Source organism: Methylobacterium dankookense (genome assembly GCF_902141855.1).
Lineage (GTDB): Bacteria > Pseudomonadota > Alphaproteobacteria > Rhizobiales > Beijerinckiaceae > Methylobacterium > Methylobacterium dankookense.
In genome coordinates, this window is the sequence record NZ_CABFVH010000009.1 from 1 (window position 1) to 56,391 (window position 56,391).

General features: G+C 73.8%; 47 protein-coding genes. 22 read left to right on the forward strand and 25 right to left on the reverse strand.

Features of this window, described 5'->3' with window-relative positions; all coding sequences use genetic code 11:
• Positions 1-2,141 precede the first annotated feature (2,141 nt).
• The 8 genes from bcsA to MTDSW087_RS09675 form a co-directional block, all read right to left on the reverse strand.
• Positions 2,142-4,802 carry a UDP-forming cellulose synthase catalytic subunit gene (gene bcsA / locus MTDSW087_RS09640; RefSeq protein ID WP_373321913.1) on the reverse strand — a complete coding sequence of 887 codons (2,661 nt, stop codon included), beginning with the start codon at positions 4,800-4,802 and terminating at the stop codon, positions 2,142-2,144.
• Entirely contained in the window at positions 4,802-5,509 is a 708-nt protein-coding gene (bcsS, locus tag MTDSW087_RS09645) for a cellulose biosynthesis protein BcsS (RefSeq protein ID WP_186383795.1), read from the reverse strand. The genes bcsA and bcsS overlap by 1 nt, the downstream gene beginning before the upstream one ends.
• Positions 5,510-5,806: 297 nt before the next feature.
• The gene (locus tag MTDSW087_RS09650; protein ID WP_144763205.1) at positions 5,807-6,484 is read right to left on the reverse strand and encodes a LuxR C-terminal-related transcriptional regulator; all 678 of its coding nucleotides are present in this window, start codon (positions 6,482-6,484) and stop codon (positions 5,807-5,809) included.
• Positions 6,485-6,697: 213 nt separating this feature from the next.
• Positions 6,698-7,609, reverse strand: a complete 912-nt coding sequence (locus MTDSW087_RS09655; protein ID WP_144763207.1) for an efflux RND transporter periplasmic adaptor subunit — start codon at positions 7,607-7,609, stop codon at positions 6,698-6,700.
• A 13-nt stretch (positions 7,610-7,622) separates the two neighbouring features.
• The gene (locus MTDSW087_RS09660) at positions 7,623-7,832 is read right to left on the reverse strand and encodes a DUF1656 domain-containing protein (protein ID WP_144763209.1); all 210 of its coding nucleotides are present in this window, start codon (positions 7,830-7,832) and stop codon (positions 7,623-7,625) included.
• The gene (locus MTDSW087_RS09665) at positions 7,829-9,892 is read right to left on the reverse strand and encodes an FUSC family protein (RefSeq protein ID WP_144763211.1); all 2,064 of its coding nucleotides are present in this window, start codon (positions 9,890-9,892) and stop codon (positions 7,829-7,831) included. Before MTDSW087_RS09665 ends, MTDSW087_RS09660 begins: the two co-directional genes overlap by 4 nt.
• Positions 9,889-10,377: a MarR family winged helix-turn-helix transcriptional regulator gene (locus MTDSW087_RS09670; protein ID WP_144763213.1), complete on the reverse strand. Its 489-nt coding sequence runs from the start codon at positions 10,375-10,377 to the stop codon at positions 9,889-9,891. The genes MTDSW087_RS09665 and MTDSW087_RS09670 overlap by 4 nt, the downstream gene beginning before the upstream one ends.
• A 218-nt stretch (positions 10,378-10,595) precedes the next feature.
• Positions 10,596-12,593 carry a putative bifunctional diguanylate cyclase/phosphodiesterase gene (locus tag MTDSW087_RS09675; protein ID WP_238178754.1) on the reverse strand — a complete coding sequence of 666 codons (1,998 nt, stop codon included), beginning with the start codon at positions 12,591-12,593 and terminating at the stop codon, positions 10,596-10,598.
• Between the two features lie 226 nt (positions 12,594-12,819).
• On the opposite strand from MTDSW087_RS09675, the gene MTDSW087_RS09680 reads away from it, so the two are divergent.
• The 4 genes from MTDSW087_RS09680 to MTDSW087_RS09695 all read left to right on the forward strand — a co-directional run bounded on the left by MTDSW087_RS09680 (position 12,820) and on the right by MTDSW087_RS09695 (position 17,569).
• Entirely contained in the window at positions 12,820-13,161 is a 342-nt protein-coding gene (locus MTDSW087_RS09680) for a hypothetical protein (RefSeq protein ID WP_144763215.1), read from the forward strand.
• Between the two features lie 108 nt (positions 13,162-13,269).
• Positions 13,270-14,169, forward strand: coding sequence for a LysR family transcriptional regulator (locus tag MTDSW087_RS09685; RefSeq protein ID WP_144763217.1), 900 nt, complete (start codon positions 13,270-13,272; stop codon positions 14,167-14,169).
• A 225-nt stretch (positions 14,170-14,394) separates the two neighbouring features.
• On the forward strand, positions 14,395-15,810 hold the full coding sequence (aspA, locus tag MTDSW087_RS09690) for an aspartate ammonia-lyase (RefSeq protein WP_144763219.1): 1,416 nt from the start codon (positions 14,395-14,397) through the stop codon (positions 15,808-15,810).
• A 496-nt stretch (positions 15,811-16,306) separates the two neighbouring features.
• Complete coding sequence (locus tag MTDSW087_RS09695) at positions 16,307-17,569, forward strand: dicarboxylate/amino acid:cation symporter (RefSeq protein ID WP_210248279.1); 1,263 nt, start codon at positions 16,307-16,309, stop codon at positions 17,567-17,569.
• A 175-nt stretch (positions 17,570-17,744) separates the two neighbouring features.
• Here the strand turns inward: MTDSW087_RS09695 and MTDSW087_RS09700 are convergent, their stop codons facing one another.
• The 4 genes from MTDSW087_RS09700 to MTDSW087_RS09715 all read right to left on the reverse strand — a co-directional run bounded on the left by MTDSW087_RS09700 (position 17,745) and on the right by MTDSW087_RS09715 (position 20,572).
• Positions 17,745-18,635 (reverse strand): sigma-70 family RNA polymerase sigma factor, encoded by an 891-nt coding sequence (locus tag MTDSW087_RS09700; protein WP_144763221.1) that lies wholly within the window; start codon positions 18,633-18,635, stop codon positions 17,745-17,747.
• Complete coding sequence (locus MTDSW087_RS09705; protein ID WP_144763223.1) at positions 18,625-19,107, reverse strand: carboxymuconolactone decarboxylase family protein; 483 nt, start codon at positions 19,105-19,107, stop codon at positions 18,625-18,627. Before MTDSW087_RS09705 ends, MTDSW087_RS09700 begins: the two co-directional genes overlap by 11 nt.
• A 149-nt stretch (positions 19,108-19,256) precedes the next feature.
• Positions 19,257-19,688, reverse strand: coding sequence for a cupin domain-containing protein (locus MTDSW087_RS09710; RefSeq protein ID WP_144763225.1), 432 nt, complete (start codon positions 19,686-19,688; stop codon positions 19,257-19,259).
• Between the two features lie 38 nt (positions 19,689-19,726).
• Positions 19,727-20,572 carry an SDR family oxidoreductase gene (locus tag MTDSW087_RS09715; protein WP_144763227.1) on the reverse strand — a complete coding sequence of 282 codons (846 nt, stop codon included), beginning with the start codon at positions 20,570-20,572 and terminating at the stop codon, positions 19,727-19,729.
• A 206-nt stretch (positions 20,573-20,778) separates the two neighbouring features.
• Here MTDSW087_RS09715 and MTDSW087_RS09720 point away from each other — a divergent pair, with 206 nt between their 5' ends.
• The gene (locus tag MTDSW087_RS09720) at positions 20,779-22,536 is read left to right on the forward strand and encodes an adenylate/guanylate cyclase domain-containing protein (RefSeq protein ID WP_144763229.1); all 1,758 of its coding nucleotides are present in this window, start codon (positions 20,779-20,781) and stop codon (positions 22,534-22,536) included.
• A 137-nt stretch (positions 22,537-22,673) separates the two neighbouring features.
• On the opposite strand, the gene MTDSW087_RS09725 is transcribed toward MTDSW087_RS09720, so the two are convergent.
• The 3 genes from MTDSW087_RS09725 to MTDSW087_RS09730 all read right to left on the reverse strand — a co-directional run bounded on the left by MTDSW087_RS09725 (position 22,674) and on the right by MTDSW087_RS09730 (position 25,683).
• Entirely contained in the window at positions 22,674-23,012 is a 339-nt protein-coding gene (locus tag MTDSW087_RS09725; RefSeq protein ID WP_144763231.1) for a GCG_CRPN prefix-to-repeats domain-containing protein, read from the reverse strand.
• Positions 23,013-23,249: 237 nt separating this feature from the next.
• Positions 23,250-23,384: a hypothetical protein gene (locus tag MTDSW087_RS31210; protein WP_280525260.1), complete on the reverse strand. Its 135-nt coding sequence runs from the start codon at positions 23,382-23,384 to the stop codon at positions 23,250-23,252.
• 337 nt (positions 23,385-23,721) lie between these two features.
• The gene (locus MTDSW087_RS09730; protein WP_144763233.1) at positions 23,722-25,683 is read right to left on the reverse strand and encodes an OPT family oligopeptide transporter; all 1,962 of its coding nucleotides are present in this window, start codon (positions 25,681-25,683) and stop codon (positions 23,722-23,724) included.
• 145 nt (positions 25,684-25,828) lie between these two features.
• On the opposite strand from MTDSW087_RS09730, the gene MTDSW087_RS09735 reads away from it, so the two are divergent.
• A complete protein-coding gene (locus MTDSW087_RS09735; protein ID WP_144763235.1) occupies positions 25,829-26,167 on the forward strand; it encodes a hypothetical protein in 339 nt (112 codons plus the stop codon).
• Between the two features lie 89 nt (positions 26,168-26,256).
• The gene (locus tag MTDSW087_RS09740; RefSeq protein WP_144763237.1) at positions 26,257-27,597 is read left to right on the forward strand and encodes a sodium:proton antiporter; all 1,341 of its coding nucleotides are present in this window, start codon (positions 26,257-26,259) and stop codon (positions 27,595-27,597) included.
• A gap of 159 nt (positions 27,598-27,756) precedes the next feature.
• Here the strand turns inward: MTDSW087_RS09740 and MTDSW087_RS09745 are convergent, their stop codons facing one another.
• Positions 27,757-29,433, reverse strand: a complete 1,677-nt coding sequence (locus tag MTDSW087_RS09745) for a methyl-accepting chemotaxis protein (protein ID WP_144763239.1) — start codon at positions 29,431-29,433, stop codon at positions 27,757-27,759.
• Between the two features lie 115 nt (positions 29,434-29,548).
• The gene (locus MTDSW087_RS09750; RefSeq protein ID WP_144763241.1) at positions 29,549-30,154 is read right to left on the reverse strand and encodes a TetR/AcrR family transcriptional regulator; all 606 of its coding nucleotides are present in this window, start codon (positions 30,152-30,154) and stop codon (positions 29,549-29,551) included.
• 105 nt (positions 30,155-30,259) lie between these two features.
• Between MTDSW087_RS09750 and MTDSW087_RS09755 the strand changes: the two genes are divergently transcribed.
• The 5 genes from MTDSW087_RS09755 (at position 30,260) to MTDSW087_RS09775 (ending at position 36,417) form a co-directional block, all read left to right on the forward strand.
• A complete protein-coding gene (locus MTDSW087_RS09755; RefSeq protein ID WP_144763436.1) occupies positions 30,260-30,943 on the forward strand; it encodes a PspA/IM30 family protein in 684 nt (227 codons plus the stop codon).
• 212 nt (positions 30,944-31,155) lie between these two features.
• Positions 31,156-31,431 carry a YiaA/YiaB family inner membrane protein gene (locus MTDSW087_RS09760; protein WP_142585454.1) on the forward strand — a complete coding sequence of 92 codons (276 nt, stop codon included), beginning with the start codon at positions 31,156-31,158 and terminating at the stop codon, positions 31,429-31,431.
• A gap of 368 nt (positions 31,432-31,799) precedes the next feature.
• Positions 31,800-32,681, forward strand: coding sequence for an FAD binding domain-containing protein (locus MTDSW087_RS09765; RefSeq protein ID WP_144763243.1), 882 nt, complete (start codon positions 31,800-31,802; stop codon positions 32,679-32,681).
• Complete coding sequence (locus tag MTDSW087_RS09770) at positions 32,681-35,479, forward strand: molybdopterin-dependent oxidoreductase (RefSeq protein ID WP_144763245.1); 2,799 nt, start codon at positions 32,681-32,683, stop codon at positions 35,477-35,479. The genes MTDSW087_RS09765 and MTDSW087_RS09770 overlap by 1 nt, the downstream gene beginning before the upstream one ends.
• Entirely contained in the window at positions 35,476-36,417 is a 942-nt protein-coding gene (locus MTDSW087_RS09775) for a glutaminase (RefSeq protein ID WP_144763247.1), read from the forward strand. Before MTDSW087_RS09770 ends, MTDSW087_RS09775 begins: the two co-directional genes overlap by 4 nt.
• A gap of 72 nt (positions 36,418-36,489) precedes the next feature.
• Here the strand turns inward: MTDSW087_RS09775 and MTDSW087_RS09780 are convergent, their stop codons facing one another.
• Complete coding sequence (locus MTDSW087_RS09780; RefSeq protein ID WP_144763248.1) at positions 36,490-36,675, reverse strand: DUF2735 domain-containing protein; 186 nt, start codon at positions 36,673-36,675, stop codon at positions 36,490-36,492.
• A 444-nt stretch (positions 36,676-37,119) separates the two neighbouring features.
• Between MTDSW087_RS09780 and MTDSW087_RS09785 the strand changes: the two genes are divergently transcribed.
• Positions 37,120-38,157, forward strand: coding sequence for a glutamine synthetase beta-grasp domain-containing protein (locus MTDSW087_RS09785; protein ID WP_144763250.1), 1,038 nt, complete (start codon positions 37,120-37,122; stop codon positions 38,155-38,157).
• 158 nt (positions 38,158-38,315) lie between these two features.
• Here the strand turns inward: MTDSW087_RS09785 and MTDSW087_RS09790 are convergent, their stop codons facing one another.
• On the reverse strand, positions 38,316-38,600 hold the full coding sequence (locus MTDSW087_RS09790; protein WP_144763252.1) for a hypothetical protein: 285 nt from the start codon (positions 38,598-38,600) through the stop codon (positions 38,316-38,318).
• Between the two features lie 223 nt (positions 38,601-38,823).
• On the opposite strand from MTDSW087_RS09790, the gene MTDSW087_RS09795 reads away from it, so the two are divergent.
• Positions 38,824-39,111: a PilZ domain-containing protein gene (locus MTDSW087_RS09795; protein WP_144763254.1), complete on the forward strand. Its 288-nt coding sequence runs from the start codon at positions 38,824-38,826 to the stop codon at positions 39,109-39,111.
• A gap of 33 nt (positions 39,112-39,144) precedes the next feature.
• On the opposite strand, the gene mdoH is transcribed toward MTDSW087_RS09795, so the two are convergent.
• From mdoH to MTDSW087_RS09810, 3 genes are all read right to left on the reverse strand, one after another.
• The gene (mdoH, locus tag MTDSW087_RS09800) at positions 39,145-41,328 is read right to left on the reverse strand and encodes a glucans biosynthesis glucosyltransferase MdoH (RefSeq protein ID WP_280525261.1); all 2,184 of its coding nucleotides are present in this window, start codon (positions 41,326-41,328) and stop codon (positions 39,145-39,147) included.
• A gap of 112 nt (positions 41,329-41,440) precedes the next feature.
• The gene (locus tag MTDSW087_RS09805) at positions 41,441-41,770 is read right to left on the reverse strand and encodes a hypothetical protein (RefSeq protein WP_144763256.1); all 330 of its coding nucleotides are present in this window, start codon (positions 41,768-41,770) and stop codon (positions 41,441-41,443) included.
• Between the two features lie 168 nt (positions 41,771-41,938).
• Positions 41,939-42,319, reverse strand: a complete 381-nt coding sequence (locus MTDSW087_RS09810; protein WP_144763258.1) for a DUF6481 family protein — start codon at positions 42,317-42,319, stop codon at positions 41,939-41,941.
• Between the two features lie 844 nt (positions 42,320-43,163).
• Between MTDSW087_RS09810 and MTDSW087_RS09815 the strand changes: the two genes are divergently transcribed.
• Together MTDSW087_RS09815 and MTDSW087_RS09820 are read left to right on the forward strand one after the other, a co-directional pair.
• On the forward strand, positions 43,164-45,083 hold the full coding sequence (locus MTDSW087_RS09815) for an autotransporter assembly complex protein TamA (protein WP_238179329.1): 1,920 nt from the start codon (positions 43,164-43,166) through the stop codon (positions 45,081-45,083).
• A 215-nt stretch (positions 45,084-45,298) separates the two neighbouring features.
• Complete coding sequence (locus MTDSW087_RS09820; RefSeq protein WP_444543589.1) at positions 45,299-49,669, forward strand: translocation/assembly module TamB domain-containing protein; 4,371 nt, start codon at positions 45,299-45,301, stop codon at positions 49,667-49,669.
• A 28-nt stretch (positions 49,670-49,697) separates the two neighbouring features.
• Here the strand turns inward: MTDSW087_RS09820 and MTDSW087_RS09825 are convergent, their stop codons facing one another.
• Positions 49,698-49,952, reverse strand: a complete 255-nt coding sequence (locus tag MTDSW087_RS09825) for a hypothetical protein (RefSeq protein ID WP_144763260.1) — start codon at positions 49,950-49,952, stop codon at positions 49,698-49,700.
• A gap of 159 nt (positions 49,953-50,111) precedes the next feature.
• Between MTDSW087_RS09825 and MTDSW087_RS09830 the strand changes: the two genes are divergently transcribed.
• Complete coding sequence (locus MTDSW087_RS09830) at positions 50,112-50,387, forward strand: hypothetical protein (RefSeq protein WP_144763262.1); 276 nt, start codon at positions 50,112-50,114, stop codon at positions 50,385-50,387.
• A 136-nt stretch (positions 50,388-50,523) separates the two neighbouring features.
• On the opposite strand, the gene MTDSW087_RS09835 is transcribed toward MTDSW087_RS09830, so the two are convergent.
• Positions 50,524-51,453, reverse strand: coding sequence for an AEC family transporter (locus MTDSW087_RS09835; RefSeq protein ID WP_144763264.1), 930 nt, complete (start codon positions 51,451-51,453; stop codon positions 50,524-50,526).
• A 198-nt stretch (positions 51,454-51,651) separates the two neighbouring features.
• The gene (locus MTDSW087_RS09840; protein ID WP_186383796.1) at positions 51,652-52,728 is read right to left on the reverse strand and encodes an acyltransferase family protein; all 1,077 of its coding nucleotides are present in this window, start codon (positions 52,726-52,728) and stop codon (positions 51,652-51,654) included.
• A 355-nt stretch (positions 52,729-53,083) separates the two neighbouring features.
• Between MTDSW087_RS09840 and MTDSW087_RS09845 the strand changes: the two genes are divergently transcribed.
• From MTDSW087_RS09845 to MTDSW087_RS09865, 5 genes are all read left to right on the forward strand, one after another.
• Entirely contained in the window at positions 53,084-54,106 is a 1,023-nt protein-coding gene (locus tag MTDSW087_RS09845) for a KpsF/GutQ family sugar-phosphate isomerase (protein WP_144763268.1), read from the forward strand.
• Between the two features lie 223 nt (positions 54,107-54,329).
• The gene (locus tag MTDSW087_RS09850) at positions 54,330-55,067 is read left to right on the forward strand and encodes a DUF4336 domain-containing protein (RefSeq protein WP_144763270.1); all 738 of its coding nucleotides are present in this window, start codon (positions 54,330-54,332) and stop codon (positions 55,065-55,067) included.
• 128 nt (positions 55,068-55,195) lie between these two features.
• A complete protein-coding gene (locus tag MTDSW087_RS09855) occupies positions 55,196-55,549 on the forward strand; it encodes a hypothetical protein (RefSeq protein ID WP_144763272.1) in 354 nt (117 codons plus the stop codon).
• Positions 55,550-55,730: 181 nt separating this feature from the next.
• Positions 55,731-55,931 carry a hypothetical protein gene (locus MTDSW087_RS09860; RefSeq protein ID WP_144763274.1) on the forward strand — a complete coding sequence of 67 codons (201 nt, stop codon included), beginning with the start codon at positions 55,731-55,733 and terminating at the stop codon, positions 55,929-55,931.
• Positions 55,919-56,275, forward strand: coding sequence for a hypothetical protein (locus tag MTDSW087_RS09865; RefSeq protein WP_144763277.1), 357 nt, complete (start codon positions 55,919-55,921; stop codon positions 56,273-56,275). Before MTDSW087_RS09860 ends, MTDSW087_RS09865 begins: the two co-directional genes overlap by 13 nt.
• Positions 56,276-56,391 lie beyond the last annotated feature (116 nt).

Consider the following 56,391-nt stretch of genomic DNA (forward strand, 5'->3'; position numbering starts at 1 on the left):
TACACTATTAGTATCTTCATTTATCTACAGCCCCGCTATTCAGTACTTTCTATATTTTATATTTGTGTTGCAGAAGTCACTATTCGTTTTTTATTTTGATTTTTTCTTTTCCAAGCAGAAGCCGGCATACGAGATGCTCGGGAGTCTCGTGGGCTCGGAGATGTGAAAAGAGACAGGCAGGGGGCCGACCACGACGGCCGGGCCCTCCACGGCGCGCGCCGCCGCGAAGGCGAAGGGCAGGGGCCGGCCGGCCGCCACCCCGAGCCGCGCGGCGAGCGTCGCCGCGGCGGCCATGGAATCCGCGTCCGGGGCGGGGACGACGAGGGTCGGGCGCCGGGCCGACCCGGCATAGGGCAGGGCGCCGGCGAGCGGCTGGGCGAGGGCGGGCTGGCGCAGGATGGGGGCGAGCGGCGGGATCGTCAGGCGCGTTCCCGCGCGCAGGGTGAGGCGCACGGGCCCGGGCTCCTCGGCGCAGGATTCGGGCGCCGGCCCCGGCAGCTCGGCCTTGATCACGATGCGGTTGAGGCCGGGGCGGAAGCGGCCGAGGGGCAGCGGCACCGACCGCCGGCCCGAGCCCCCCGCCCGCCCGAGGGCGGCGCTCGCGGCGTTGCGGCCGTTCACCTCCACCACCACCTGCGCGCCCGCGCCGACATCGCCACCCTGGAGGAGGTCGAGGTCGAGCACGACGCGGTCGTAATCGGCCGGCATGACATCGGCCGGGAAGGCGAGGTCGACGGCGACGCGGTGGCTGCGCCCCCGCACCGGCATGTCGGGCAGGCCGAGATCGGCGAGCGTCAGGCTCTCGCCGCCGGAGACGCGGCGGCCCTCCGCATCGGCCAGCGCGCGCAGGCCCTCGGGGGTGCCGCGCGGCGGGGCGGCGGCGGCGCGGGCGAGCTCCGCCACCGCCTGGGCGACCTCGGCCTCGTTCGTGCCCGTGGCGACGACGAGGGCGCGCCGCTCCGGACCGCCCGGCACCAGGGCGAGGCGCGGCCCCGTGACTGGCCCGGAGACCGGCCCGAGGGCGGCCGGATCGACGAGGCCGGCGAGCTCCGCCACCGGGGCCGCCGCGAGGGCGAGCCCCTCGCCCGCCGCGACGCCGTCCCCCGCGCCCGTGCCGAACGCGACAACGGGCTGGCCGGCCCGGGCGGCGAGCGCCAGGGCCTGCACCGCCTCGAGCGCCCGCTCGACCCCGCGCTCGGTCATGCGCGCGCCGGTCTGGACGATGCGGATCGGCAGGGCGCCGCCGGAGGCGAGGGCGGCGGCGGGCAGCTCGGACAGGGCGGCGGGGGCGGGCGCCGAGAAGGGGGCGGGCAGGAAGCCGGTGCTCTCCGGGTCGATCTGCGTCCACAGCTCGTAGCTGGCGGCCACGGTGCAATCGACCCGGTGGCGCTGGCGCAGCTCCACCCCGAGGGCGTTGAAGCCCGGGGCGAGGCGGTTCGGCGGCACCTCCACCATCACCTGCTGCAGGCCGTGGCCGCCGGCCACCGGCGCGGCGCCGAGGGCGGCGCCGTTCAGGGTCACGGTGAGGGCGGAGGCGTCGGGCAGGACCGAGACGGCCGCCATGTAGCCGATCCGGATGCGCCCGCCGGAGCGGGCCTGCGCCTCGGTGACGTAGAGCGGCCAGGCGAGCCGGCCGGCCTCCCCCCACAGGCGCAAGGGCGCGGCGATGGCGGGCAGGCGGCGCAGGGGGAGCACCGGCTCCCTCCGGGGCTCGGGCGGGCGGGGCGCCGCTGGAGCAGGAGCCGTTCCGGGCAGGACCATGGTGGGCGAGGCGCCCTGGCCGGAGAAGGTCTGGGCGCCGGCCGGCCCAGCGAGGAGGCCGGCTAGGACGCAGGGGAGGGCGAGGGCCGCGAGGAGGGTGGGGATTCTGGCACGCATGGCAGGCTCACACGGGATCCGGATCGGCCATGCGGCCGGACGCGACGCAGGTCTCTCCCCACAGATCTCGGGCTTGCCCGAGATCTGCTCTTGCTCGTCCAGATCGGGCAGGCCCGATCTGGATGGGGAGGGGTTGGGGGTGGGGGTGGTTCAGACGGCACCGCTGCGCTCGAGCCTGCGGCCACCCCCACCTCCGGCTCCTCCCCGCAAGGGGGAGGAGAGGCCCGGGGCAAACCGCGGCGATCATCCGGGCAGCTCCCCAGTCAGGCGGCGTCGCGGAGCGGATCGCGCGGGCTGCGGGCCGGCGCACCATCCGCGACCGGCGCCCGCACGGGCGCCGCTTCCGCCTCGGCGAGGGCACGCACGCTGCGCGCCCACAGGGCGGGGTCGAGCGGGCCCGCCTCCGGCGCGGCGCGGCTCCCGGTGCGGCTCTCGGCGAGCGCGGCGAGCTGCGCGACGGCCTCGGCCCAGGCGGCGGCGTCGAACCGGACCGGCTCGGGCTCGGCCGGAGCGGGCGCCGCGGCGAGGGCCGGCGCCAGGGCGAGGGGCCGGAGCGCGGGAATAGCCGGCTCCGCCTGCACGCGGATCGCGACCGGCTCCGCGGCGGGCAGGGGCTCCGGCACGGGAGCCGATGCCGCCAGGGCGAGGGCGGGCGCCGCCGCGACGGAGGCCTGCGCCTGGATCGGGGCTTCGACCGGGATGGCCTCCGGCGCGGCAGCCGGGGCGGGGCTCCTCAGCGCACGGAGGGCGTAGGCGGCGGCGCGGACGGGCTCGGCGAGGCCCCAGGCCAGGACGCCGAGGCTGCCGGAGAGGAGGCCGCGATGGCGTCGGCGCCCGGCGAGGAAGGCGCGCAGGGGCCCGGCATCGCCGTACATGAGCCGCGCGACGGTGCGGAAGGCCTCGGGGCCGGTCTCGGCATAGGCGGCGCGGCGGGTGCCGTCCGCCAGGACCGGGCCGAGGGTCAGGCGCAGGGGCGGGAAGGCGGGGCCGGCGGGATCGGGGCCGAGGAGGGCCGCCTCCCCCTCGATCGCTCCCTCGAATGCCACCTTGGGCCAGGCGCCGCCATCGGCGCGGCGCAGGACGCATTCGGCGATCGAGGCGCGCTCGACCCGGACGGGCAGGCTCGCGCCGCCGAGCCCGAGGCGGGCGGGAAGGGCGGTCGGCAGGCTCGGCGCGCGCTCCAGGGTGCGCCGCTCGGCCACGACGCCGAGGGCCGCCCCGGCGATCACGAGGTTGAAGGCGCACCACAGGCCGACCACGAGCATCAGGCCGGTCACGCCCGGCTCGCAGAGATAGCGCCAGGCGGCGGTGGCGCAGCCCGCGGCCAGCAGGCCGAAGACGAGGAAGAACGGCCAGGCCAGGGCGGAGAGGTGGTCGCTCTCCAGGCTGACGCCCTTGTCGGTGACGTTGAAGCCGGGCTTGCGCGGCGAGACCACCACCGAGACGATGGAGCGGGCGAGGAAGATGCCGAGCACGTATTCGTACAGCTCGGAGACCCAGGGCCAGCGCAGGTGGCCGTAGAGGTAGCTCTGCATCAGCATGTTCACCCCGACATAGGTCGCGGTATAGGCTAACGTCTCGTCGATGGAGGAGACGAAGATCTTCACGTCGAAGAAGATGTGCAGCAGCGGCGCGAGCATGAACACCAGACGCGACAGGGGGAAGAACCAGAACAGCATGCTCGACAGGTAGGCGAGGCGCTGGATGGGCTTGAGCCCGCGCTTGAACAGCGGGTTCTTCAGGAGGAGGATCTGCAGCATCCCCTGGCACCAGCGCGCGCGCTGGCCGACGAAGGCCGAGAAGGTCTCGGGCTGCAGCCCCGAGATCAGCGGCCGGTCGACGAAGGCGCTGGCCCAGCCGCGCGCATGCAGCTCCAGCGCCGTCTCGCAATCCTCGGTGATGGTGATGCCGGCGAACCCGCCGACCGTGTCGAGGGCGGAGCGGCGCAGCAGGGCCGCCGAGCCGCAGAAGAAGGAGCCGTTCCACTTGTCGAGGCCGGCCTGCGTCGCCGCGTAGAACATCTCGTTCTCGGAGGGCATGCGCTCGAAGGTGCGCAGGTTGCGCTCCAGCGGATCCGGGTTGTGGAAGATGTGCGGCGTCTGCACGAGGAAGAGCTTCGGGTCCTGCCCGAACAGCCCGACCGTCTCCTTCAGGAAGGAGCGGAAGGGCGCGTGGTCCGCGTCGAGGACGAGGACGAGGTCGCCGCTCCCCGCCCGGAGGCCGGCATTGAGGTTGCCCGCCTTGGCGTGCGCGTTGCGGGCGCGCGTGAGATAGCGGGCGCCGAGGCCCGCGCAGAGCGCCTGCAGCTCGGCCCGGCGCGCCCGGGCCGCCGCGGCCTTCTCCGGATCGGGATCGGCGCATTTCTGGTCGGTGCCGCCATCGTCGAGGAGCCAGACCGTGAAGCGGTCGGCCGGGTAGTCGAGGTTGCAGGCGGCGGCCAGGGTGACGCCGAGGATGTCCGCCCCCTCGTTGTAGCTCGGGACCAGGATGTCGACGCTCGGCGCCTCCGCCGGGTCCGGCACCGGGACGGGGCCGCGCTCCAGCGGCTCGGCATTGACGACCAGGCTCACCGCCAGGATCAGCACGCAGTAGAGCTCGGCCGCCAGGAGCACGAGGCCGAGGCCGAAGCTCAGGGGATCGTCGATCGCGGGCAGCGTCGCGGTGAGGCGCCAGTAGACGTAGCGGATCGCCACGAAGGAGCCGAGCGCCAGGAAGGCGGCGCGGGGCAGGCCGCGGCGCGGGCAGGCGAGCCAGAGCGCCAGCATGCCGGCCACGGCCCCGCCGCAGAGGGCCGCTTGCGCCTCCGGCCCGACCGGCTGGGTCAGGAAGGCGAGGGCGGCGGCGGCGGCGAGGCCCCAGGCGAGCCAGAGGAGCGCCATGGCCGGACGCGACGGGGAGGCGGGTGAGGAGGCGGGGGCGGCCATCAGAAGCCCGTCCGCAGGTCGAGGGTGGCATAGAAGCCGCCCTTGCGGGCCTGGTCCTGCAGGTACCCGCCCGACAGGCCGAGTTGCAGGGCGCCGAGCTGCATCCCCGAGAGATGCGCGCCGACGCGCCATTGCCGGTAGACATCGTCGCCGAGCAGCGCGAATTCGGGCCCGACATAGCCGCCCGCGAAGGCCGCCACGCCCGCCCGGACCCGCCCGTAATAGGCGTTGAACGGGCTCGCATAGGAGGCCGTGGCGTGGATCATCGTGAAGGCGGTGGGTCGGGCATAGAGGTCGAGGGCCGCCTTGATGCCGACGCCGCCGGCCTCGGTGACGCGGCCCGCGGAGGCGAGCTCGTTGCGCCGCGCATCCAGGCCGAGATAGGCCGCGAGCACCGCCTCCGGGGAGGCCCAGGCATAGCCCGCCATCACCGCGCCCTCGGCCTGCGTGCCGAGTGTGGCGCCGCCGCCCTGCACCCGGTAGGAGCCGATCAGCGCGTCGACGCGCAGGCGCGGCCCGCTCGTCAGCAGGTCCCCGCCCGGCGCCGCGGTGGCGGTGGCGCCCGCGAACTGCGCGCCCTGCGAGCTCACCGTGGTCGAGGCGTCGACGGCCACGATCCAGGCATCGCGCCCGGCCGGCTCGGCGCCGGTGTACCAGTCCGCCGCCCGCGCCGCGCCGGCCATCGCCAGCAGGGCGGACGACCACATCAGGATTCGTTGCATGTCGCTACGCCACGAGACCTCGCGTCCCGGGGCGACAATCCGGCGGCCATCCTTAAGAGGATCTTGCCGGATGACATGCAATCCAAGCTTTACATGGCCTAGACCATGCGGGATAGGCGGTGATTATCAGTATTGCTCCGCCGAAAACGAAATCCTGGCGCTTTCTGTCTAGTATACCCGCTCCGGCATAGGCCGAATCCGCCGCGCCCGGCCACGCGGCCGGAGCGGGCGCCGGACCGGCCTAGGCCGAGCGGACGAGGCCGAGGCGGCGTCCTCCGGCCCTCAACCCTTCCCGAGCAGCCGGTGCCCGACGCTCGCGGCGGCGGCGCGGTTGGCGACGCCGAGCGCGCGGAGGAGGGCGGCCACGTGGATCTTCACCGTGCCCTCGCCGAGGTCGAGGGCGCGGGCGATCTCCTTGTTGGTCCGGCCCTCGACGATGTGGGCGAGCACGTCGCGCTGGCGGGGCGTCAGCGCCATCTCGGGCGCGCCCGCCGACCAGGCCGGGAAGGGCCCCTCGGCCAGCGAAGCGGGCACGAAGATGCCGCCGGCCAGGACGGTGTGCAGCGCCTGGACCATCTCGGCGGCGCCGCTGGCCTTCGGGATGTAGCCGTGGCTGCCGGCGGCCAGCGCCAGCAGGATGTCGTTGCGGTCGCGCGAGGCCGAGACGATGGCGGTGCGCAGGGTGGGGAAGCACTCGCGCACGGCGGTGAGCGAGAAGGCGCCGGCCATGCCCGGCATGCGCAGGTCGAACAGGGCGAGGTCCGCCTCGGGCCGCACCGCGAGGTCGGCGAGCGCCGCGTCGAGGGAGCCGGTCTCGATCACCTCGGCGAAGCCGAGATGGCGCTTCAGGAGCACGGCGATCGCCATGCGGAAGAACTCGTCGTCGTCCGCGACGACGGCGACGAGGCCGGTTCCGGCCGGGGCGGGCTCCGGATCGGCGCTCGGGTCGGGGCTGGGCATCGGGGCTCCCGGTCTGCGTCCGGACGCGTTGAGCGGCCTCGCGCCGGGCCGGATTCCCGATCGGCGGCTATGCCTGTGCGCCGAGGCCCGCGCTCTTAACCGAGATCAGGGCGGAAGGCCACGGCCGCGCCCACGGCTCCGCTCTCACGACCCGGCTCCTGTTTTGACGCGCTCTCTTGCACCGAACCGGTGTCCACTTCGGTGGAGAGCGCTCTAGCGCCCCGCGCGGGCTCGCCAGAAGCCGACCGGATCGAAGGCCGTGTCGCCGATCGCCACGGTCGCGGTGCGGCCGGCCACCAGCCGCGCCTCGTCGGCGCCCGGCTCGAGCCGGATCCGCACCGGGATGCGCTGGGCGAGGCGCACCCAGGCGAAGGTCGGGTTGACGCTGGCCAGCAGGTTGGCGCCCTGGCTGCGCTCGCGGTCCTCGATGCCGCCGGCGATGCTCTCGACATGGCCGGCGAGCACCGTGCCGTCGCCCATCAGGCGGATGGTGGCGCGGTCGCCGACGCGGATGCGCGGCAGCTTGGTCTCCTCGAAATAGCCCTCGACGCGCAGGGTGTCGGCGTCGATCAGCGCCATTACCCCGCGGCCGGTGGTGACGTAGGCGCCGGGGCGCAGCTCCATGTTGGTGATGCGGCCGTTGACCGAGGCGCGCACCGCCGAGCGGGCGAGGTTGAGCTGGGCGAGGTCGCGGTCCGCCACGGCCTGGTCGTAGGCCGCCTTGGCCTCGAGGTCCGCGGCGCGGGCCGCCTCGACCTTCTGCTGCGAGACCGCGGCGTCGCTGAGCTTGGCGTAGCGGGCGTAATCGGCCGCGGCCTGCTCGGCGCTTGCCTTCTTGCCCTCGACGATGGCCTCGGCTTGGCGAAGCGCCAGGGTGAAGCGGTCGGGATCGATGCGGAAGAGCACGTCGCCACGCTTCACGCTCTGGTTGTCGCGGACCAGCACCTCGGTGACGAGGCCCGAGACGTCGGGGGCGACGCCGACCACGTCGGCGCGCACGCGCCCGTCCCGGGTCCAGGGCGCCTCCATGTAGTAGTCCCACAGGCTGAGCCCGACGAGGATGGCGAGGGCGACCGCCGCGAGGGTCACGGCGAGGCGGAAGGCGAGGGCGAGGAACCGGGTCATGGCGCGATGCGGGTCAGGTGAGGAGCGGGGTCGCGAGCGCGACCACCGCGCCGAGCAGGACGACGTAGAGGGCGAGGTCGAAGAGCGGCCGGTGCCAGATCAGGCGGTAGGCGCCGAGCCCGGCGAGCACCCGGCGGACCACCAGGGTCAGCGCCAGGGCGACGAGCATCCAGGCGGCGAGCGCCGGCACGAAGACGCCGTAGAGGTCGAGTTCGCCGGTCATGCGGCCAGTCCCGGCTCGGTCGCCGCCGGCAGCGGCGGCTGGTAGGGGGGCGCTGCCGGGAACAGGCCGCGGCGGATGCCGACGAGGCCCATCAGGGCGGCGCGGTGGGCGGGGTCGCCGGGCTCGGCCAGCGCGGCATCCAAAGCGGCGTCGACCGCGCCGAGGAGGTCGTCCCCGGCCCGCGCGGCGGGCGCGCGGAAATGCCGGGCGAGGGCTTCGAGCAGGCGCTCCACCGCCGCCTTCGCCGCCGGCGCGAGCCGGCGCCGGTCGCGGCGCAGCTCGACGAGGTTGATCCCGACCCGCACCTCGGCCAGCAGGTCGGCGGTCCAGGCGGCGTCCTCGGGGGGCAGGGCGGCCAGCCGCGGCGCGATCAGGCCGACGCGGTCGAGCATGATCGCGGCGAGCTCCAGCCCGTTCTGCCGGCCCTCGCGCGCGGCGGCGCGGGCGAGGCTGCGCCGGTTGATGCCGCGCAGGCGCCGGGCGCTCCAGCCCGACCCGACCGAGCGCACGAGCCGGGTGACGAGGGCCGCCGCCCACATGCCGAGGATCACGGCGAGGGCGGAATTGGTGAAGGCGGCGAAGTCGCCCGTATAGCTCCCCTGGAGGGCCAGCATGGTGAAGCCGTTGACCGCCGCCCCCATGGCGATGGGCGCCGTACGTCCTTGCGTCATCAGCACGCCGGCCAGGATCAGGGCGGGGCTGAGCGCCAGCGCCAGCATCTCGAAGGAGGTGGCGAGCGGCAGCACGGCGAAGAGGTAGAAGCCCGCCACCAGCGCGCCGACGATGGCGGAATTGGCAAATCCCAGGATGTGGGGCGCGGGGTCGTCCTGCGCGGCGAAGAAGCAGCAGCCGACCGCGGCCATCATCGGCGCGCCCGCCCCGTCCGGCCAGCCGGTGGCGATCCAGATCGTGCCGGTCAGGCCGATCGCCAGGACCACGCCGATGGCCGAGAGCAGCGCCATGCCGTGGTCGCGGTGGCGGATGGTGCGCGCCGCCGCGGTGTAGCGGAACGCGAGCGCCCCGCTCACAGGCCTGCCGTCGGCGATGTGCCGCTGCAGCAGGCGGGTGTCCTGGCGCAGGTCGATGAAGTCCCGCAGCCGCGCGCGGAGGCTCGCGCGGACGAGGTCGTTCCAGTCCGGCCGGCGGGGCAGGGGCTCGTCGGCCGCCCGCGCCCGCAGCCGGGCGGCCGCCTCCGGATCGGTGGTGCCCGAGGCGATCCAGGCGGCCATGTCGGCGAGGAGGGCGCGCAAGGGGGCGGTGAGGGCGCGGGCCTGCTCCAGGGCCGCGATCCGGTCGGCGACGGCCGAGACGATCGGCATGAACATCAGCATGTGCTGGCGGAGCGTCGCCATCGCCTCGGGGGAGCGCGGCGGCCCGCCCGCATCGTAGCGCAGCGGCGTGGCGAGCGCGTCGAAGGCGATCGCGTCGGCGGCGAGGCGCAGGCGCTTCGCCTGGCTGTCCCTGGCTTGGCCATCCTGGCCCGCCCCGGTCCGGCCGAGCACGTCGGCCACCCAGCCCCGCGCCTGGGCCAGCCAGAGGGTGAGGCGGGCCTCGATCTGCGGCACCGCCGATTGCGGCAGCACCACCGCCGAGACGAGGGCCGCGCTGAGGATGCCGAGCGAGATCTCCTCGGCGCGGGCCACCGCCGTGTCGAAGATCGCGCCGGGCTCGGTCACGGAGGGGAAGCCGATCAGGGCGGCGGTGTAGCCCGCCAGCATCATCAGGTAGCTGCGCGGCGTCCGGTCGAGGAGCGAGAGGTAGAGGCAGAGGCCGACCCAGAGGGCGATGGCGAGCGTCAGCAGCTCCGGTGCGTTCACGAGGTTCGGCACGAGGGCGACCGCCATCACCGCCCCGAGCAGGGTGCCGAGCACCCGGTAGAGCGCCTTCGAGCGCGTGGCGCCCGCGAGCACCTGGCTCGTGATGTAGACGGTGCCGACCGCCCAGTAGGGCCGGGGCAGGTCGATCCAGAGGGCGAGGAACAGGGCCAGCATCGCGGCCGCGTAGGTCTTGAGCGCGAAGGCCCAGTCGCGCCAGCCGGGCAGGGGGAGGGCACCGCTCATGGCCTGGATTCCGGCCTGGATTCCGGCTCGGGCTCCCGCTCGGGCGTCTCGCGGCCGGGCCGCATCACCGCCCGGAGAACGCGGCAGGCGGCCTCCAGATCGGCGGGCGCGACGCCTGCGAACACCTCCGCGCGCAGCGCGATCAGCTCGGCCTCGATCCCGGCCACCGCGGCCTCGCCCGCTGTCGTGAGGGAGAGGACCTTGGCGCGGCGGTCGGAAGGGTCCTCGGCGCGCCGCACCAGACCGGCGGCGGCGAGCTGGTCGAGGAGGCGGACGAGGGAGGGCCCCTCGATGCCGACGGCTTCCGCGAGCGCGGTCTGGCGCGGCGCGCCGTCGAGGCGGCCGATCATCACCAGGGGCAGGGCGGTGGCATCGGAGAGCCCATGGCCCTGCGCCACCGCGTCGGCGGCGCGCCGCCACTGACGCCCGGCCAGCAGGAGGGCGTGGGTGAAGGTCTGCCGGAGCCTGTCGAGATCGTCGGTCATAAGCCGCCCGGGGCGAGCCCTGGCTCGCATCACATCCTCATAGATAGGATGCTATCTATTTTGGCGCAAGCATTCCGGGATCGCAAAGGGATCATCCCTTTGCCGGGTCCAGGGCAGAGCCCTGGTCATCGAAGCAAGGCCGGGGCGCCGCCCCGGCATCCCGCCGAAGGGACATCGTCCCTTCGGGATCCCGGATCAGGCCGCCGCGGCGCGGCCGCTCAGGACGATCTCGATCGCGGCCAAGGCCGGGGCGGGGCGGGGCGGGCGAGGTGGTAGCCCTGCATCAGCGGGCAGCCGAGGCCGCGCAGGGTCTCGAGGTCGTCGGCGGTTTCGATGCCCTCGGCGACCACCTCGATGTCGAGGGAGCGGCCGAGGCCGAGCACCGCATGGACCATCCCGCGCTTGTCGTCGGAGGTGGTGAGCCCGGTCACGAGGCTGCGGTCGATCTTGACCCGGTCGGCCCGGAGCTGGCGCAGCGAGGCGAGCGACGAGTAGCCCGTGCCGAAATCGTCGAGGGCGATGCGCACCCCCGCCTTCGACAGGGCGGCGAGCTTGCCCTGGACCGCCTCGATGTCGAGGGCGGTCTCCTCGGTGATCTCGATCTCCAGCATGGACGGCGGCAGGCCGAGGACGCGCAGGCGGTCGAGCACGATCTCGTCCACGGAGACCTGGGCCATCTCGCGGGGCGAGACGTTCATGGCCACGCGCACGTCCGGCGCGCCGCGCTCGCGCAGGGCGCACAGGGTGGTGCAGACCTGCTCCAGGATGAAGCGCAGGAGCGATTCGGTGAGGCCCGCCATCGCGGCGGTGGCGACGATCTCGTTCGGCGGGATCCAGCCGTGGACCGGGTGGCGCCAGCGCACCAGAGCCTCGAGCCCCACGGGCACGCGCCCGCCGCGGCCGAAGATCGGCTGGAACCAGACCTCGAGGGCGCTCTCGACCAGAGCATGCGAGAGGTCGCGCTCGCAGGCGCGGCGCATCTCGCGGCGGCCGCTCAGGCGGTCGTCGAACAGGCGCAGGCGGTTGCGGCCGGCGGCCTTGGCCGCGTAGAGCGCCTCGTCGGCGCAGCCGAGCATCTGCGTCAGGCTGGACGGGGGCCCGAGATAGAGGCCCGCGCTCATGCCGAGCCGCCCGGGATCGAGGCTGCCGATCGGCGCGGCGATGGCGGCGATCAGGCGCTCGGCGAGGGCGGCCGGCTCCGGCCCGGCGGCCGGATCGTAGCAGAGCGCGAACTCGTCGCCGCCGAGGCGCGCGGCGAGGCAGGCGGGGGGCAGCGCCGCGCCGAGGCGCCGGCCGACCTCGACGAGCACCCGGTCGCCCGTGCCGTGGCCGTAGACGTCGTTGACCGACTTGAAGCCGTCGAGGTCGAGCAGCATCAGGCAGAGATCGGCACCGGGCCCCTGCCGGGACGCGGCGGCGCGCTCCTCGACGGCCTGGGCGAAGCCGGCCCGGTTGAGCAGGCCGGTGAGGCCGTCATGGGTGGCGCGCTGGCGCATCTCCTCGGCGAGCGTGCTGGCGCTGGCATGGGCCGCCGCCCGCGAGCGGGCCAGCGCCGTCGCCTCGTTCTTGAGGCGGCTCGATTCGCGGAAGAGCGTCTCGGTCGCGGCGGAGCTGCGCAGGAGCGCGACGAGGTAGAGGAACACGGTCGCCGCGAGGCAGATCCGGTCGAAGCCGCCCGCGTAGAGCAGGCAGGCGGCCACCGAGAGGAGCGGGGGCGTGATGAAGCAGGACGGGATGCGGGCATAGGCGATGGCGTGGGTCACCGCCCCCGCCGTGATCCCGCAGGTCACGGTGAGGTAGAACAGCGTCTGGGGCGCGGTGTAGCCCGCGCAGAGGAACGGCAGGCAGGCCCAGACGAGCCCCGAGAGCAGCGCGGCCAGCGAACTCAGGGCGAGGTGGCGGTCGATGGACTCCGCCAGTGCCTCCACCGCCTCCGGCGGCGTGGCCGCATCGAGCGCGAGGCCGGGGCAGGGGGCGCGGCAGAGCCCGATCCGCAGGAGGTTGGCGGCGGTCGAGAACGCGAACCAGACCGCCCCCGCCTCCCCCTGCCCCGCCTGGAGCGCGACCAGGGTGCCGGTCAGCCCGAGCAGCATGTTGACGGGGATGGCGCGCAGCACGCTCTGCCGGACCGCGTCGAGCTGGTCGCGGCGGATCAGCCGCCCGAGCGCGGGATCGGCGTTCTGGGTTGAGCGCAACGCGCTGTGCAGGCCGATCATCGCGCCTTCCGCCTTCCGTCGCAGCCTGAGGTAGCAGCAATGGGTAACGATTCGTTTCCGCGCGACCGGACGGATGCGCCGCGTAATCCCGGCGCCGGGCCACGCCGTGCGCGGGAGGTGTGCAAGCACACGATGATCAAAGCGTGAGCATGTGAGCCGCTGGATTGGGCAAATACGCTCAGCCGTCCATGATTCTGTGAGCCACAATGCACGGAACGAGATCATCATGGTGAAATTAGCAGCACTCGTCGTCCTGTCTGCTGCGCTCTTCCTTCCGAATCCCGCGGCGGCGCAGGCCAGTGCGCAGGGTGCCCGGCAAGGGAGCTGGCAAGGGACTTGGCAAGGCACTTGGAACGCCTACCCGGATCCCCGCACCTGGCGCGCGCCGCAGCAGAGCGTCGAGGGCCCGCGCCTCGGCAGCCCGCGCGACCCGACCGGCATCCTGCGCGGGCAGGGGGTGAGCAGCCGCCATGGCGGCATGGGCAATATGGGCGGCGGCTCCGGGCGCAGCGCCAACACGGGCGTCGGCCTCGGCGGCATCGGCGCCAACCAGGGCGCGCGGTTCTGATCGGATCGGGGGCCGGGCGGGTGTCACCCGATCCCGGCCCGCCCGATGGCGCCGGCCCGGTGCCGGTGCGAGAGTCCGGACCGCGCGTGGGGTGCCGGCCGGACCATCATGGAACTCAAGTGGATCGAGGACTTCCTGAGCCTCGCCGAGACGCGCAGCTTCTCCCGCTCGGCCGAGGAGCGGCACGTCACGCAATCGGCCTTCAGCCGGCGCATCCGCTCCCTGGAGGTCTGGCTCGGCACGGTGCTCCTCGACCGCTCGACCTACCCGATCACGCTCACCGCCGACGGGCGCCAGTTCCTCGAGACCGCCGAGGAGGTCCTGCGCCTGCTCACCCTGAGCCGGGCCGAGTTCCGCACCCGCAGCGAGCGCTCCAGCCTGCCGGTGGTCACGATCACGGCGCTGCACTCGCTCTGCCTGTCCTTCCTGCCGGGCTGGCTCGGCGCGATCCGCGCGGCGGTGGGGCCGATGGGCAGCCGGGTGCTCCCTGAGAACTTCAACATCTGCATCCAGGCCCTGGTCGAGGGCGGCTACGACCTGCTGCTGACCTACCACCATCCCGGCATCCCGATCCCCCTCGACCCGACGCGCCATCCCTGCCGGATCGTGGGGCGGGACAGCCTCGCGGCGGTGGCCGCGCCGCACGGGCTGATGCCGGACGGGGAGGGGCGGCTGCCGCTGCTGCAATATTCCCGCGGCTCCTTCCTCGGGCGCCTCGCCACCATCGCGCAGGCGCGGGAGGGCGCGCCGCCGACCTACCCGGTCCACACCAACGAGAACTCCATGGCCGAGGCCCTGCGCTCCATGGCGCTCGCCGGCCACGGCGTCGCCTGGCTGCCGAAGAGCCTCGTCGCCGCGGAGATCGCGTCCGGGGCGCTTCGGCTGGTCAGCCCGGAGATGCCGATGGAGATCCGGCTCTACCGCAGCGGCGAGCGCGCGCGGCCCTTCCTCGACGCGATCTGGGAGGCCGCTGCGGCCCCTGCGGAAAACTATGCGGCTCCGGAATAATCCTGGTCCGACTTAGCATTGGCGCGGCGCGGCGCGCGGGATTATCCCACCGACCACGGTGAATGCAGTCGTCGCAGCCGGCCTCCAGCCCCCGCGACGCGGCCCTTGCCGCCATCCCCCGACAGACCCGGGCGACGCCCCCGCAAGGGCGGCCGCCGCGGCCTGCCTTTGCCCGTCCGCCTGCAGCAGCGCGCCGGATCGCCTCCGCGCGCGAGGAGAGAACCCGTGTCCAACGCCGCCACCCGCACCGAGCACGACCTCCTGGGCGACCGGGAGGTGCCGGAGGCGGCCTATTACGGCATCCACACCCTGCGCGCCGTCGAGAACTTCTCGATCACCGGCACCACGCTCGCCGCCTGCCCGGACCTGATCCGGGCGCTCGCCGCGATCAAGCAGGCGGCGGCGCTCGCCAACCACGAGCTCGGCCTCCTCGATCGCACCCGCTGCGACGCCATCGTCACGGCCTGCGAGGAGATCCGCACCGGCGCGCTCCACGACCAGTTCGTGGTCGACCTGATCCAGGGCGGGGCCGGCACCTCCACCAACATGAACGCCAACGAGGTCATCGCCAACCGGGCGCTGGAGCTCCTCGGGCACGGGCGCGGCGCCTACGGGCAGCTCCACCCGAACGAGCACGTCAACATGGGCCAGAGCACCAACGACGTGTACCCGACCGCCCTGAAGATCGCCGCCGCCGGGGCCATCCGCCGGCTGGTGGCCGCCATGGCCGCCCTGCGCGGGAGCTTCGAGGCGAAGTCGGCCGCGTTCGCCGACATCCTCAAGATGGGCCGCACCCAGCTCCAGGACGCGGTGCCGATGACGCTCGGCCAGGAATTCGGCACCTATGCCCGCATGCTCGCCGAGGACGAGGCCCGGCTCGGCGAGGCGGCGCTCCTGATCCGCGAGATCAACATGGGCGCCACCGCCATCGGCACCGGCATCACGGCGCATCCGGCCTACGCCGCCCTGGTCTGCGACCGGCTCTCCGAGATCACCGGCATCCCCCTGGTCACGGCCGAGGACCTCGTGGAGGCGACCCAGGATTGCGGCGCCTTCGTGCAGCTCTCCGGCGTGCTGAAGCGGGTCGCGGTCAAGCTCTCCAAGACCTGCAACGACCTGCGCCTGCTCTCCTCCGGCCCGCGCGCGGGCTTCGGCGAGATCAACCTGCCGGCCCGCCAGGCGGGCTCCTCGATCATGCCGGGCAAGGTCAACCCGGTGATCCCGGAGGTGGTCAACCAGGTCGCCTTCGAGGTGATCGGCAACGACGTGACGATCTCCTTCGCGGCCGAAGCCGGCCAGCTCCAGCTCAACGCCTTCGAGCCGGTGATCGCCTACAGCCTGTTCCGCAGCCTCGGCCATCTCGAGGCCGCCTGCCGGACGCTCGACGCGAACTGCGTGCGCGGCATCACCGCCAACCGCGAGCGCCTGCGGGCCAGCGTCGAGAACTCGATCGGCATCGTCACGGCGCTCAACCCCTATATCGGCTACCGCAACGCCACCGCGGTCGCCCTGGAGGCGCACGCCACCGGCCGCGGCGTCACCGAGCTGGTCCTGGAGAAGGGCCTGATGGGCAAGGCCCAGCTCGACGCGGTGCTCCGGCCCGAGCGCCTGACCCGCCCGCAGCCCACCGTCGCGGCCTGAGCCGGGCACCGCGCCTCCCCCTCTCCCCGCCGGGCGGGGAGAGGCCCGCGACGACCTTGTCGTCGGCGTGGGAAGCGGAGGCGCAGCCGCAGCGGCGGTGAGGGGGGGATTCCGGAAGAGGCTCTGCCTGAACCGCCCCCTCACCCTCGGCTGCCGCCTCGCTCAGCCGACGACAAGGTCGGCCGAGCCCTCTCCCCGCAAGCGGGGCGAGGGGATGCGCGCCCCCCGAGCGGATCGCCTGAGACCGGCACCGCACCGAAATCCCCAGGTCCGGGCCCCCGCGCCGCCACGCCAGCGGCCGGGGTCCCGCACGCCGATGCGCGGGCCTGCCCGCGCGTCCCAGCCACGCAACCAACGACAGGAGGAGACCCCAGTGACCCAGGTCCACGCGACCCAAGCCGACCCGACCCAAGCCGACCCGACCCAAGCCGACCCGACCCAAGCCGACGCGGCCCCGAGATCGGGCCGGCTCACCCTCTATACCGGCGCCGGGCTCGTGCTCGGCATCGCGGTCGGCGCGGCCCTGCACGCGCATGCGGCCGGGCCGGAGGAGGCCAAGGCGCTCGCCGCCCATTTCACGCTGGCCACCGACATCTTCCTGCGCCTGATCAAGATGATCATCGCGCCGCTGGTCTTCGCCACCATCGTGGCCGGCATCGCGAGCTTCGGCGACGCCCGCTCGGTGGGCCGCGTCGCGGCGCTCGCCATGGGCTGGTTCCTCACCGCCTCGGTGGTCTCGCTCACCCTCGGGCTGATCGCGGCCAACCTCTTCCAGCCGGGCGCGGGGCTCGCCCTGCCGCTGCCGGATGCGGGCGCGCAGACCGGGCTGAAGGCCGCCACGCTGAACCTGCGCGACTTCCTCACCCACGTCTTCCCGACGAGCATCGTCTCGGCGATGGCGGGCAACGAGGTGCTGCAGATCCTCGTCTTCTCGATCTTCTTCGGCTTCGGCCTCAGCGCCATCGACCGGGCTTACGCCGACCCGATGGTGCACCTCCTCGAAGGTCTGGCGCGGGTGATGTTCAAGGTCACCGACGCGGTGATGCGGCTCGCGCCCGTCGCGGTCTTCGCGGCGATCGCGGCGGTGGTCACCGTGCAGGGCCTCGGGGTGCTCGTCGATTACGGCAAGTTCATCGCGAGCTTCTACGCCGGGCTCGCCGTGCTCTGGGCCCTGCTGATCGGGGCCGGCTGGCTGGTGCTCGGCCGCGCCACCCCGCGCCTGCTGCGGCTGCTGCGCGCGCCCATGATCGTCGCCTTCTCGACGGCGAGCAGCGAGGCCGCCTTCCCGCGCACCGTCGAGGTGCTCGGCCGGTTCGGCGTGCGCCCCCGCGTCACCGGCTTCGTGCTGCCGCTCGGCTACTCGTTCAACCTCGACGGCTCGATGATGTACCAGGCGCTCGCCGCCCTGTTCATCGCCCAGGCCTTCGGCATCCATCTGGGCTTCGCCGAGCAGGTGATGATGCTCCTCGTCATGATGGTGACGAGCAAGGGCATCGCCGGGGTGCCGCGCGCCTCGCTGGTGGTGGTGGCCGCCACCGTGCCGATGTTCGGCCTGCCCGCGGCCGGCATCCTGCTGATCATGGGCATCGACCAGATCCTCGACATGGGCCGCACCGTCACCAACGTGCTCGGCAACGGGCTCGCCACCGCCGCGGTCGCCACGTGGCAGGGCGAGATCGACGCGGAGGCGACAGAGGAGACCGAGGCGGCTCCCTCGCCGGAGCTCGCCGGGGCGATGCCGGTGCGGGCCGCCGCCTGAGGCACCGCGCCTCCCCACAGATCTCGGGCTTGCCCGAGATCTGCTCTTGCCTGTCCAGATCGGGCAGGCCCGATCTGGATGGGGAGGAGCCGGAGGTGGGGGTGGTTCAGAATGGATCGCAGCGGTGCCTTCTGCGCCGCCCCCACCCCTCCCCGCAAGGGGAGGGGACACGCCCTCAGCCCGGCGGGTCCAGGCCGAGGGCGTCGGCCACGTGGCCGAGCTTGTCCGGGTTGCGGGTGATGTAGACCCCGGTGATGCGCCCATCCTCGACGGCGAGCGCCGTCACCTGCAGCACGCCGCCGCGCTCGCGGCTGACGAAGCCCGGCAGGCCGTCGACCCGCACCGGCCGGAGGAAGGTGGCGGGATCGTCCGCATGCTTGCGCGCGAGGCCGGCGAACAGGCGCAGCGCCCGCTCCAGCCCGAGGATCGGGTTGAGGAAGGCGATCACCCGGCCGCCGCCGTCGGAGCGGATCTCCACCTCCGCCGAGAGCAGGCCGCGCAGCGCCCCGACATCGCCGCTGCGCGAGGCGGCGAAGAAGGCGTGCGCGATCCGCTCGCCCTCCTCGCGCGGCACGGGGTAGCGCGGGCGGTCGGCCCGGACGTGGCGGCGGGCGCGCACGGCGAGCTGGCGGATCGCCGCCGCGTCCCGGTCGAGGGTGGCCGCGACCTCGGCGAGCGGCACGCCGAACACGTCGTGCAGGAGGAAGGCCGCCCGCTCCAGGGGCGAGAGCCGCTCCAGCGCCATCATCAACGTCAGGGTGAGGTCCTCGCCCTCCACCGGCTCCTCCCCGGCGAGATCGACCAGCGGCTCGGGCAGCCAGGCGCCGACATAGGTCTCGCGCCGCGCCCGGGCCGACTTCATCGCGTCGAGGCAGAGGCGGGTGACCACCCGCGACAGGAAGGCGGCCGGCACCCGCACGCCCTCCGGATCGACCGCCTGCCAGCGCAGCCAGGCGGATTGCACCACGTCCTCCGCCTCGGCGAGCGAGCCGAGCATGCGGTAGGCGAGGCGCAGGAGCCGCGGCCGCTCCGCCTCGAAGAGCGCGGTGCGCGGGTCAGGCCGCATCGCGGGACGGGCCGGGGCCGGAGGCGGGGTCGTCGGCATGGACGCCGCGCAGGCCCACCTGAAGCCGGTTCCACAGGTTGATCATGCCGATCTGCAGGGTGAGCTGGACCTGCTCGGCCTCCGTGAAATCCGCCGCGAGCGCGGCGTAGTCGGCCTCCGGCGCCCCCGTCCCGGCGAGCCGGGTCAGGGCCTCGGTCCAGGCGAGCGCCGCGCGCTCGCGGGCGCTGTAGAGGCCGGATTCGCGCCACGCATCGAGCAGGTAGATCCGCATCTCGCTCTCGCCCGCCTTCCGGGCCGCGCTCGCATGCAGGGCGATGCAATAGGCGCAGCCGTTGATCTGCGAGGCGCGCAGCTTCACCAGCTCCAGCAGGCCGTGCTCCAGGGCGCCGGCCCGCAGGCTCGCCTCCACCGCCGTCAGGGCCTTCACCGCCGCCGGGGCATGGGCATAGGGTTTCGTCACGCGCGGGTTCATTCTGAAACTCCTGGTTGTTCGTGTCGATGGGTCGATGTCGGCGCGGGCGCGAAGAGCGCCCCGCGCCGCGGGCCTCGGCGTGAGCCGAGGCGTCGAGCGGAGCGAAAGCCCGAGGCCGCGGAGGCGGCCCGCCGCCGATCGAGGCCGATTCAGCGGATCGGCGTGGTCAGCACGGTGTCGGCCGTGTCCACGACGAAGACCGCGAGCAGCCGCGCCGGCTCGGTCGCGCTGGCATTGGCGCTGACCGCGTGCCGGTCGCCCGGCATCTCCGTGAAGCTCTCGCCGGCACGGTAGGTGCGCTCGGGCCCGTCGTTCACCCGGCTGCGGATCGCGCCCTCCAGCACCGTGGCGGTGATGAAGGCGCTCGGCGCGTGGGTATGGGCCGGCGAGAAGCCGCCCGGCCCGTAGACCACCATCACGCCGCGCAGGCTCTTGCCCGGCAGGTTCGGCAGGGGCTGGTCGAAGAGCGGGCTCACCCGGGCCTCGCCGGGCGCGGCCGGCGCCGCGTCGTGGGCGGCGGCGCCGCCCGGCGGGCAGGCGAGGGCGGCGAAGAGGGTGGCGGCGAGCAACGTCGTGCGCATGGTCGGGCCTCGTCCTTCGGATCTCGGGGGCAGGGGGCTCAGGCGGTCCGGGCGGGGAGCCAGTCGGCGAGCCGGGTCGGGGCGAGGCGCGCATCGGGGCCCGGCAGGAGGGGATCTCCGGTCACGGGCGTGCCGAAATAGCCGGCCTCCGGGTCGGCCAGGACGGTGCGGCCGTCGCCCGCGAGGATGCGGGCGAGCAGGGCGTCGAGGCGGAACGCCTCCGGCCCGGCGATCTCGACGATGCCCTTGGAGCCGCTCCCGATCGCGCTGCCATCCGGAGCGGCTCCAAGTCCTTGTTTTGACGCGCTCTCTCTCGCCGAACCGGTATCCGCTTCGGCGGAGAGCGCTCTCGCAGGCGCGGCCACCGCGATCCCGGCGAGCAGCGCCGCCACGTCCGCGGCGGCGATCGGCTGGATCCCGGTCGGCGCGACGCGGACGGTGCCCGCCGCCGTCCCGGCATCGGCGATGCCGCCCAGGAACTCGAAGAACTGCGTCGCCCGCACGATCGTGTAGGGCAGGGGGCCCTCGGCGATCAGCCGCTCCTGCGCCAGCTTGGCCCGGAAATAGCCGCTGGCCTGGAGCCGGTCGGTGCCGACGACCGAGAGCGCCACGTGGTGGCGCAGGCCCGCCTCCGCCCCCGCGGCCAGCAGGTTGCGGGTCGAGCGGGTGAAGAAGTCGAGCACCGGCCCGTCCGCGAAGGAGGGGGCGTTGGCGACGTCCACCACCACCTCGGCGCCCGCGAGCGCCGCGGCGAGCCCCTGCCCCGTCACGGCATCGACGCCGGTGCGCGGCGAGGCCGGCAGCACGCTGTGGCCGGCCTCGGCGAGCCGGGCCGCGAGCCGCGAGCCGATCAGGCCGCTGCCACCGATGATCACGATCCGCATCTCGTCCTCCGAAAGCGCGTGGGGCCGGACCGGCCCCGTGTTCCGAAAGGCATGACGAGGGTGCAGGGCGCGGCGTGACATGAGGGGCAGCACATTTTTCGGCCGCGCGATTTTTTCGCGGACCGGCCGCTTTGCCGTTCGGGAGCCGGCATGCCACAGGTCGGAGACCTCTGCGTTCGGGCGCGCGAGGGGAGGGGCGAGGCGCGATGCGGCGGGACGGGATCCAGGCGGCGGAGGCGGGAGGCCCGGCGGACGGGCGCCTCGCCCTGCCCCGGTCGTCCGGGCTCACGCTGCGGCAGGTCCGGCTCGGCTCCGGCCTCGTGCTCTGCGCCTACGTGCTCACCCACCTCCTCGTCCACGCGCTGGGCAACGCCTCCCTCGGCGCGATGGAGGCGGGGCTCGCGGTGAAGGCGGCGCTCTGGCGCAATCCGCCGGCCCTCGTCCTCCTCTACGGGGCGCTGCTGACCCATCTCGCCCTCGGCCTGCATGCCCTCTACGAGCGGCGCTTCTTCCGGATCGTGCCGGCCGAGGTCGCGCAGCTCGCCCTCGGGCTCGCGATTCCCCCGCTCCTCGTCACGCATGTCGTCGGCACGCGCCTCGCCTGGGGCCTGGAGGGGCTCGATCGCGGCTACGCGCAGGTGCTCTACGCCGCCTGGGTCGCCGCGCCCTGGCACGGGGCCCTGCAGGTGGCGGGGCTCGCCGCGGCCTGGCTGCACGGCTGCCTCGGCCTGCATTACTGGCTGCGCCTGAAGCCCGGCTACGGGCGTGCCGCGCCCTGGCTGCTCGGTGTGGCGGTGCTGGTGCCGACCCTCGCCGTCCTCGGCACGGTGCAGGGCGCGCGCAGCGTCCGGGCGCTCGACGCCGACCCGGCCTGGCGCGCCTCGGCGCTGAAAGCCCGCCATATGGGGCGGCCCGATCAGGCCGTCCGCCTGCTCGCCTGGCGCGACGGGATGCTGTGGGGCTATGCCGGGGCGCTCGCCCTGGTCCTCGCCGCGCGCGGCCTGCGCACCCGGGCCGAGACCCGCGGCGGCTTCGTGCGCGTCACCTATCCGAGCGGGCGCACCGTGCGGGTGCCGCGCGGGGCGAGCGTGCTGGAGGCGAGCCGGCGCGGGCGGATCCCGCATGCCAGCGTCTGCGGCGGCCGCGGGCGCTGCTCGACCTGCCGGGTCCGGATCGCCGACGGCGAGCATGGCTGCAGCCTGCCCGCGCCCGGGCGGGCCGAGCGCGCGGTGCTGGAGCGGATCGGCGCGAGCCCCGGCATCCGTCTCGCCTGCCAGCTCCGGCCCGAGCGCGACCTCACCGTGGCGCCCCTGTTCACTCCGCACGCCCAGCACGGCCCGGCCGCGGAGCGGGCCGAGACGGGGGAGGAGCGTTTCGTCGCGGTGATGTTCGTGGACCTGCGCGGCTCGACCCAGCTCGCGGAGGAAAGGCTGCCCTACGACACGGTCTTCGTGATCAACCGCTTCCTCAGCGCGGTGGGGCAGGCGGTGCGGGATTCGGGGGGCAGCGTGAACCAGCAGCTCGGCGACGGGCTGATGGCCCTGTTCGGGCTCGGGCCCAAAGGTGCCGACCCCGCGCCTCCCGATCCCGGGACGGCCCCGAAGGCGGCGGCCCGCGACGCGCTCCGGGCGGTCGAGGCGATCGGCGCGGCGGTGGAGCGGCTCAACGGGGTGCTCGCCCACGATCTCGGCGAGCGCCTGCGCTACGGCATCGGCCTGCATGCCGGCACGGCCATCGTCGGCGCGATGGGCGACGCCCTCGACGCGCGCTTCACCGCGCTGGGCGACACCGTCAACGTCGCGGCGCGGCTGGAGGGCCTGACCGGCCCGATGGGGCAGGTGGCGATCGTCTCCGAGGCGGTCTACCGGGCCGCGCAGCTTCCCGCGGAGGACCTGCAGGAGCTGACGCTCTCGGGCCGGACGCGCACCCTGCGCGCCCGCCTCATCGCCGCACGGGACGCCTGATCCGGGGTCCCGAGGGGATCATCCCCTCGGCGGGGTATCGGGGCAGCGCCCCGATCTTCGATGACCCGGGCTCCGCCCTGGACCCGCGAAAGGGATGATCCCTCTCGACACCCGGATGCCCCGGGCGCCGTGCCGGATCACCAGCGGTGGTGCCAGCCGTGATGGCCCCAGCCGCCGTGCCAGCCGTGGTGGCGCCAGCCGACATGCCGGTAGCCGCCCCAGCCCCACGGACGGTGCCAGGCATGGTGGCGCCAGCCCCAGCGGTGATGCCAGCGCGGCCCGTACCAGCCGACGCGGCGGTAGCCCCAATAGGCCGGGCGATAGGCGATCGGGCGGTAGACGGCGTTCGGACGGCACCAGCCGTAGAAGCCGCGGTGGAAGCCCGGGCCGCAGCCGTCCCGCGCCTCGGCGCTGCCCATGGTCGCCGTGAGCGCGCCGAGGGCCAGGACGGCCGCGCCCGCCAATGTCAGTCGCATGGGGTTCCCTCCTCATTCGGATGAGGCCCCTGGAACGGCCGGACGCACGCGGCCGTTTCATCATGAACGGGATTTAATGTTTCCGGATGTTGCACAGGCCAAGCTTTCGCCTGCGCCTACAGGCGGATCTGCATCCGATCCGGACGCCTATATCAGTCTTCGGCCCTGAAACGAGAAGGCCCGGCACGCCGTGCCGGGCCTCGTCGATCCGTGCCGCTTTCGGTGCCGGACGCGGTATCAGAACGGCTCGAGGCCGAATTCCAGCATGCGGCGGCCGTGGTCGCACCACGCCTGCATCATGCGGGCGAAGAGGCCGGGCTCGCCCGTGGGGGCGGCGGAGAGGCGGGGAAGGGCGAGGCCGAGGACGCTCATGGCGGGCTCCGGATGGTGCGTTGCAGGATCGGTTGCCCCGAAGATGCGCCCGATGCTGCATCGCAACAATCCGCGCGGGAGCGCATGATCCATGCGTCTGTCGCATGCCGTTGACGAAATAGTCACGAATTTGCGCGTCGCCATGCACGATCCTGCGTGATGGCGGCCCGGAGCTCTTGCTTTGACGCGCTCCTGCGCCGAACCGGTGCCTACTTCGGCTGAAGAGCGCTCTCCGCCGAAGTGGATGCCGGTCCGGTGCAAGAGAGCGCGTCAAAACAAGGGTTTAGAGCCGTGCCCCGTCGCAGCGCGATCGGGCGCGGCTCTAAGAGCGCTCTGATCAGCCCGGCGGGCGCGAGGCGAGGCGGTAGAACAGGAGGAGGCCGGCCGCGAACACCGCGAGGCCGAGGGCGAGGGCGGGCGCCCTCGCGAATCCGTCCAGCGCCAGCGAGCCGGAGCGGCCGGCCAGGGTGTCGGCGCCGGCGAACACCACGCCGATGCCGCTCTCGCCGACGAGGAGGCCCGAGGCGAGCAGCACGCCCCGCCGCCGCGCGGCCTCGACCGCCTCCGGCGCGGCCCCGGCCCGGGCGAGGCGCCGGTCGGCCGCCCAGCCGAGGAGGCCGCCCGCCGCGATCGTCACCTCGACGCTGAGCGGCAGGTACATGCCGATGCCGACGGTGAGCGCCGGGAAGCTCACCCCCCGGCGGCGCAGGGCGGCCTCGACCGCGACGAGGACGGAGCCGAGGCCGAGCCCGGCCAGCACCATGCCCCAGGGCAGGGTGCCGCGCACGATGCCGTCGGCGATCTGCGTGACCAGCGCGGCCTGCGGCACGGCCATGGCGTCCTCGGGCACCATGCCGGGCCGGGGCAGGGCGCCGACGAAGCCGTAGGCCTCGTAGAGCAGCGCCATCAGCGGCGCGATCACGGCGGAGCCGACCGCGACGCCGAGGATCAGCACGGCCTGCTGGCGCCAGGGCGTGGCGTCGACGAGCTGGCCGGTCTTCAGGTCCTGCAGGTTGTCGTTGGCGATGGAGGCGGTGGTCACGATCACCGCGGCGACGAGGAGCGCGGCGGCGACCACGAAGCGCGTCCCCTCCGGCCCCGCCGCCGGCCCGAGGACCAGGGGCAGGAGCAGGGCGGCGGCCATGGCGGTGATGATGCCGATCCCCGAGATCGGGCTGGTGGAGGAGCCGAGCAGCCCCGCGAGGTAGCCGCAGGCCGCCGCCATCAGGAAGCCGAACAGCATCACGAAGGACACGGCGACCGCGACGAGCAGCACGCCGCCGCCCGCGAAGTCGTGCACGAGCCAGGCGAGCGGCAGGGTCAGCGCCAGGGCGCCGCCGGCGACGAGGGGCAGCGGCAGGTCGCGCTCCTGCCGGGGCAGGTCGCGGCCGGAGGCGCGGGCCGCCCTGAGCCCGGCGCGGAGCCCCGCGAGGATCGGCCGCGCCAGCGTGCCGACCGTCCAGGCCGCCCCCGCCGCCATGATGCCGGCCCCGATCAGGCGCACCTGCCCCGCCCAGACCGCCTGGGCGGCCTCGGCCGGGGCGAGGTCCGCATGCGCGCCGAGCGCCGTGAGCGCCGGCACGGCGATGCCCCAGGCGAGCACCACGCCGGTGAGGATGGCGAGGCAGGCCCCGATCCCGACGAGGTAGCCGATGCCGACCAGCGCCAGCGAGAAGCCGGTGCCGAGGCCGAACACCGCCGGGCCGAGGCTCACGGCGGTGCGCACGCCCTCGGCCAGCACCCGCAGGCCGGCGGTGAGGAAGCCGACGAGCCCGCCGCCGGCGAGGCCCGCGAGCAGCACGGCGAGCCCGCGCCCCGCATCGCGCCCGGCGCCCTCCCCGGCCCGCAGGACCTCGGCCGCGGCCACGCCCTCGGGATAGGGCAGGCCCGCCCCTATCACCAGGGCGCGGCGCAGCGGGATCGAGAAGGCGACGCCGAGCAGCCCGCCGACCAGGGTGATCCCCGCGGTCTGCCAGAACGGGAAGCCGTGCCAGTGCCCGACGAGGACGAGGCCCGGCAGGACCAGGATGACGTTGCAGAGTGTGCCCGCGGCGGAGGCCTGCGTCTGCACGATGTTGTTCTCGAGGATGCCGGAGCCGCCGACGAGCCGCAGGGCGCCCATGGCGAGCATGGCGGCGGGGATCGAGGAGGAGAAGGTCATCCCCGTCTTCAGGCCGAGATAGACGTTGGCCGCCATGAACAGGACGGTGATCAGGGCGCCGAGCACGAGGCCGCGCGGGGTGATCTCGGCGCCGTGGCGGTGGGTCCGGGCGGTCGCGGGCGGGGTCGGCTGGTCCATCGGGCTCCGGGACGGGACGGCGCGCGGGGCAGGGGAGCACCGCCGCGCCCGGGGTGCAAGGGTCTGGGCTTAACGGGCCCGTCTCGACGATCGCTCCCGGAGCCTGTAGGCCCGGCCGCTCGGCATCACCCCCGCGGAAGCTCCCATGAAGCAGATCGAGGCCATCATCGCCTGGACCCCGGTCCGCTGGGCGGAGCTGCGCCCCGAGACGGCGGGCCAGATCGCGGTGCTGCCCGCCCCCGACGGCGCGGACGCCGCCAAGCGCTTCATGATGCGGGCGGGGGCGAGCTCCTCGGCGCTGCAGGCGCTCTCCGAGGAGGCGCGCATCGCCCGCCTGTTCATCGACTTCCAGACCATCGTGGTGCGCGACGGGCTCGACCCGCAGGCGGTGCACCGGGCCTTCCTCGCCATCGACGAGTACCGCTTCCGCATCGCGCCGGACACCGAAGGGGCCGCGTTCGAGGACCCGCCCGAGGAGGATTGAGCGCAAGGGGAAGCCCGCCTCCCCTTGCCGCCCGGGTCCGGATCGGGCCAATCACGGCCACTCACGAAGCCGCGATACAGGATCCGACCTTGCCCCATCTCGACGGAACGGCGCTCGGCCTCGCCTGGACCCTGCCCTTCGCCGGCCTGCTCCTGTCGATCGCGCTGCTGCCGCTCGTCGCCCCGCGCTTCTGGGAGCACCGCTTCGGCCGCGTCGCCGGCCTCTGGGCGGCGGCCTTCCTCGTCCCCTGCGCCCTGCGCTTCGGGGCGGGCGTCACCGCCGCCGAGGTCTGGCACACCGCCGTCCTCGAATACCTGCCCTTCATCATCCTGGTCTTCGCGCTCTTCGTGGTGGCCGGCGGCATCCGCATCACCGGCGACCTCGTCGGCACGCCCGGCACCAACACGGCGATCCTCGGGCTCGGCAGCCTGGCCGCGAGCCTGCTCGGCACCACCGGGGCGGCGATGCTGCTGATCCGCCCGCTGATCCGGGCGAATGCGGGCCGGGCCCGCAACGCCCACGTCTTCGTGTTCTTCATCTTCCTGGTCGCCAATATCGGCGGCTCGCTCACGCCGCTCGGCGACCCGCCGCTCTTCCTCGGCTTCCTGCGGGGCGTCGACTTCCTCTGGACCGCGCGGGCGCTCGCCGCGCCGATGGCGCTCGCGCTCGCGCTCCTCCTCGCCCTGTTCTACGCGATCGACCGCTGGCACTGGCGCCTGGAGGCGCTCTCGGCGACGGGGGCGCCCCGCCGGATCCGGATCGAGGGCCTGCAGAACGGGCTCTACCTCGCCGGCATCGTCGCGGCGGTGCTCGTCAGCGGGCTGTGGCGGCCGGGCATCGCGGTGCCGGTCGGGCTCGGCGTGACGGTGCCGCTCCAGAGCCTCCTGCGCGACGCGGTCCTGCTCGGCCTCGGCCTCGCCTCGTACCGCACCACGGCCCCCGGCATCCGCCTGGAGAACGCCTTCACCTGGGCGCCCATCCGCGAGGTGGCGATCCTGTTCGCCGGCATCTTCGTCACCATCGTGCCGGCGCTGGCGATCCTGCGCGCGGGGCATGCGGGCGCGCTCTCCGGGCTCCTCGCCCTGGTGACGCGCCCCGACGGCGCGCCGATCGACGCCGCCTATTTCTGGCTGACGGGCCTCCTGTCGAGCGTCCTCGACAACGCGCCGACCTACCTGATCTTCTTCGACCTCGCGGGCGGCGACCCGGCGACCCTGATGGGGCCGCTCGCCCGCACCCTCACCGCGATCTCGGCGGGGGCGGTGTTCATGGGCGCCAACTCCTATATCGGCAACGCCCCGAACTTCATGGTCAAGGCGATCTGCGAGGAAGCCGGCATCCGCATGCCGAGCTTCTTCGGCTACATGCTCTGGTCCGGCTGCATCCTGCTGCCGCTGTTCGGGCTGCTGACGCTGGTCTTCTTCGCCTGAGCCGGCTTCAAGCCGGTCGGGGCGGTGCCGCGGATCCCCTCTCTCCGCCCGAAGTCGGGCCCGCCCGACTTCGGTTCCACGTTGCCGATCTCGGACAGGCCCGAGATCGGTCGGGGAGAGGGGGGTGCCACACTCCGAAGCCGTCACATCAGAAGGGGATCACGCCGCGCGCACGCCTGCGAGGAAGCGGGCGACCTCGGCGTTGAGATGCTCGGACTGGCGCGACAGCTCCGAGGCCGAGGCGAGGACCTGGGAGGCGGCCGCGCCGGTCTCCTCGGCCGCGCCGGACAGGGCGGTGACGTTGGCCGTGACCTCGCCCGCGCCGGTGGCGGCCTGGGCGACGTTGCGGACGATCTCCTGCGTCGCCGCGCCCTGCTCCTCCACCGCCGCGGCGATCGAGGTGGCGACGCCGCTGATCTCGCGGATGCGGCCGGCGATGCCGCCGATGGCCGAGACGGCCTGATCGGTCGAGCCCTGGATCTGGCCGATCTGGCGGCCGATCTCCTCGGTGGCCTTGGCGGTCTGGTTGGCGAGCTCCTTCACCTCCGCCGCGACGACGGCGAAGCCGCGCCCGGCCTCGCCGGCACGCGCCGCCTCGATGGTGGCGTTGAGCGCGAGCAGGTTGGTCTGCCCGGCGATCTGCGAGATCAGCGCCACCACGTCGCCGATGCGGCCGGCGGCCTGGGCGAGGTCCTGCACGAGGTCGGCGGTCTGGCTCGCCTCGCCGACGGCGGCCCGGGCCAGCTCGGCCGAGCCGTCCACCTGCCGGCCGATCTCGGAGACGGAGGTGCCGAGCTCCTCGGCCGCCGCGGCCACCGTGTTGACGTTGGTGGCGGCCTGGTCCGCCGCAGCCGCGACGCTGGTGGAGCGGCCGGCGGTCTCGCCGGCGGTGGCCGTCATGGTCTGGGCCGTCGCCTGCAGCTCGGCCGCCGCGGCCGAGACCCGCGCGACGATGCCGCCGACCGCGCCCTCGAAGCCGTCGGCCATCTGGCGCATGCCGGCCTTGCGCTGCTCCTCGGCGGAGGCGCGGGCGAGCGCCGTATCCGCCTCGAGCTGGCGCGTGCGGATCAGGTTCTCGCGGAACACCTGCACCGCGCCCGACATCGCGCCGATCTCGTCGCGGCGGCCGGCGAAGGGGATGTCCGAGGCGGTGTCGCCCGCGGCGAGGCCGCGCATGGATGCCGTCATCCGCTCGATCGGGCGCGAGACGCCGAGGAAGGAGAAGGCGAGGGCGCCGAGCGCGGTCAGGAAGGTGAGGGCGAGCATGGCCAGCGTCGTGTGCGTGGCCGCGCCCTGCGCCGCGCGGATCTCGGCATCGGCCGTCTTGCTGGCGGCGAGGTTGACGTCCACCAGCGCGCGCGCCGCCGCGGCCACCGCGAGGTAGTGCGCGTTCATCGGGCCGCGGAAGAAGTCCATCGCCTCGCCGTGGCGCTCCAGGGGGAAGCCGTGCAGCGTCTCCCAATCCTGCCTCAGCACCTGCAGCTTGGCCTGGAGGTCGTCGTAGATCCGCTGCTCCTCGCCCGAGCTGACCAGCGTCCGGTAGGCCTCCACCTTGGCGGCCCGCTCGCGCATCAGCTCCACGACCTTGCCGGTGCTCTCGGTCCGCGCGGCCGCGGTCTCGTCGGTCATGAAGCGGAACTGCCACAGGCGCGTGCGGGTCACGAGCGTGTTGATCGCGTGGGCTTCATTCATCGAGGGCACGGCATTGTCGAGAAGCGACGCAGTCCTGCTGCCGATGGCCTCGATCTTCAACAATGACGCGCCGCCCTGTGCGAGTGACAACACGAGCATTACAACGAAGATACCTGCCAGGCACCGTTTCAGGCTGAGATTCATCTCTAGTTCCGCCTCTGGACTACGCCGAACACTTCGTTTCATATTATCGTGAAACGAGGATTAATGCGGCGCAGCAAAGGGTTTCGGTGTGTCTCCCGTGTCGTCCCGAGCCTCGTCACGGCCGCCGCAGGCCGGCGGCCATCGCGCGGACGAGGATCTCGATCTGGTCCCGGATCACGGCGGCCGGCAGGGCGAGGCGCTGCGGGTCGAGCCCGAGGGCGACGATGCCGTGCGTCGCCGAGAACAGGCTGCGGGCGAGCAGCCGGCATTCCGTCTCGGCGAGTTCGGGGCGCAGCACCGCGAGCGGCTGCTCGATGCGGGCGAACAGGCGCGCCTGCTCGGCCACGTACCAGTCCGGCGCGCGCTGCCCCGAGGGGGCGCGGTGGCGGAACAGGGCGTCCCAGCGCAGCGGGTGGGCGCGGGCGAAGTCGAGATAGGCCTGGCCGAGCCGCACCAGCTCGTCGGCGGCGGCCCCCGCATCGGCGATCCGCCCCGCGGGCGGCCCGAGCGCCGCCTCGAACAGGTTGAGGGTGCGCAGGTTCACCGCCAGCACCACGCCGTCGAGATCGGGGAATGCCGTGTAGATCGCCCCGACCGCGCAGCCGGCCGCCTGGGCCAATTCCCGCGCGCGCAGGCCGGGCAGGCCGCCCGCCGCGATCATCCGCTCGGCCTCGGCGACCAGGGTGTCGCGCAGGGCGCGGCGGCGCTCGTCGGCGCTCATGCGAGGCTCCTTTCTTTGCACGTCGTGCAAAATCGCACTTGAACGTTGTTCATGACCATGCGAGCTTCCGCTTTGTGAACGACGTTCATGGAGTGGACGAAGGCCATGTTCAAGCTGTTCGAGACCCTGTTGAGAGGCCACGCGGCCCGCGCCGCGGAGGAGATCTTCGACCGTAACGCCCTGCTGATCCTCGACCAGCAGATCCGCGAGACCCGGGCTGGGCTGGAGCGCAGCCGCCGGGCGCTGGCCATCGCGGTGGCGGGGGACCGCGGCGAGGCGCGGCGCCTCGAGGAGGTCGAGGCCCGCGCCGCGACCCTGGAGACGCAGGCGGTGGCCGCGCTCCGGGCGGGGCGCGAGGACCTCGCCGCGGAGGCGGCCACCGCCATCGCCGACCTGGAGGCCGAGCGCGACGCGATCCGGGCCGCCCGGGCGCGCTTCTCGGCGGAGATCGCCCGGATCCGCGAGAGCGTCGCCGACGCCACCCGGCGCCAGGCCGAGCTGGAGCGGGGCCGGCGGGTCGCCGCGGCGAACGAGGCGGTGCGCCGCCTCGGCGCCGGCCAGGCCCGGCAGGACGCCGCCACCCTGCGCGAGGCCGAGGCGACCCTCGCCCGCCTGCGCGAGTTGCAGGCCGAGGCCGCCGACACGGAGGCGGCCCTCGCCGAGGCCGATCCCGGCCGCTCCCTGAGCGAGCGCCTAGAGAAGGAGGGCTTCGGCCCCGGCCCGAAACAGACCGGCGGCGCCGTGCTGGAGCGCCTGCGCCGGGCCGCGCAGCAGCCCGAGACCGTCTGACGCCGCGCCCCGCGCGGCCTGCCCCAGGCCCCGGCGACGGCCGGGGCACCACGAGACGAACCCCGGCGACGATGCCGGGGCACCACGAGACGAACCCCGGCGACGATGCCGGGGCGCCACGAGACGAACCCCGGCGACGATGCCGGGGCGCCACGAGACGAACCCCGACGATCCGTCCCACGCATTCAGGCACAGTTTCAGGAGCAACGATCATGACCCAGGACAACGCCGCGCAGCATTCCTCCGGCTGGGTGAGCTTCACCTACGCCTCGTTCATCGGCTCCATCGCGATGGTGGCGCTCGGCATCGTGTTCATGCCGGTCGACATCTGGCTCAAGGGCTATTTCGCCATGGGCGCGGTGATGCTGGTCCAGTCCTGCGTGACCCTGACCAAGACGGTGCGCGACGTCCACGAGTCCCGCCGCATGGTCAACCGCATCGAGGACGCCAAGACCGAGCGCCTGCTGATGACGGTGGGCCGGGAGTGAGGTTCGGCTCCGCCTCTTCCGATCGGGAGAGGGCTGTCAGGAACAAAAATTTTTCAGAGCGATCGCGCTGGTCCGGAAGGGGCCTCTCCTCCCCACAGATCTCGGGGCTTGCCCGAGATCTGCCCTTGTCTGTCCAGATCGGGCAGGCCCGATCTGGATGGGGAGGAGCCGGAGGTGGGGGTGGTGCAGGATCGGACGTCGCGGTGCCTCCTGAACCACCCCCACCCCGACCACCTCCCCGCAAGGAGGAGGGGACAAGCGCCTTATCCTGAGCCGCCGCCCTCTCCCGAGGAGAGAACGCCGCCCTTGAGCCGGCCACCGGATCCGCGATACCGCCGGGTGGACGGAGTCTTGCGAGGGCGGCCGCGATGGACCTGAACACGATCGAGGCCGTGCTCGCCCCCGCCGCCCGCGCCGACCTGCCCGCCTGGCGGGCGGGCGATGCCTGGCTGGCGGGCGGGACCTGGCTGTTCTCGGAGCCGCAGCCGCATCTCGCCCGCCTCGTCGACCTCGCCGCCCTCGGCTGGCCGCCCCACGCGGTCGGGCCGGACGGGCTGGAGATCGCCGCCACCTGCACCATCGCCGCCCTGGAGCGGCTCGACCTGCCGCCCGAATGGACGGCCGCCGCAGCCCTGGTCGGGCCGTGCTGCCGGGCCCTGCTCGGCTCGTTCAAGGTACGCAACGCCGCGACCGTCGGCGGCAATCTCTGCCTCGCGCTCCCCGCCGGGCCGATGATCGCGCTGGCCGCTGCCCTCGACGCGGCCTGCCTGATCTGGACCCCGGACGGGGGCGAGCGGCGCTTGCCCGTCCTCGACCTCGTGCGCGGGCCGGGCGAGACGGCGCTCGCACCCGGCGAGGTGCTGCGCCGGATCGACCTGCCCGCCGCCGCGCTCGGCCGCCGCGCCGCCTTCCGGCGGATCGCCTTGAGCCCCGAAGGGCGCTCCGGCGCGCTGCTGATCGGCACCAGCGGGGCCGGGGGCTGGGCGCTGACCGTCACCGCCGCCACGCGCCGCCCGCTGCAATGGCGCTTCCCCGCCGTGCCGGAGGCGGAGGCGCTGGCGGGCGCCCTGGCGGCGGTCCCGGACGGGCTCTGGGACGACGACGTGCACGGGGCACCGGACTGGCGCCGCCACGTCACGGGGATCCTGGCCGAGGAGATCCGGCGGGAACTCACGGGGCCGGATCGGCCGGGGCGAGATTCTTCGGGGCGCGATTCTTCGGGGCGAGATTCTTCGGGGGAGGGCGTCTGATGCGCCTCACCGTCAACGGGCAGGCGCAGGCGGTTCCCGCCCGCCCCGGCCAGTGCCTGCGCACCGCGCTGCGCGATCTCGGCTGGTTCGGGGTCAAGAAGGGCTGCGACGCGGGCGATTGCGGCGCCTGCACCGTCCATCTCGACGGCGAGCCGGTCCATGCCTGCATCACCCCGGCCTTCCGGGCGGCGGGGCGCAGCGTCACCACGATCGAGGGACTCGCCGGCCCCTGCGCCCCGGGCGCCGAGGTGCCGGAGAGCTTCCACCCCGTGCAGGCGGCCTTCCTCGCCGCGCAAGCCTTCCAGTGCGGCTTCTGCACGCCGGGCCTGGTGATGACGGCGGCCGCCCTCGACCAGGGCCGGCGGGCGGATCTCGGCGACGCGCTCAAAGGCAATCTCTGCCGCTGCACCGGCTACGGTTCCATCCGCGACGCGATCGACGGCATCGCCCGCGCGGAGGCCGGGCCGGGCGATCCCGTCGGGTGCAGCGTCCCGGCGCCGGCGGGGCCTGCCATCGTCTCGGGCCGGGCCGCCTACACCCTCGACAAGGCGGTGCCGGGGCTCCTCCACATGAAGGTGCTGCGCGCGCCCCACGCCGCGGCCCGCATCCGGCGCATCGACGCCGCCGAAGCCCTTGCGCTGCCGGGCGTCGTCGCGGTGCTCACCCATGCGGACGCGCCGGACGCCCTGTTCTCCACCGGCCGCCACCACGACCCGCGGGACGACGCCGCCGATACCCGCGTGCTCGACCCGGTCATCCGCTTCCGGGGCCAGCGCGTCGCCGCGGTGGTGGCCGAGAGCGAGGCCGCGGCCGAGGCGGCGCTCGCCCGCATCGTGGTCGACTACGCGATCCGTCCCGCCGTGCTCGACCCGGAGGCGGCGCTCCGCCCCGACGCCCCCCTCGTCCACGACCCCGCCGACCGGCCGCCCCCGCGTGCGGGCGCCGACGCAGCCCCCCGCCACAGCCACCCGAACCTCGCCGCCGAGGCGCACGGCCTGGTCGGCGACGTGGAGGCGGGCTTCGCGCAAGCCCATGCGATCCACGAGGGCACCTACGTCTCGCAGCGCGTGCAGCACGGCCATCTCGAGACCCATGCGGCCTTAGGCCTGATCGACGAGGCCGGCCGCCTCGTCATCCGCTCCTCGACGCAGGTGCCGTTCCTGACCCGCGACGCCCTCTGCGCCCTCTACGATCTCCCGCGCGCACAGGTGCGCGTGGTCTGCGGCCGGGTCGGCGGCGGCTTCGGCGGCAAGCAGGAAATGCTGACCGAGGATCTCGTGGCGCTTGCCGTGCTGAAGCTCGGGCGCCCCGTGGTCTGGGAGACGACCCGCGAGGAGCAGTTCGTCGCGACGACCACCCGCCACCCGATGCGGGTGCGCGTGCGGCTCGGCGCCAAGGCCGACGGCACGCTGACCGCCATCGCCCTCCACGTGGTGGCGGAGACCGGCGCCTACGGCAACCATGCCGGCGGCGTGCTCCACCACGGCTGCAACGAGGTGATCGCGGTCTATCGGTGTCCGAACAAGCGCGTCGACGGCTACAGCGCCTACACCAACACCGTGCCGGCCGGGGCCTTCCGCGGCTACGGGCTCAGCCAGACCATCTTCGCGGTGGAATCGGCCATGGACGAGCTGGCGCGCCGGCTCGGCATCGACCCGTTCACCATGCGGCGGCGCAACGCGATCCGCCCCGGCGACCCCATGGTCTCGACGAGCCTGGAGCCGCACGACGTGGAATACGGCAGCTACGGCCTCGACCAGTGCCTCGACCGCGCCGAGGGAGCCCTGAAGGCGCTGCCGCCCGTCGTGCCCGAGCCCGGCTGGCGGGTGGGGCAGGGGATGGCGCTGGCGATGATCGACACGATCCCGCCCCGCGGGCATCTCGCCGAGGCGCGCATCCGCCTGGAGGCGGACGGCAGCTACACGCTCCATGTGGGCACCGCCGAGTTCGGCAACGGCACGGCAACCGTGCACGCGCAGCTCGCGGCCTCGGCGCTCGGCACCGCGCCGGAGCGGATCCGGCTCGTCGCCGCCGATACCGACGTGGTCGGCTTCGATACCGGCGCCTATGGCAGCACCGGCACGGTGGTCGGCGGGCTGGCGAGCCACCGCGCCGCCCTCGCCCTGGCCGAGGCGCTGCGCGCGGAGGCGGCGGGGCGGCGCGGTGCCGATCCCACCGCCTGCCGCCTGGATTCCGAGGGCGTCGCCCTGCCGTCGGGCGAGCGGATCGCGCTCTCCGACTTCGCCGGGCTTGCGGCGGAGGGCCGGGCCGACGGCAGCCCGCGCTCCATCGCCTTCAACGTCCAGGCGTTCCGCGTCGCCGTGCAGGCGGCGACGGGCGCGGTCCGCATCCTCGACAGCCTCCACGCGGCGGATGCGGGCCGGGTGATCAACCCGATGCAGTGCCGCGGCCAGATCGAGGGCGGGGTGGCGCAGGGGATCGGCGCCGCGCTCTACGAAGCGGTGCGGCTCGACGGGCCGGAGGTCGTCACCCGCAGCTTCCGGACCTATCACCTGCCGGCCTGCGCGGACGTGCCCCGCACGCAGGTCCTGTTCGCCGACACCCACGACCGGATCGGCCCGCTCGGCGCCAAGTCGATGAGCGAGAGCCCGTTCAACCCGGTGGCGGCGGCGCTCGCCAACGCCATCCGCGACGCCACCGGCTACCGCCCGCACGCCACGCCCTTCGCCGCCGACCGCATCTTCCGCGGCGTAGCGGCGGCGCTTCATGAGCCCCTTGGCGAGCCGCTTGGCGAGCCGCTTGGCGAGCCCCTTGCCCAGGACGAGACCCGCGCATGAGCCACACCGCCGCCGAGCTCGAACAGGCCGTACGCGAGATCGCCGAGGAGATGCGCGCGCGGACCGACCGCGGCAAGGTGGCCGACTACATTCCCGAGCTCGCCCAGGTCGATGCGCGCCAGTTCGGCCTCGTGGTGATCGACGCGGACGGCCGCGTCGCCGCCGGGGGCGATGCCGACACGCCCTTCTCGATCCAGAGCATCTCGAAGGTCTTCACCCTGACGCTGGCGCTCGGCATGGTCGGCGACCGGCTCTGGCGGCGGGTCGGGCGCGAGCCCTCGGGCAGCCCCTTCAACTCGATCGTGCAGCTCGAGCGCGAGCGCGGCATCCCGCGCAACCCCTTCATCAATGCCGGCGCCATCGCGGTCACCGACGTGATCCTCTCGGGCCACCAGCCGCGGGAGGCGCTCGGCGAGATCCTGCGCTTCCTGCAGTTCCTGGCCCAGGATTCCGCCATCGTCATCGACGAGGCGGTGGCGGCCTCCGAGCAGCGCACGGGCTTCCGCAACGCGGCGCTCGCCAACTACATGAAGTCCTACGGCGTGCTCGACAATCCGGTGGTGTACACGCTCGGCGTCTACTTCCACCACTGCGCCATCGCCATGTCCTGCCGCCAGCTCGCGGCGGCCGGCCGCTTCCTCGCGCATTCGGGGGTGAACCCGGCCACGGGCCTCTCGGTGGTCTCGGCCGAGCGGGCGCGGCGCATCAACGCGATCATGCTCACCTGCGGCCATTACGACGGCTCGGGCGAGTTCGCCTACCGGGTCGGCCTGCCCGGCAAGAGCGGGGTCGGGGGCGGCATCCTGGCGGTCGCCCCCGGCAAGGCCTCGATCGCGGTCTGGTCGCCCGGCCTCGACGCGGCGGGCAATTCCCATCTCGGCCGCATCGCGCTGGAGGCGCTCACCCGGCGCATGGGCTGGTCGATCTTCGGGGTGTGAGGCCGTTTCCGGTCGCGAGCGGGCCACTCCTCCCCCTTGCGGGGCGGGGAGCGGCTCCCGCCACCGGCCCGATCAGCGCCGCGGGGTGCGGTTGCGCTCGGCCTCTTCCTGGATCGCGGCCTCGTGGTACCAGCCGCTCCCGATCGCGCAGCTGCGCGGCGCCGGCTGGGCCGCGGCTTCGCGCTGGGTCTGGCCGGCGCGGCCGCCCACCGGGAACTGGTAGATCTTCGCGGAGGTGCGGTGGAAATCCGTGTTCATGAGGCTCGACGCTCCCTGTCAGCGATACGGTCTCAACGCGTCGACAGCGCTGTCGGAAGGAAGATGCCTATAGTTTGCGCGATCTGCACCCCTAAAATCACGTTTTGCCGACAATTTGCGCATCATATATCTTGCGAAACCGGGTGATGCGTGATCGCCCACGAATCCAAAACCCGCTGCCTTTTCGATGTGCGTTTTCGGCCTCGCGCCGGCACTGCTCAGAAAGTGTGCGTTAACCCGCCCCCAGGCAGAGCATGCCCGTGGCGGGGCGATACAAGCCGCCGGAACCCGGCCGGTTCCACGAACGAGGCGGCCCGGCCGGGCGCCGTCCACAGCCGGATGGGGCGGATGGCACGGCCCGTGCTAGGGGGCGCACAGCCGTCGATGGTGGGCGGGGTCCGACACACGCAGGACTGTCTGTCAGGGTTTGACGAGAGAAGCGCGATGACGAAGTACAAGCTCGAATACATCTGGCTGGACGGCTACACCCCCGTCCCGAACCTCCGCGGCAAGACGCAGATCAAGGAATTCTCCGAGTTCCCGACCCTCGAGCAGCTTCCGATGTGGGGCTTCGACGGCTCCTCGACCAAGCAGGCCGAGGGCGGCTCGTCCGACTGCATGCTCAAGCCCATCCGCCACTTCCCCGACCCGGCCCGCACCAACGGCGTGCTGGTGCTCTGCGAGGTGATGATGCCGGACGGCGTCACGCCCCACGCGTCGAACAAGCGCGCCACCATCCTCGACGACGAGGGCGCCTGGTTCGGCTTCGAGCAGGAGTACTTCTTCTACCAGAACGGCCGCCCGCTCGGCTTCCCCGAGAGCGGCTACCCGGCCCCGCAGGGCCCGTACTACACCGGCGTCGGCTATTCGAACGTCGGCTCGGTCGCCCGCCAGATCGTCGAGGAGCATCTCGACCTGTGCCTCGCCGCCGGCATCAACCACGAGGGCATCAACGCCGAGGTGGCGAAGGGCCAGTGGGAGTTCCAGATCTTCGGCAAGGGCTCCAAGCGGGCCGCCGACGAGATGTGGATGGCGCGCTACCTGATGCAGCGCCTGTGCGAGACCTACGAGATCGACATCGAGTACCATTGCAAGCCGCTCGGCGACACCGACTGGAACGGCTCGGGCATGCACTGCAACTTCTCGACCGCCTACATGCGCGAGACCGGCGGCAAGGCCTATTTCGAGGCGCTGATGGCCGCCTTCGCGAAGAACCTCGACGACCACATCGCCGTCTACGGCCCGGACAACGACAAGCGCCTGACCGGCAAGCACGAGACGGCGCCCTGGAACAAGTTCTCCTACGGCGTGGCCGACCGCGGCGCCTCGATCCGCGTGCCGCACTCCTTCGTCAACAACGGCTACAAGGGCTATCTCGAGGATCGCCGCCCGAACTCCATGGGCGACCCCTACCAGATCGCCAGCCAAGTCCTGAAGACGATCTCCGAGGTTCCGACCGGCGCGGCCGCGGCCGCGGCCTGATCCCACCGATCGCGGCGCGCCCGACGCGCCGCGGCCTCGGACCAGACAAGAAGGGCCGGCCTCCCGCAGGGGAGACCGGCCCTTTCGCGTCCGGGTGCCGAAAGAACGGCCCCGGATGCGCGGGGGCCTCGGCCGCCCCCGCGCGGGTTCTTGTGCCCTCAGCGGCTCGCGGGCGTGTTCTTGTCGACCGTGCCGCCCGCCGAGGGGCCGGCGCCGTTGCCGCGCGCGCCGGGCGCGACGGTGCCGGTGGTGGCGCCCGGGGCCGTGGCGGCACCCGCGCCCGGCGCGGTCGTCGCGGGCCCGCGGCTCGCCGGGGTGTCGGTGGCGACAGTACCGCCCGCAGACGGGCCCGAGCCGGGATTCACCGGGCCGCCGCCCTGCGCCAGGGCGGCGCCGGTGAGGGGCAGGACGAGGCAGGCGGCCAGGGCGACGGAACGCATCATTGCAATCTCTCCGAATGGCTTCAGTCCGGACGAAACCCGCGTCCGGGCACTCCGTTCAATCAGCGCGGGCATTTTCCTGCACGGCCGGCATCCCACCTTGCGCCCCGGCCCGCGCCCGCTCCGCCTCGTTAAGGTTGATATCCGATGAATCACGGACCCGTGTGCGAATTCCTTCCCAGGCGCATTGGGACCTGAGATTATCCCGCCGGCCACGGAGGGGGACATGAACGAGCGACGACGGCAGCAACGGCGGCGCACCTATCTGGGCGGGGCCGTCACCTTCAACCACGGCATGCAGAGGCTGACCTGCCTCGTGCGCGACCTCTCCGAGGACGGCGCCCGGTTCGCGTTCAGCGACGGCGTGATGCTGCCCGAGGCGATCGACCTCGCGATCGACCTGCACCGCGAGACGCGGCGCGCCCGGATCGTCTGGCGCGGCAACGACACGGTCGGGGTGGCCTTTGTCAGGCCCCACGCCGCGTCGAACGTCGTCGCCTTCGCACGGCCCTAGAGCCGATCCGGCCACCAACCTGAGCGAAAATCCTCAGGCCCGCGCCGGCTCGCCCGGGCCGAGCCGCGCGAGCCGGTCGAGCAGGGCGCGGTCGTGCAGCAGCGCCATGCGCTCCTTCGGGCCGAGCCAGGCGGCGACCTCGTCCAGCGTCTCCGCCTCCACCACCTTGGCCTGGGCCAGCGTGTGGTCGGGGTCGATCCGCCCGCGCGGGCGGGGGGCGGCCGGCGGCAGCATCCGGGCATGGGCCGCGGCGAGGCCCGCATCGGCGTGGAGCGCCCGCAGGGAATCGGCCTCGTCGAGGCCGGCTTCCGCGTTGCGGGCGGCGAGCGCCCCGGCGCGGAGCGCGATCGCGGGCGGGTCGCGCTCCTCCGGCGTCGTCAGCAGGCCGCGGCTCTTGAGGGCGAGGCCGAAGCCGAGCTGGCCGCTCGCCCAGGAGATCGGGATCGCGAGGACGAGGCCGAGGATCGTCGGCGACATCCAGAGGAAGAGCGAGGTGGCGATCGCGAAGGCCGCGATCCCGGAGACGAGGCCGAGCAGGGTGTGCCAGCGGTGGCGGGCGACGATGGCGCGCCAGGGGATCGAGCCGTCGTCGCGCCGCTGCGGGTTCCAGCCGGTGTCGCGCCCGAGCAGGATGCCGGCGACCGAGCCCGACTGGATCACCATGGCGACCGGCGCCAGCAGAGCCGAGAGCAGGATCTCGAGGAGGCAGGAGGCCACGAGCCGTCCGGCTCCGCCGCAGGCCCGGCGCACGCCCGCATCGAGGAGCGCGAGGATCAGGCCGAGGCCTTTCGGGGCGAGCAGGATGCCCATGGTCAGCCCGAAGAGCTGCAGGGCGCGCACGGGGTCGAAGCGCGGGAAGACGGGGTAGAGGGCGAGCCCCTGCGCGAAATATTCGGGCTTCACATAGGCCGTCTGCAGGGCGAGCGCGATGCCGACCACGAGCTGGAGCAGCCAGAACGGCGAGGCGAGGTAGCCGGCGATGCCGGTCGCGAAATGCTGGCGCGAGGCGAAGTGCAGGCCGGCCGCGCCGATGATGCGGCTGTGCTGGAGGTTGCCCTGCGCCCAGCGCCGGTCGCGCACGGCGACGTCGATCAGCGAGGGCGGGCTCTCCTCGTAGGAGCCGGGCAGGGTCGGCAGCATGGTGACGTCCCAGCCGGCGCGCCGGATCAGGGCCGCCTCCACGAAGTCGTGGCTGAGCACGTGGCCGCCGAAGGGCGGGCGGCCGGGCAGGTCGGGCAGGCCGCAGGATTGCGCGAAGGCGCGCGTCCGGATGATCGCGTTGTGGCCCCAGTAATTGCCGTCGCGGCCCGACCAGTGGCTCAGGCCCGTGGCGATGACCGGCCCGTAGATCCGCGCGGCGAATTGCTGGACCCGGGCGAAGAGCGTGTTGCGGTTGATGATGAGCGGCAGCGACTGGATGATGCCGGCATCCGGGTCCGCCTCCATCGCCGCGGCGAGCCGCACCACGCAGTCGCCGGAGAGCAGGCTGTCGGCGTCGAGGACCAGCATGTGGTCGTAGGCCCCGCCCCAGCGGGTGACGAAGTCGGCGATGTTGCCGGCCTTGCGGTGGTGGTTCTTCGGCCGGTGTCGGTAATAGAGCCGCGCCCCGGGCCCGAGCCTTTCCCGCAGCGCCAGGAAGGCGCGCTCCTCGGCGATCCAGGCATCCCCTTGCGTCGAATCGGAGAGCACGAACCAGTCGAACTGCGCGCCGAGGCCCGTCTCCGCGACGGCCTCGTGCATCGCCTCGATCCCGGCGAAGGTGCGCGCGGTCGCCTCGTTGTAGACGGGCATCAGGATCGCGGTGCGGGCCGAGAGCCGCTCCGGCGCCGCCGGCAGCGCGGGGCGGCGCAGCAGCACGAGGAAGCCGAGCACGGCGCTGGTGAAGGCCAGGGCGATCCACGAGAAGGTCAGCACGAAGAGCGCGACGAGGACGAGCTGGAGCAGGGTCGGGCTGCCCGACACCGAGACCGTCTCGTACATCTGCCAGCCGCCATAGGCGGTGAGGGCGAGCGCGCCCCCGAAGACGAAGAGGCGGGCGGCGACGGGGGGCCGGCGGCGCCGCAGCGGCCGGCGCACGGTGCCCCGGTCGAAGCGCGCGAGGTCCTGCACCGGCATCGGCAGCGGCGCCTCCGGCGGCATCGCGGGGGCGAGGTCGTGCGCGAGATCCGGCGCGTCGGCATCGGACGGGGCGGGGCGGGTGGTGTCGTCGATGCGCACGGCGGGCCGGGATCCTCGGATGGTCGGGCAGGAACGCTTGCGGGGCCTGTTTAGGCGCATGCGCCCCGGAAATGCACCTGCGTCCCTGACGGCTTCCTGACCGGAGCCGCTTCTAGGGCAGCACCCAGAGGCAGCCGCCCGACGACACGGCGAGGCACTCGTAGGGCGCGCCGCCGACCATGGCTCGGCGCTCGACGGTGCCGATCGCCTCGCGCGGCACCAGCCGGCAGCCCGCCTGGGCGGAGGCCTGCGCGGCGGCCCGCGCCCGGTCCTCGTGCACGGAGGCCGCGAGCTGGCGCAGGGCCACGAGGCTGTCGCAGGCCGCGACCTGCTCCTGTTCGAGGGCCCGCGCGGGCAGCGCCGGGGCGGCCGTCAGCAGGAAGCCGGACAGGGATGCGGGCAGGGATCCGAGGATCCGGCCGGCGCGGCTGCGTGGACGCATGGACGTCTCCTCCGCTCTTGGAGATGGGAACCCCGGAGATGGGCCGGGCCCGGCCGCCGGCAACGGAGGGCCTGAACGCGACGACGCCGCCCGCTCGGGGGAGCGGGCGGCGTCGTCGAGGACCGTCGAGGCCGCCGGATCTCGCCCGGCGGCGCTCGGGTCAGCGCGTCAGCGCTTCACCTTGGCCTTGGCCTTGCGGGCGGCGTAGCGCGCGTCGCGCGCCTCCTTCTTGGCGTTGAGCTCGGCGGCCTTGCGCTCCTGCGTGGCCTGCAGCTCGGCCTGCTCGCGGGCGATCTGGGCGGCGAGCTCCGCCTCCTCGCGCTCGCGCTTCTCCGTCGCGGCCTTCAGTTCCGCGGCGACGCGGGCAGCCTCGCGCTCGCGGGTGCGCTCGTCACGGGCACGGGAGATCTCGGCGCGGGCCTTGGCCTTCGCGATCACCTCCGGGTCGTCGGAGGGGGGACGGGCCTTGAACTTTGCCAAGAGAGCGGCCTTGGCGTTGGCGGAGTTCTGACGGCGGTCGTCGAAGTTCCTGTAGTCGAATGCGCTCATATGGCCTTTCTCATGGCGTGGTCGTTCGCGTTTCCCGGCGGATCCGGCCCCTTCAGGGCCGGGCCGGACATGAAGGGGCGACCCTCGACGGACGGTCTAGGGCCGCGCGCGCGGCGGGACGGGGTGGCAATGGCCGAAGGCTCCGCCCAATGCAACCGAAGCAGGCGCCGAAAGCGCCGCCTTCGCTGACATTTGCCGCCATTCTCTCGAAAGTTCTCTCCAAGGGATGCCGAAATGTCTCAGGCAGCCTCGAGATCTGGAGCCGCACTGACCCGGAACGGGATGAAGCGCGGCCTCGTCTGGTGATCCGTCACATAGGATCTTCCCGCCCCCGCGGCAAGGCCGAAGCCGCCCCGGGACCCCGCGCGGGCGGCCGGGGCGCCATGCGCCGCCGCCATATGAGGCGGCTCCGGCCTCCACAGGCCCCTGTGGAGAGGGGGGTGGATGACGGGCGGATCCGGGGTGGATCGGGGGCCCGGCACGGCCCGCCGGGAGCCTCAAGGTTGTCGGATCCGGCCGGCGCGGCTACGCTCGGGCGATCGCGGGTGGGAGGCCTGCGGCGGATCCGCGGGGCGTTTCCCCCGGTCCCGGCCTCCCGGTCGCGGCCCGTCCGCGGCGCTTTCCGAGCCGCGCCGTGCCGACACCTGAAGCGGGGGGCTTCAACCATGACCGATACCGCCAGGGGCATGCGGTCGATTCCGGCGTGAGGGTGCCGCCGCCCCGGTGCGGCCGCTCTCCCGTGGCGCCGGTCCGCCGCGGGCGCGTTCCCGCGCGGCTGTCCGCGAGACCGTCTTCGATCCAGTCCCGGATCCCGGCGCGCTGGGCGCTCGCCGCCGGGCTCGCCCTGTCCGGCCCGCTCTCCTGCCCGGGCCCGGCCGCGGCCTTCGACCTGTTCGGCTGGTTCGGCGAGAAGGAGGAGCCGCTGGCGCCCTCCGCCACGGCGCTGCCCTACGCGGTGAAGTTCCGCGGCGCGGACGACGACGCGCTCGTCACCGCCCTGCAGGACGCCTCCTCCCTGCACAAGCTCCGCCGCGAGCCGCCGCCGGACGGGGAGGGGCTGGTGCGCCGGGCCGAGGCCGATCTCCGCCGCCTGCCCGAGGCGCTCGAAGGCTCCGGCTACTATGCCGGCCGCGTCGCGGTCCGGGTCGGGGAGGTGACGCTGTCGGGCGAGGCCTCGCTGCTGGCCGCCTCCCGCGCCGCCGAGCGCGACCGGGCGCGGGCCCTCGTCCCCGTCAAGGTCGCGGTCGATCCGGGGCCGCTCTACCAGCTCCGCCGGATCGGCGTGCGCGACCGGGCCGGGCGACCGCTCCCCCCGGAGCTGCTGCCCGAGCGCCTGACCCGGGTCGATCCCGACACGCCGGCCCGCTCGGCCGCGGTGCTCGCCCGCGAGGCGGCGATCGTCGACCGGCTGCGGGCGCAAGGCCATCCCTTCGCCAAGGTGGTGTCGCGCGATCCCGTGGTGGACGACGCGGCGCAGGCGATGGACGTGACCTTCACCGTCGATCCCGGCCCCGTCGCGGGAATCGGCGCCGTCACCGTGCGCGGCACGCAGGGGCTCGACCCGGCGGTGGTGCGCTCCTTCATCTACACGGAGCCGGGCGATCCCTACTCGCCGAAGGCGCTGACCGACATGCGCAAGGCGCTCACCAAGGTCGAGGCGCTGGGCTCGGTGCGCATCCGCGAGGGCGAGGCGCTCGACGCCGACGGCAACCTGCCGATCTTCGTGGACGTCACCGAGCGGCCGACCAACCTGTTCGGCATCTCGGCCCGCTATTCCACGGTGGACGGGCCGGGCGTGCGCGCGACCTATTCCAACCGCAACCTGTTCGGCGGGGGCGAGACGCTGCGGGTCGACGCCGACCTCTCCTATCTCGGCAACGACCTCTACGCGACGCAGCGCAAGCTCGCCGGCATCGATTCGAACGGGCTCGGCGGGCGGCTCCAGGCGACCTTCGTGAAGCCCGCCCTCTGGGGCACCCGCAACGACCTCGTGGCGAGCGCCTTCGCGGGCCGCGAGGCGCAGCAGAGCTACGTCGTGGACGGGGGCGGGGCGACTTTGGGCATCCGCCACCGCTTCTCGGACACCTTCTTCGCGCAGGTGAACCTGGACGGGCAGGCCGGCCGCTCGCAGGACGCGCTCGGCAAGGTCGATTACCGCCTGATCGGGCTCGGCGCCTCGCTCTCCTACGATTCCACCGACAGCCTGCTCGACCCGACCAAGGGCATCCGCCTCACGGCCTCGGCGACGCCCTATGCCGGCTTCCTCGGCTCCGACCCGTCGATCTTCGTGGCGAAGGCGCAGGGCTCGGCCTATTACGCGCTCGACGACGACGGCTGGTACGTGCTCGCCGGCCGCCTCGGCTTCGGCTCGATCTCGGGGGCGCGCCTCGACGAGATCCCGGCCAATATCCGTTTCTTCGCGGGTGGCGGCGGCTCGGTGCGCGGCTTCCCCTACCGCACGCTGGGCCCGCGCGGGCCCTTCAACCTGCCGGTGGGCGGGCGGAGCCTCCTGGAGGCCTCGCTGGAGGCCCGCATCAAGGTCACCGACACGATCGGCGTGGTGCCCTTCTTCGACGCCGGCACGGCCTTCGCCGGAGAGCTGCCGGACTTCGACGAGCGCATCCGGTCGGCGGTGGGACTGGGGCTTCGCTACTACACCGCCATCGGCCCGATCCGCGTGGACCTCGCCTTCCCCCTCGACCGCATCAAGGGCAACCGCGAGCGCCCGGTGGCGCTCTACATCAGCCTGGGGCAGGCGTTCTGATGCGGGCGATCGGACGCTTCCGGCACGAACGCCCCCCCTCTCCCCGCCCGAAGTCGGGCCTGTCCGACTTCGGTCTCATGGTGCCGATCTCGGGCAAGCCCGAGATCGGGCGGGGAGCGGGGCGAGCCCCCCTTGTCTGGGGCGAGCCAGGCGGTAGCGACGGTGAGGGGGCGGCTCCCGAAAAGGCTCTTTCGTCGAAGCCCCCTCACCGTCGCCTGCCGGCTCGCTCTGCCGACGACAGGGTCGGCAGAGCCCTCTCCCCGCGTGCGGGGAGAGGGGGACACCGCGTCCTCGTCGCGTGCGTCATCCTCACCCTGTCCGGCCCGGTCACGCTCACCCGCGCCGCCGACGAGGCCGAGAAATCCGTGCTCGGCGGGATCCTGTCGAAGGCGCTCTCCACGCCCGCCTCGCGGGTCTCGATCGGCGCGGTCGACGGCGCGCTCTCCTCGGACGCCACCATCCGCGACGTGGCGATCAGCGACCGCGACGGCGTCTGGCTGCGGCTCGACCGGGCCCGCATCGTCTGGCGCCGCCTCGCCCTGCTCTCCGGGCGGCTCGAGGTGGACAGCCTGGAGGTCGGGCGGATCGAGGTGCTGCGCCGCCCGGTCCCCGCCGCCGCCCAGCCCGTGGAGGAGCCCGACGGCACCCTGCTGCCGGACCTGCCGGTGAAGGTCGAGGTCAAGGCCTTCCGCCTCGACGCCCTCGATCTCGGCGAGGCCATCGCCGGCCAGGCGGCGCGGCTCACGGCGAGCGGCAGGGTCAAGCTCGGCAACCCGGCCGAGGGGCTCGACCTCGATCTCGGCGTGCGCCGGCTCGATGCGGGCGGCCAGTTCGCGGCCCGCCTCCTGTTCGTGCCGAAAGGCGAGCGGCTGGAGGTGAAGACCACGCTGACCGAGCCCGCGGGCGGCCTGCTCTCGAAGGGGTTGAGCGTGCCGGGCGAGCCGCCGATCACCCTCGACCTCGACGGGCGCGGCACCCTCGACGCCTGGAACGCCCGCCTCGATTTCGACGCGGGCGCGGGCGTCGGCGCCAAGGGCGGGGCGAAGATCTCGCGGATCGGGGCCGAGCGGCGCCTCTCCCTCGATCTCGCCGCCCGCGTCGAGGGCCTGCTGCCGGGCCCCGCCGCCGCGGTGTTCTCCGGCACGACCAAGCTCGAAGGCGGCCTGCGCATCGCCGATAGCGGCGCGCTCACCCTCGACCGGCTGGAGCTCGCCTCCCGCACCGCGCGGCTGGAGGCGAAAGGCACCCTCGACGCGCAGCGCAACGCCGACGTCCTCGTCCAGGCCCGCGCCGTGCCGACCGAGGGCGGCGTCACCAAGGCCGACCGGGCCGAGATCGCGAGCCTCGTCTTCGACGGCAGCCTCAAAGGCCCGCTCGCCCGCCCGCGCGCGCTCGGAACCCTGCGCGCCGCGGGGCTTCGCGCCGCCGATAGTGCCCTCGACCGGATCGAGGCGAACCTGAAGGCCGAGCCCGCCGACGCCAACCGCTTCGCGCTCGCGGCCGACGCCAAGGTCGAGGGCCTGCGGCTCGCCGACCCCGCCCTGCAGCGGGCGATCGGCGGGCGCGCCGGGCTCACCTTCGCGGGGGTGGTCGAGCCCGACAATACGCTCAGCGTCGCGACGCTCACCGTGGAGGCGCCGACGCTGAAGGCGGGCTATGCCGGCCGCATCGGGCGCAACACGCTGACCGGCACGGTGGAGGGCGCGCTGCCCGACCTCGCGGTCTTCTCCGGCCTCGCCGGGCGCGCGCTGGCGGGCGGGCTCGACGGGACGGCGAAGCTCGGCGGCGACCCCGCGCGCAAGGCGGTCTCCGCCGAGATCGACCTGCGCGCCCACGACCTCGCTCTGTCCGAGCCCCGCCTCGACCGGCTGCTCGGCGCGGCGCCGCGCCTCACCGGGCGCCTCGCCACGCTCTATGACGGCTACGGCTTCGAGGGCGTGCGGCTGGAGGGCGCGCGCATGATCGCGCGGCTGGAGGGCCAGGCCACCGCCCGCCTCGCCGATGCCCGCGCCGCGATCGACCTCAAGGACCTCGCCGCCCTCGACCCGCGCCTCGGCGGCCGGGCGAGCCTCTCGGGCCGCCTCTCCGGCACCCTGCTGCGGCCCGACATCGCCGCCCTGGTCGATGCGCGGGAGGCCTCGGCCCTCGGCCGCCCGGTGCGCGATCTGCGCGCCGAGGCCGTGCTGAAGGACGCGCTCGGGAGCCCCGACGGCCGCGTGACGCTCGCCGGCAGCGTCGGCGGCAAGGCGCTTTCCGGCAGCCTGCACCTCGCCCAGGGCGGGGGCGACTGGGTGCTCGACCGGCTCGCCCTCTCCCTCGGCTCGGCGAGCCTCACCGGCCAGGCCCGGCTCGGCATCGCCGGAAACCTCGCCGAGAGCCGCGCCGAGGGCGCGCTCGCCCTCCGCGCCGCCGACCTCGACGACCTCTCGCCCCTGGCGCTGACGCGGCTGGGCGGCAGCCTGGAAGCCGACCTCAGCCTCGCCCGCCCGGGCGGGCGGCAGGACGCCGCGCTTCGCGCCCGGGCCGCCGCGCTCCGGGCCGGGGAGATCGGCCTCGCCCGGCTCGACGCGAACCTCACCGGCCGCGACCTTGCCGGCGCGCCGCGGATCGACGGGCATGTGGAGGCCGACCGGCTGGTCGCCGCGGGCGAGAGCCTCGACACGGTGCGCCTCACCGCCGTCGGCGGGGCCGAGGCGAGCGACGTGACGCTGAAGGCCAAGGCCCGCGGCTTCGACCTCGACGGCGCCGCCCGCCTCGTCGCCGGGCCGCCCCTGCGGGTCGCGCTGCAGCGCTTCTCCGCCGCCCGCGGGGCCGACCGGCTCGCGCTCGCCGCCCCCGCCACCTTGACCTTCGCCGACGGCGCCGTCGCGATCGATTCGCTTGCGGTCGCAGCCGGCTCCGGCCGGCTGACGCTCGCCGGCAAGGCCGGGCGCGACGCCATCGACCTGCAGCTCGGCATCAAGGCCCTGCCGCTGGCGCTCGCCCGCATCGCGAGCCCGAAGCTGGCGCTCTCCGGCACCCTCGACGGCGAGGCGAGCCTGCACGGCCCCCCGGAGCGCCCGGAGGGCCGCTACGCCTTCAGCCTCGCGAAGGCGGTGACGCCGGAGACCCGCAAGGCCGGCCTGCCGCCGGTGGAGGCGCGGGCCTCGGGCACCCTGTCGGAGGGCCGCATCGGCCTCGACGGGCGGGTCAGCGCCGGCCGCGGCGTGGACCTCGTGCTCGGCGGCTCCCTGCCGGCCGAGACGGGCGGCGCCCTGGCGCTCACCGCCCGCGGCAGCCTCGACCTCGCCCTCGCCAACAGCCTGCTCGCGGCCGGCGGCCAGCGCGTGACGGGCCGCGTCGCGGTGGATGCCCGGGTCGGCGGCACGCTCGCCGCGCCGAGGGCCGAGGGCTCGGCCACGCTCGCCGGCGGCAGCTTCACCGACCCGCTCCAGGGCATCCGGCTGACGAATATCGAGGGCCGCGCCACCGGGCAGGGCGACAGCGTGGTGCTGGAGCGCCTCTCCGCCGCCACCCGCAACGGCGGGACCCTGCGCGCCGCCGGCCAGGTCGCGCTGCGGCCGGGCCAGGGCTTCCCGGGCTCGCTGCGGATCACGGGGCAGGGGGCGGAGCTGGTCTCGAGCCCCCTCGTCACGGCGGTGGCGGGGCTCGACCTCGCGCTCTCAGGGCCGCTCGCCGAGCGCCCGAAGGTGACGGGGCGCATCGACCTCGTCTCCGTCGACGTCACGGTGCCGGACCGCCTGCCCGCCACGGTGCAGCCGCTGCCCGGCATCCGCCGGGTCAACACCACGCCGGAGGTGCGCGCGCGCCTGGCGAGCCGGGCCCAGCCGCGGGCCGCCGCGCAGGGAGCGGGCCGCGGCCGGAAAGCCGCTACGCCCTTCGACGCCACGCTCGACGTGCGGGTGGAGGCGCCGAACCGCATCTTCGTGCGCGGGCGCGGCATCGACGCGGAGCTCGGCGGCGCCTTACGCCTCACCGGCTCCTCGCGGGACCCGGTGGCGGCCGGCGCCTTCGATCTGCGCCGCGGCCGGCTCGCGGTGATCGGCCAGCGCCTCGACTTCACCCGCGGGCGCCTGACCTTCGGCGGCGAGTTGACCCGGCCCGACCTCGACTTCCTGGCCGAGACCAAGGCCAGCGAGATCACCGCCCGCATCGCCGTGACGGGGCCGGCCAACCAGCCCGCCTTCGAGATCTCCTCGGAGCCGTCCCTGCCGCAGGACGAGGTGCTCTCGCGGCTGCTGTTCAAGAAGGCCTCGGGCAGCCTGTCGCCGTTCCAGGCGCTCCAGCTCGCCCAGGCCGTCTCCCAGCTCTCCGGCGGCGCCGGAGGGCCGGACGTGTTCGAGGCGACGCGCAAGGGCCTCGGCCTCGACAGCCTCGACGTCTCCACCGGCACCAGCGGCAGCCCGGCGGTCGGCGCCTCGCGCTACCTCTCGGACCGGCTCAGCGTGGGCGTGAAGGCCGGCGCCAAGCCCGCCGACACGGCCGCCACCGTCGATTACGACGTGACCCGCCGCGTGAAGGTGCAGGGCGAGGCCGGCAGCGACGGCCGCACCAGCCTCGGCGTCGGGGCGGAGTGGGAGTGGTAGGCGGGACGGGCCGCCGCGGCTGTGCGCCCTATCCGTCTCGCGGGCGGGATGATCGATGCACGGCCTCCGCGTCGCCCCCGCGCAAGCCGTACCGGTCCGGCTCGCCGGCGGCCCGGGCGAGCTGCGCTCCGAGGTCCTGGGCGAGGTGGCGGGGCAGGAGGAGCACGATCCCGCCCGAATCCGCGCCGCGCAGGGTGACCGCCACGGTGTCGCCACCGTCGATCGGCGCCACGTCGCCCAGGCTTCTGGCGGCGACCACGAACGGCCTGGAACCCTCGTCCATTCTCGCGACCTGATCGAAGAGATACGTGACGATACAACTCATACGAGCAATATCCTTATCCCAGGTGAAGAGCCCGGCCCGGTGCCCCGGGCCGCGGCCCGTGCCATGCTGCGGGACCGGGCTGCGAGACCGGACCAGGAGGCGCCCATGGAGGATCCGATGCCGCAATCCCGGAGCACCGCCGCCGAGGCCCTCGCCGCCAAGCGGGCGGAGATCGCCGCCGCCGTCGCCGCCCTGGAGGGGCTCGGCGACCCGGCCGGGCACGGGCCGGAGGCGCGCCGGGCGCTCGACGCGCGGGTTGAGGCGCTGATCGCGGGGCAGGGGGCGCCTCCGGAGGCGGACGGCCTGCGGCGCTGCCTCGCCGAGTACCGCGACCTCGCCGACACCCGGCTCGCCGAGCAGGGCGAGGTCTTCGCGCCGCAGGACGACGCCTGATCCAGGCCGGCGACCGCGCCCGGTCAGGGCTTCGAAAGGGATCATCCCTTTCGCGGGTCCAGGGCGGAGCCCTGGAAGACCTCGGGGCTTTGCCCCGAGACCCCACCAAAGGGACTTGTCCCTTCGGGATCCCGGATCAGGCCGCCAAGGCGAGGTAGGCCGAGACCGTGGCGACCGAGAGGATCGTGGAGAGGAGGATCGTGTCCGCGGTCACCGCCGCCTCGCGCCGGTAGAACTCCGCCAGCATGAAGGGGCCCGTCCCGGTGGGCAGGGCGGCCATCAGCACCGCCGTGTGCAGCAGGACCGGGGGCAGGCCGAGCGCGCGGCCGAGGGCCCAGGTCAGGACCGGGTGCGCCACCAGCTTCAGGCCGACGAGGATCGCGGTGGTGCCGCGCCCGGCGGGGGCGCCGCGCGCCTGCGCCAGGAACAGGCCGAGCGCCACCAGGGCGCAGGGCGAGGCCGCCCCGCCGAGGAGCTTGAGGAAGGTCCCCGCCGGCCCCGGCACGCCGAGGCCTGAGGCGCCGTAGAGCCCGCCCGCCAGCGGCGCCAGCAGGAGCGGGTTGCGCGCCAGCGCCCCCGCCACCCGGCCGACCAGGGCGCGGCCTCCCGCGCCCGCCCGCAAACCGGCCTCGATCAGCACGATCGCCCCGGCAAAGACGAGGCAGACCGTGAGGATGACGGCGATGGTGGTCGGCGCCAGCGCCTCGTGCCCGAGCGCCACCAGGGCGACGGGGAAGCCCATGAAGCCCGTGTTCGGGTAGCCCGCATTCAGCCCGTCGATGGCCGCGTCGGGCAGCGGCCGTCCCTCCGCCCGGCGCCAGACCACGGTGAGGCCGAGCATGGCGAGGCTCGACAGGCCGAAGGCCGCGATGAAGCCCGGCTGCCAGATCTGCGACCAGGCCGCGTTCGCCATCACGTCGAAGAGCAAGGCGGGGAGCGCGAGGTAGACGACGAAGCGGTTCAGCTCGCCCGTCGCCTGCGGCCCGAGCAGGCCGGTGCGCCGCGCGAGCCAGCCCGCGAGGATCAGCGCGAAGATCGGCAGCACGACCAGGAGCGTCGCGAGCATGGGGTGCAGGAGCCCGTCGGTGATGGAGTGACCGGTGCTCTAGAACAGCATCCGGTCAGGCTGGGAAAGGGCTCGCAGCGATTGGCCGCCCGGCGCTGAGAGCCGTTCCCGATCGCGTTGCCATCGGGAACGGCTCTCAGTCGTTGTTTTGACGCGCTCTCTTTCGCCGAACCGGCATCCCCTTCGGCGGAGAGCGCTCTAGCGCACGCCGCTGGCCTGAAGCGGCGACAGGGCCCCCTCAGGATGCGCCTCGGCCGCAGCCGGAGATCGTGCCGCCCAGGCGCGCCGGATCGCGCGTTGCGCCGGAACCTCGACCGTCGCGCGGACGAGGGTGGACAGCAGGACGACGATGGCGAGGGCTGCGGCGATGGCCGCGCCGGCCGGCCAGCGCGCCGCCTCGAGATGCCGGATGATCGCGAATCCGAGGATCTGGTGCAGGAGATAGAGCGGGTACGAGATCGTGCCCAGGAACACGAGCGGGGCCCGGCCGAGCCAGCGCAGCCGCCCGGTCGCGGCAGCCCAGACCGCCCCGGTGAAGGCGAGGACCAGACAGACGTAGCCGATCCGCCCCAGCCCGCCCTGATCGGCGAAGGGCCCGTGCGCCGTCAGGCCGAGGGCGGCGACGAAGGTCGCGAGGCCCAGGATCCCCAGATGCCCGGCGACGAGGCGGGACAGCAGCGCCCCGATGATGAACAGGTCGACCAGGGGCAGGTAGAGCAGGACCGCCGTGTTCACCATGTCGGTCTGCAGCCAGGAGCTGCTCAGGACGGCCGCCGCCAGCCAGATCGTGCAGGCGAGCTCCATGTTCCGCCGGAAGCACAGGCCGGCCAGGGCGTAGAAGCTCACCTCGAAGCAGAGCGTCCAGTGCGACGGATCGATCGGCGGGAGCTGAAAGATCGGGGACAGCATGGTCAGGCCGGCCAAAGCCGAGACCGGCGCCACGGCGAGGGGATTGGGGCCGCCGAGGGCCATGACCGCGAGGGTGAGGCCGCAGCAGACCAGGAAGGCGGGATACAGCCGCGCCACCCGGTTGACGATGAAATCTCCGAGCGTGGGCGTCCGCTGCAAGGTCTCCGTGATGACGAAGCCGCTGAGGATGAAGAACAGCTCCACGCCGAAATGCCCGGCGGTGAACAGAGGCACGGCAGCGTTGTGCGGCCCGACGCGGACTTCGTAGCCGAAGCCGTAATGGTGCAGCACGACCGCGAGTGCAGCCAGTCCCCTCAGGGCGTCGAGCGAGAGATTGCGCCCGGCACTACGCGGATCGGTCGTCATCAACGCGTGCGTCCCCGGGAGCGCTCTTACAGCCGAAGTGGAGATCGGTCCGGCGCAAGTCGAGCGCGCCGGAACGACGGTCCGGCGTCGGCCCCGACTGCGGCACAACCGGGAACCACTCCGGCTCGACATCCGCATTGCGCGGATATTTCCTTAAGGAACGGTCATCCTATTCGACGAGGATGTCCGGAACCCCACGCCTGACCACAGGATCGGCCCCCCCGGGGCGGCGCGCTACGATCCGGAACCATCAAACAGCCGTATTTTCGCAGGCTAACGGACCTCTGACGGCGGTGCCGCGCGGGCCATCCCGTGCGGGCCGCCGCATCCCGTTCCCGCAGCGAGAAATCCCGATATGGTGGCGCGCGCAGCAGAATCCCTTCCTGAGGCCGGCCCCGGGCCGGCCGAGTCGACGGCGGATATCTGCGCGGCGGGCCTGCAGAGCGTCGAGATCGGCATGGAGGCGCTGCGGGCGCTCGGCGGCGCGCTCGACGGCCGGCTCGGGCCGGCCTTCGCGGCGGCGGTGGAGCGGCTGCTCGCCACCGAGGGACGGGTGATCGTCTGCGGCGTCGGCAAGAGCGGGCATATCGGCCGCAAGATCGCGGCGACGCTCGCCTCCACCGGCACGCCGGCCTTCTTCGTCCACCCCACCGAGGCGAGCCACGGCGACCTCGGCATGATCACGCCGCAGGACACGGTGCTGGCCCTGTCCTGGTCGGGCGAGACGGCGGAGCTCGGCGACCTCACCAACTTCTCGCGCCGCTTCTCGATCCCGCTCATCGCGATCACCGCGCGGGCGGAGAGCTCGCTGGGCCGCGCCGCGGACGTGGTGCTGGCGCTGCCGAAGGTGCGCGAATCCTGCCCGCACGACCTCGCGCCGACCTCCTCCAGCCTGATCCAGCTCGCGCTCGGCGACGCGCTCGCCGTGGCGCTCCTGCGCCAGCGCGGCTTCACCTCGTCGCGCTTCAAGATCCTGCATCCCGGCGGCACGCTGGCCGCCCGGCTCAAGACCGTGCGCCAGCTCATGCATGCCGGCACGGCGATGCCGATCGTGCCCCGCGGCACGCCCATGTCCGAGGTGCTGGTGCGCATCGCCGAGCACCGCTTCGGCTGCGCGGGCGTGGTCGACGGGGAGGGGACGATCGTCGGCATCGTCACGGACGGCGACCTGCGCCGCCATATGGGCCCGGCGCTGCTCGGCACGCCCGTCGAGGCGGTGATGACGCCCCGCCCGATCACCATCGAGCCCGACAGCCTCGCCGGCTCCGCCCTGGAGCTGATGAACCGCAAGCGCATCACCGCGATCTTCGTGGTGGAGGCGGGCCGCCCGATCGGCCTCGTCCACGTGCACGACCTGCTCACCGCGGGCGTGGTCTGAAACGGTCCGGCTCCGCCTCCGGTTTTCATCCCCGCGACGCAGGCATACCAGACCGGCGTCCGCGGCGATTGCGGCGCCCGGGGCCTCGGCTACGGTGAAGCCTCCTCCCAGGGGTGCTTCAAGCCCCTCCTCGACCCGCCCGGCCCAGGCCGCGCGGGTTTTTTCTTGGAGACTCGCCCCCTCGCGTGTCACGGGCCGCGGGACGGGCCCGGGGAGAGATCCGTTGCAGCCGATCACCTATCCGCCCCTCGACACCCTGAAGCCGGTGGCGCCGGACCTCTGGATCGTCGACAGCGGGCCGCTCCACGTCCTCGGCCTGCTGCCGCTGCCCGTGCGCATGTGCGTGGTGCGCCTGACCGACGGCACGGTCTGGCTGCACTCGCCGACCCGCTACGACCCGGACCTGCACCGGGCCATCCTGCGGATCGGGCCGATCCGCCACCTCGTCGCGCCGAACGTCGCCCATTGGAGCTTCCTCGCCGCCTGGCAGCGGCATTGCCCGGAGGCGGTGAGCTGGGCCGCGCCGAACCTGCGCCGCCGCGGCCCGGTGCGGCGCGCGGGCCTGCGCCTCGACCGCGACCTCGGCGCGGCCGCCCCGGCGGACTGGGCCGAAGATATCGCGCAGGCGGTGATGCCCGGCGGATTCGGCTTCCGCGAGGTCGCCTTCTTCCACCGGGCCTCGCGCAGCCTGATCCTGACCGACCTCGTGGTGAACCTGGAGCCGGAGCGCCTGCCGTGGCCGATGCGGCTCCCGGCGCGGCTCGCCGGCATCACCGCCCCGGACGGGCGGGCCCCCGCCTATCTCCGCCTCGTCGTGCGCCTGCGCCGGGCGGAGGCCGCGCGGGCCGCCGCGACCCTGCTGGCGCTGGAGCCGGAGCGGGTGCTCTTCGCCCACGGCGCGTGGTTCGCCCGCGACGGGGCGGCGGCGCTGCGGCGCTCCTGGCGCTGGCTCGGAGTCTGAGGGGCGCAGGCCCCGGGCGGCGCGGGCCGGTGCCGCAGGGGCTTGAGCGGAACGGAACACGCGCGACGGCGTCGTTTCGGGATAGGATCGGCGCATCCCGCCCCGAGCCCCTTCCTCCGAGGCCGCCCATGCCCTGGCTCCGTCCGCTCCCCTGCCTCCTCGCCGCCGGCCTGCTCGCCGCGGCCGCCGCGCCGGCGAGCGCGCAGATCGCCACCTCGCAGCCGGACCTGAACAGCTGGAACCATTCCTTCCAGCAGCAGAGCACCCTGCGCTCGCTGCAGCAGCAGAACACCTCGGAGCTGAACACCCTGCGCATGCAGAGCCAGCGCAACGTCCAGTACCGCCCGGCCGACATCTATGCCGGCCCGGTGCTCGGCCGCCGCGGCGGCTTCAGCCAGGGCGGCCCGCGCCACCAGGGCGTGCGCGCCGGCCGGACCCGGCTCGACCGCTCGATCGATACCGGCATCTGCGTCGGCTGCTGAGATCCGGTCGCGTCCGTCCGGAAGCGCGAATAAATCCCCACCCCACGGACGCCTGACCTGAACTTTGTTCAAGTTATTTGAATAAAATACAAAATAAGCACCGCCTTTACCCAATTTGGTGGATTGTACTCGACCTGAAACAGATATTCTTTGCGACTGTGCTTCCTGAGGAGTGCGTCGCATGTCCCGGCTCGGTCTGTTCCTCCTGGCCTTCGCCCTGGCCACGGCCGCCTTCTGGTTCACCATGCTGACCGACCCGCCCCGCTCCGAAGCGGGCAGCCGGGCCGGGCCGCCCGCCTCCGGCCCGGCCTGGACGCCCCCGGTCCGGGAGCGGTTCGTGCCCGAGGAGCTGTGCGGGCGATTCGGCGCGTGCCCACGCTGAGCGCACCGGATCCCGCCACGGGTGCCCCGGCGAAGGCCGGGGCGACCCCGGCGGCCCTCGCCGCGGACAGGGCCGCCCTCCTGACCGAACTCGACCTCTATCTCGCGGAGGGCGACCGCCTGATCCGGCAGGCGGAGATGCTCCGCGGCGCGATGGAGCGGGCCGAGGCGCCCGAGGGCCACCGACTCCTCGCCACGCAGGTCCTCCTCGCCCTGGACCGGCTGCAGCTCGGCATGCGGCGCCACCGCGCCGCCCTGGAGGCGGCCTCCGAGCCCGTCCCCGCGGCCGCGGGCCGCCGCCCCTGGCAGGGCTGGTTCGGCCCCCCAGCACGCGGCAGCATCTGAGACCGCGTCCGGTTGATCGGACCGGACGCGGTCTCGGCCAAGCCCGCGCGGCGCTCGAGCGAAGGCGACATCCGCCATCCCGAAGGGATCATCCCTTTGGCGGGTTCGAGGCGCGG

Coding starts and splice junctions, on each gene's coding strand:
- bcsA (WP_373321913.1), bottom strand. CDS start 4,802: ATGGCCGCCCCCGCCTCCTCACCCGCCTCCCCGTCGCGTCCGGCCATG.
- bcsS (WP_186383795.1), bottom strand. CDS start 5,509: ATGTGGTCGTCCGCCCTGCTGGCGATGGCCGGCGCGGCGCGGGCGGCG.
- MTDSW087_RS09650 (WP_144763205.1), bottom strand. CDS start 6,484: ATGCCCAGCCCCGACCCGAGCGCCGATCCGGAGCCCGCCCCGGCCGGA.
- MTDSW087_RS09655 (WP_144763207.1), bottom strand. CDS start 7,609: ATGACCCGGTTCCTCGCCCTCGCCTTCCGCCTCGCCGTGACCCTCGCG.
- MTDSW087_RS09660 (WP_144763209.1), bottom strand. CDS start 7,832: ATGACCGGCGAACTCGACCTCTACGGCGTCTTCGTGCCGGCGCTCGCC.
- MTDSW087_RS09665 (WP_144763211.1), bottom strand. CDS start 9,892: ATGAGCGGTGCCCTCCCCCTGCCCGGCTGGCGCGACTGGGCCTTCGCG.
- MTDSW087_RS09670 (WP_144763213.1), bottom strand. CDS start 10,377: ATGACCGACGATCTCGACAGGCTCCGGCAGACCTTCACCCACGCCCTC.
- MTDSW087_RS09675 (WP_238178754.1), bottom strand. CDS start 12,593: ATGATCGGCCTGCACAGCGCGTTGCGCTCAACCCAGAACGCCGATCCC.
- MTDSW087_RS09680 (WP_144763215.1), top strand. CDS start 12,820: ATGGTGAAATTAGCAGCACTCGTCGTCCTGTCTGCTGCGCTCTTCCTT.
- MTDSW087_RS09685 (WP_144763217.1), top strand. CDS start 13,270: ATGGAACTCAAGTGGATCGAGGACTTCCTGAGCCTCGCCGAGACGCGC.
- MTDSW087_RS09700 (WP_144763221.1), bottom strand. CDS start 18,635: ATGCGGCCTGACCCGCGCACCGCGCTCTTCGAGGCGGAGCGGCCGCGG.
- MTDSW087_RS09705 (WP_144763223.1), bottom strand. CDS start 19,107: ATGAACCCGCGCGTGACGAAACCCTATGCCCATGCCCCGGCGGCGGTG.
- MTDSW087_RS09710 (WP_144763225.1), bottom strand. CDS start 19,688: ATGCGCACGACGTTGCTCGCCGCCACCCTCTTCGCCGCCCTCGCCTGC.
- MTDSW087_RS09715 (WP_144763227.1), bottom strand. CDS start 20,572: ATGCGGATCGTGATCATCGGTGGCAGCGGCCTGATCGGCTCGCGGCTC.
- MTDSW087_RS09720 (WP_144763229.1), top strand. CDS start 20,779: ATGCGGCGGGACGGGATCCAGGCGGCGGAGGCGGGAGGCCCGGCGGAC.
- MTDSW087_RS09725 (WP_144763231.1), bottom strand. CDS start 23,012: ATGCGACTGACATTGGCGGGCGCGGCCGTCCTGGCCCTCGGCGCGCTC.
- MTDSW087_RS31210 (WP_280525260.1), bottom strand. CDS start 23,384: ATGAGCGTCCTCGGCCTCGCCCTTCCCCGCCTCTCCGCCGCCCCCACG.
- MTDSW087_RS09730 (WP_144763233.1), bottom strand. CDS start 25,683: ATGGACCAGCCGACCCCGCCCGCGACCGCCCGGACCCACCGCCACGGC.
- MTDSW087_RS09735 (WP_144763235.1), top strand. CDS start 25,829: ATGAAGCAGATCGAGGCCATCATCGCCTGGACCCCGGTCCGCTGGGCG.
- MTDSW087_RS09745 (WP_144763239.1), bottom strand. CDS start 29,433: ATGAATCTCAGCCTGAAACGGTGCCTGGCAGGTATCTTCGTTGTAATG.
- MTDSW087_RS09750 (WP_144763241.1), bottom strand. CDS start 30,154: ATGAGCGCCGACGAGCGCCGCCGCGCCCTGCGCGACACCCTGGTCGCC.
- MTDSW087_RS09755 (WP_144763436.1), top strand. CDS start 30,260: ATGTTCAAGCTGTTCGAGACCCTGTTGAGAGGCCACGCGGCCCGCGCC.
- MTDSW087_RS09760 (WP_142585454.1), top strand. CDS start 31,156: ATGACCCAGGACAACGCCGCGCAGCATTCCTCCGGCTGGGTGAGCTTC.
- MTDSW087_RS09765 (WP_144763243.1), top strand. CDS start 31,800: ATGGACCTGAACACGATCGAGGCCGTGCTCGCCCCCGCCGCCCGCGCC.
- MTDSW087_RS09770 (WP_144763245.1), top strand. CDS start 32,681: ATGCGCCTCACCGTCAACGGGCAGGCGCAGGCGGTTCCCGCCCGCCCC.
- MTDSW087_RS09775 (WP_144763247.1), top strand. CDS start 35,476: ATGAGCCACACCGCCGCCGAGCTCGAACAGGCCGTACGCGAGATCGCC.
- MTDSW087_RS09780 (WP_144763248.1), bottom strand. CDS start 36,675: ATGAACACGGATTTCCACCGCACCTCCGCGAAGATCTACCAGTTCCCG.
- MTDSW087_RS09785 (WP_144763250.1), top strand. CDS start 37,120: ATGACGAAGTACAAGCTCGAATACATCTGGCTGGACGGCTACACCCCC.
- MTDSW087_RS09790 (WP_144763252.1), bottom strand. CDS start 38,600: ATGATGCGTTCCGTCGCCCTGGCCGCCTGCCTCGTCCTGCCCCTCACC.
- MTDSW087_RS09795 (WP_144763254.1), top strand. CDS start 38,824: ATGAACGAGCGACGACGGCAGCAACGGCGGCGCACCTATCTGGGCGGG.
- MTDSW087_RS09805 (WP_144763256.1), bottom strand. CDS start 41,770: ATGCGTCCACGCAGCCGCGCCGGCCGGATCCTCGGATCCCTGCCCGCA.
- MTDSW087_RS09810 (WP_144763258.1), bottom strand. CDS start 42,319: ATGAGCGCATTCGACTACAGGAACTTCGACGACCGCCGTCAGAACTCC.
- MTDSW087_RS09825 (WP_144763260.1), bottom strand. CDS start 49,952: ATGGACGAGGGTTCCAGGCCGTTCGTGGTCGCCGCCAGAAGCCTGGGC.
- MTDSW087_RS09830 (WP_144763262.1), top strand. CDS start 50,112: ATGCCGCAATCCCGGAGCACCGCCGCCGAGGCCCTCGCCGCCAAGCGG.
- MTDSW087_RS09835 (WP_144763264.1), bottom strand. CDS start 51,453: ATGCTCGCGACGCTCCTGGTCGTGCTGCCGATCTTCGCGCTGATCCTC.
- MTDSW087_RS09840 (WP_186383796.1), bottom strand. CDS start 52,728: ATGACGACCGATCCGCGTAGTGCCGGGCGCAATCTCTCGCTCGACGCC.
- MTDSW087_RS09845 (WP_144763268.1), top strand. CDS start 53,084: ATGGTGGCGCGCGCAGCAGAATCCCTTCCTGAGGCCGGCCCCGGGCCG.
- MTDSW087_RS09855 (WP_144763272.1), top strand. CDS start 55,196: ATGCCCTGGCTCCGTCCGCTCCCCTGCCTCCTCGCCGCCGGCCTGCTC.
- MTDSW087_RS09860 (WP_144763274.1), top strand. CDS start 55,731: ATGTCCCGGCTCGGTCTGTTCCTCCTGGCCTTCGCCCTGGCCACGGCC.